Annotated in this window: 51 protein-coding genes (1 of these 51 running past the window's edge); 17 read left to right on the top strand and 34 right to left on the bottom strand. The window is 64.5% G+C overall.

The annotated features are described in order from the left end of the window. A protein-coding gene (locus tag M3I54_RS16505) for a 2-hydroxychromene-2-carboxylate isomerase (RefSeq protein WP_254337634.1) crosses the window boundary here: on the top strand, window positions 1–215 show its 3' end. The gene continues 406 nt to the left of window position 1, outside the view; the window shows 215 of its 621 coding nt (coding positions 407–621); its start codon lies off the left edge, out of view; it ends in the stop codon at window positions 213–215. A 392-nt stretch (window positions 216–607) separates the two neighbouring features. On the opposite strand, the gene M3I54_RS16500 is transcribed toward M3I54_RS16505, so the two are convergent. Continuing rightward, window positions 608–3,136 (bottom strand): penicillin-binding protein 1A, encoded by a 2,529-nt coding sequence (locus M3I54_RS16500; RefSeq protein ID WP_254337632.1) that lies wholly within the window; start codon window positions 3,134–3,136, stop codon window positions 608–610. Between the two features lie 599 nt (window positions 3,137–3,735). On the opposite strand from M3I54_RS16500, the gene M3I54_RS16495 reads away from it, so the two are divergent. The 4 genes from M3I54_RS16495 to M3I54_RS16480 all read left to right on the top strand — a co-directional run bounded on the left by M3I54_RS16495 (window position 3,736) and on the right by M3I54_RS16480 (window position 8,368). After that, a complete protein-coding gene (locus M3I54_RS16495) occupies window positions 3,736–4,389 on the top strand; it encodes a hypothetical protein (RefSeq protein ID WP_254337630.1) in 654 nt (217 codons plus the stop codon). Between the two features lie 397 nt (window positions 4,390–4,786). Further along, window positions 4,787–5,467 carry a PspA/IM30 family protein gene (locus M3I54_RS16490; protein ID WP_254337627.1) on the top strand — a complete coding sequence of 227 codons (681 nt, stop codon included), beginning with the start codon at window positions 4,787–4,789 and terminating at the stop codon, window positions 5,465–5,467. A 130-nt stretch (window positions 5,468–5,597) separates the two neighbouring features. Beyond that, a complete protein-coding gene (locus tag M3I54_RS16485) occupies window positions 5,598–6,758 on the top strand; it encodes a tetratricopeptide repeat protein (RefSeq protein ID WP_254337625.1) in 1,161 nt (386 codons plus the stop codon). A 119-nt stretch (window positions 6,759–6,877) separates the two neighbouring features. Further along, window positions 6,878–8,368, top strand: a complete 1,491-nt coding sequence (locus tag M3I54_RS16480) for an NAD(P)/FAD-dependent oxidoreductase (RefSeq protein ID WP_254337624.1) — start codon at window positions 6,878–6,880, stop codon at window positions 8,366–8,368. Here the strand turns inward: M3I54_RS16480 and M3I54_RS16475 are convergent. After that, window positions 8,365–9,156, bottom strand: coding sequence for a class I SAM-dependent methyltransferase (locus M3I54_RS16475; protein WP_254337622.1), 792 nt, complete (start codon window positions 9,154–9,156; stop codon window positions 8,365–8,367). The genes M3I54_RS16480 and M3I54_RS16475 overlap by 4 nt on opposite strands. Further along, on the bottom strand, window positions 9,153–9,308 hold the full coding sequence (locus M3I54_RS16470; RefSeq protein ID WP_254337760.1) for a hypothetical protein: 156 nt from the start codon (window positions 9,306–9,308) through the stop codon (window positions 9,153–9,155). The genes M3I54_RS16475 and M3I54_RS16470 overlap by 4 nt, the downstream gene beginning before the upstream one ends. Before the next feature lie 276 nt (window positions 9,309–9,584). On the opposite strand from M3I54_RS16470, the gene M3I54_RS16465 reads away from it, so the two are divergent. Further along, a complete protein-coding gene (locus M3I54_RS16465; RefSeq protein WP_254337620.1) occupies window positions 9,585–11,006 on the top strand; it encodes a methyl-accepting chemotaxis protein in 1,422 nt (473 codons plus the stop codon). 84 nt (window positions 11,007–11,090) lie between these two features. On the opposite strand, the gene M3I54_RS16460 is transcribed toward M3I54_RS16465, so the two are convergent. The 4 genes from M3I54_RS16460 to M3I54_RS16445 all read right to left on the bottom strand — a co-directional run bounded on the left by M3I54_RS16460 (window position 11,091) and on the right by M3I54_RS16445 (window position 15,219). Next, window positions 11,091–11,909: an ABC transporter permease subunit gene (locus tag M3I54_RS16460; RefSeq protein WP_254337618.1), complete on the bottom strand. Its 819-nt coding sequence runs from the start codon at window positions 11,907–11,909 to the stop codon at window positions 11,091–11,093. Continuing rightward, window positions 11,906–12,841 carry an ABC transporter permease subunit gene (locus M3I54_RS16455; RefSeq protein WP_254337616.1) on the bottom strand — a complete coding sequence of 312 codons (936 nt, stop codon included), beginning with the start codon at window positions 12,839–12,841 and terminating at the stop codon, window positions 11,906–11,908. The genes M3I54_RS16460 and M3I54_RS16455 overlap by 4 nt, the downstream gene beginning before the upstream one ends. Next, window positions 12,838–13,998 carry a polyamine ABC transporter ATP-binding protein gene (locus M3I54_RS16450; RefSeq protein ID WP_302058977.1) on the bottom strand — a complete coding sequence of 387 codons (1,161 nt, stop codon included), beginning with the start codon at window positions 13,996–13,998 and terminating at the stop codon, window positions 12,838–12,840. Before M3I54_RS16450 ends, M3I54_RS16455 begins: the two co-directional genes overlap by 4 nt. 120 nt (window positions 13,999–14,118) lie before the next feature. Beyond that, window positions 14,119–15,219 (bottom strand): polyamine ABC transporter substrate-binding protein, encoded by a 1,101-nt coding sequence (locus tag M3I54_RS16445; protein ID WP_254337614.1) that lies wholly within the window; start codon window positions 15,217–15,219, stop codon window positions 14,119–14,121. A gap of 466 nt (window positions 15,220–15,685) precedes the next feature. On the opposite strand from M3I54_RS16445, the gene M3I54_RS16440 reads away from it, so the two are divergent. Continuing rightward, window positions 15,686–15,889, top strand: a complete 204-nt coding sequence (locus M3I54_RS16440) for a DUF1289 domain-containing protein (RefSeq protein ID WP_069265662.1) — start codon at window positions 15,686–15,688, stop codon at window positions 15,887–15,889. 59 nt (window positions 15,890–15,948) lie between these two features. On the opposite strand, the gene M3I54_RS16435 is transcribed toward M3I54_RS16440, so the two are convergent. From M3I54_RS16435 to M3I54_RS16415, 5 genes are all read right to left on the bottom strand, one after another. Then, window positions 15,949–16,593: an OmpW family protein gene (locus M3I54_RS16435; protein ID WP_375542153.1), complete on the bottom strand. Its 645-nt coding sequence runs from the start codon at window positions 16,591–16,593 to the stop codon at window positions 15,949–15,951. 82 nt (window positions 16,594–16,675) lie between these two features. Continuing rightward, window positions 16,676–17,866 (bottom strand): nitronate monooxygenase family protein, encoded by a 1,191-nt coding sequence (locus tag M3I54_RS16430; RefSeq protein ID WP_254337612.1) that lies wholly within the window; start codon window positions 17,864–17,866, stop codon window positions 16,676–16,678. A 165-nt stretch (window positions 17,867–18,031) separates the two neighbouring features. Beyond that, window positions 18,032–19,465 (bottom strand): aldehyde dehydrogenase family protein, encoded by a 1,434-nt coding sequence (locus tag M3I54_RS16425; protein WP_254337610.1) that lies wholly within the window; start codon window positions 19,463–19,465, stop codon window positions 18,032–18,034. 290 nt (window positions 19,466–19,755) lie between these two features. Then, on the bottom strand, window positions 19,756–21,348 hold the full coding sequence (locus M3I54_RS16420; RefSeq protein ID WP_254337608.1) for an ABC-F family ATPase: 1,593 nt from the start codon (window positions 21,346–21,348) through the stop codon (window positions 19,756–19,758). A gap of 189 nt (window positions 21,349–21,537) precedes the next feature. Next, window positions 21,538–22,437, bottom strand: coding sequence for an NAD(P)-dependent oxidoreductase (locus M3I54_RS16415; protein WP_254337746.1), 900 nt, complete (start codon window positions 22,435–22,437; stop codon window positions 21,538–21,540). A 191-nt stretch (window positions 22,438–22,628) separates the two neighbouring features. Between M3I54_RS16415 and M3I54_RS16410 the strand changes: the two genes are divergently transcribed. After that, entirely contained in the window at window positions 22,629–22,838 is a 210-nt protein-coding gene (locus M3I54_RS16410) for a dodecin (protein ID WP_254337606.1), read from the top strand. A gap of 182 nt (window positions 22,839–23,020) precedes the next feature. On the opposite strand, the gene M3I54_RS16405 is transcribed toward M3I54_RS16410, so the two are convergent. From M3I54_RS16405 to M3I54_RS16390, 4 genes are all read right to left on the bottom strand, one after another. Beyond that, entirely contained in the window at window positions 23,021–24,106 is a 1,086-nt protein-coding gene (locus M3I54_RS16405; protein WP_254337604.1) for a BMP family ABC transporter substrate-binding protein, read from the bottom strand. 119 nt (window positions 24,107–24,225) lie between these two features. Next, on the bottom strand, window positions 24,226–25,155 hold the full coding sequence (locus M3I54_RS16400) for an ABC transporter permease (RefSeq protein WP_254337602.1): 930 nt from the start codon (window positions 25,153–25,155) through the stop codon (window positions 24,226–24,228). 39 nt (window positions 25,156–25,194) lie between these two features. Next, a complete protein-coding gene (locus M3I54_RS16395; RefSeq protein ID WP_254337600.1) occupies window positions 25,195–26,301 on the bottom strand; it encodes an ABC transporter permease in 1,107 nt (368 codons plus the stop codon). 76 nt (window positions 26,302–26,377) lie between these two features. Continuing rightward, entirely contained in the window at window positions 26,378–28,006 is a 1,629-nt protein-coding gene (locus M3I54_RS16390; protein ID WP_254337598.1) for an ABC transporter ATP-binding protein, read from the bottom strand. A gap of 279 nt (window positions 28,007–28,285) precedes the next feature. On the opposite strand from M3I54_RS16390, the gene M3I54_RS16385 reads away from it, so the two are divergent. Beyond that, window positions 28,286–29,218: a LysR substrate-binding domain-containing protein gene (locus tag M3I54_RS16385; RefSeq protein ID WP_028204018.1), complete on the top strand. Its 933-nt coding sequence runs from the start codon at window positions 28,286–28,288 to the stop codon at window positions 29,216–29,218. A 71-nt stretch (window positions 29,219–29,289) separates the two neighbouring features. Here M3I54_RS16385 and M3I54_RS16380 read toward each other — a convergent pair whose 3' ends face one another. Further along, complete coding sequence (locus M3I54_RS16380) at window positions 29,290–30,699, bottom strand: 8-oxoguanine deaminase (protein WP_254337596.1); 1,410 nt, start codon at window positions 30,697–30,699, stop codon at window positions 29,290–29,292. Window positions 30,700–31,277: 578 nt separating this feature from the next. Between M3I54_RS16380 and uraH the strand changes: the two genes are divergently transcribed. After that, a complete protein-coding gene (gene uraH, locus M3I54_RS16375; protein ID WP_254337594.1) occupies window positions 31,278–31,631 on the top strand; it encodes a hydroxyisourate hydrolase in 354 nt (117 codons plus the stop codon). 213 nt (window positions 31,632–31,844) lie between these two features. Next, a complete protein-coding gene (locus M3I54_RS16370; RefSeq protein ID WP_254337592.1) occupies window positions 31,845–33,038 on the top strand; it encodes a urate hydroxylase PuuD in 1,194 nt (397 codons plus the stop codon). 373 nt (window positions 33,039–33,411) lie between these two features. Here the strand turns inward: M3I54_RS16370 and M3I54_RS16365 are convergent, their stop codons facing one another. From M3I54_RS16365 to M3I54_RS16310, 12 genes are all read right to left on the bottom strand, one after another. Then, window positions 33,412–33,936 carry an ureidoglycolate lyase gene (locus M3I54_RS16365; protein ID WP_254337590.1) on the bottom strand — a complete coding sequence of 175 codons (525 nt, stop codon included), beginning with the start codon at window positions 33,934–33,936 and terminating at the stop codon, window positions 33,412–33,414. A gap of 18 nt (window positions 33,937–33,954) precedes the next feature. Then, window positions 33,955–34,965, bottom strand: a complete 1,011-nt coding sequence (gene alc, locus M3I54_RS16360) for an allantoicase (protein WP_254337588.1) — start codon at window positions 34,963–34,965, stop codon at window positions 33,955–33,957. Window positions 34,966–35,046: 81 nt separating this feature from the next. Beyond that, window positions 35,047–35,568 carry a 2-oxo-4-hydroxy-4-carboxy-5-ureidoimidazoline decarboxylase gene (gene uraD, locus M3I54_RS16355; protein ID WP_254337586.1) on the bottom strand — a complete coding sequence of 174 codons (522 nt, stop codon included), beginning with the start codon at window positions 35,566–35,568 and terminating at the stop codon, window positions 35,047–35,049. After that, window positions 35,565–36,524 carry an allantoinase PuuE gene (gene puuE, locus M3I54_RS16350; RefSeq protein ID WP_254337584.1) on the bottom strand — a complete coding sequence of 320 codons (960 nt, stop codon included), beginning with the start codon at window positions 36,522–36,524 and terminating at the stop codon, window positions 35,565–35,567. Before puuE ends, uraD begins: the two co-directional genes overlap by 4 nt. 257 nt (window positions 36,525–36,781) lie before the next feature. Beyond that, the gene (locus tag M3I54_RS16345; RefSeq protein WP_254337583.1) at window positions 36,782–37,570 is read right to left on the bottom strand and encodes an aspartate/glutamate racemase family protein; all 789 of its coding nucleotides are present in this window, start codon (window positions 37,568–37,570) and stop codon (window positions 36,782–36,784) included. Window positions 37,571–37,607: 37 nt separating this feature from the next. Further along, a complete protein-coding gene (locus tag M3I54_RS16340) occupies window positions 37,608–39,122 on the bottom strand; it encodes an NCS1 family nucleobase:cation symporter-1 (protein WP_254337581.1) in 1,515 nt (504 codons plus the stop codon). A gap of 297 nt (window positions 39,123–39,419) precedes the next feature. Further along, window positions 39,420–40,142, bottom strand: a complete 723-nt coding sequence (locus tag M3I54_RS16335; protein WP_254337579.1) for a GntR family transcriptional regulator — start codon at window positions 40,140–40,142, stop codon at window positions 39,420–39,422. A gap of 310 nt (window positions 40,143–40,452) precedes the next feature. Beyond that, window positions 40,453–41,379 carry a muramoyltetrapeptide carboxypeptidase gene (ldcA, locus tag M3I54_RS16330; RefSeq protein WP_254337577.1) on the bottom strand — a complete coding sequence of 309 codons (927 nt, stop codon included), beginning with the start codon at window positions 41,377–41,379 and terminating at the stop codon, window positions 40,453–40,455. 25 nt (window positions 41,380–41,404) lie between these two features. Beyond that, window positions 41,405–42,001 (bottom strand): tRNA adenosine(34) deaminase TadA, encoded by a 597-nt coding sequence (gene tadA / locus M3I54_RS16325; protein ID WP_302058983.1) that lies wholly within the window; start codon window positions 41,999–42,001, stop codon window positions 41,405–41,407. Between the two features lie 92 nt (window positions 42,002–42,093). After that, on the bottom strand, window positions 42,094–42,504 hold the full coding sequence (locus M3I54_RS16320) for a DnaJ family domain-containing protein (protein ID WP_254337575.1): 411 nt from the start codon (window positions 42,502–42,504) through the stop codon (window positions 42,094–42,096). Between the two features lie 302 nt (window positions 42,505–42,806). After that, on the bottom strand, window positions 42,807–44,003 hold the full coding sequence (locus M3I54_RS16315) for an amino acid aminotransferase (protein ID WP_254337574.1): 1,197 nt from the start codon (window positions 44,001–44,003) through the stop codon (window positions 42,807–42,809). A gap of 43 nt (window positions 44,004–44,046) precedes the next feature. After that, window positions 44,047–45,441: an amino acid permease gene (locus M3I54_RS16310; RefSeq protein ID WP_254337572.1), complete on the bottom strand. Its 1,395-nt coding sequence runs from the start codon at window positions 45,439–45,441 to the stop codon at window positions 44,047–44,049. A gap of 254 nt (window positions 45,442–45,695) precedes the next feature. Between M3I54_RS16310 and M3I54_RS16305 the strand changes: the two genes are divergently transcribed. The 4 genes from M3I54_RS16305 to M3I54_RS16290 all read left to right on the top strand — a co-directional run bounded on the left by M3I54_RS16305 (window position 45,696) and on the right by M3I54_RS16290 (window position 49,545). Continuing rightward, a complete protein-coding gene (locus tag M3I54_RS16305) occupies window positions 45,696–46,169 on the top strand; it encodes an Lrp/AsnC family transcriptional regulator (protein ID WP_254337570.1) in 474 nt (157 codons plus the stop codon). Window positions 46,170–46,380: 211 nt separating this feature from the next. Next, a complete protein-coding gene (locus tag M3I54_RS16300) occupies window positions 46,381–47,121 on the top strand; it encodes an ATP-binding cassette domain-containing protein (protein WP_254337568.1) in 741 nt (246 codons plus the stop codon). Window positions 47,122–47,371: 250 nt separating this feature from the next. Continuing rightward, the gene (locus M3I54_RS16295; protein ID WP_254337566.1) at window positions 47,372–48,367 is read left to right on the top strand and encodes an ABC transporter permease; all 996 of its coding nucleotides are present in this window, start codon (window positions 47,372–47,374) and stop codon (window positions 48,365–48,367) included. 185 nt (window positions 48,368–48,552) lie between these two features. Continuing rightward, window positions 48,553–49,545: a sugar-binding protein gene (locus M3I54_RS16290; protein WP_165979471.1), complete on the top strand. Its 993-nt coding sequence runs from the start codon at window positions 48,553–48,555 to the stop codon at window positions 49,543–49,545. A 133-nt stretch (window positions 49,546–49,678) separates the two neighbouring features. Here the strand turns inward: M3I54_RS16290 and guaA are convergent, their stop codons facing one another. The 3 genes from guaA to guaB all read right to left on the bottom strand — a co-directional run bounded on the left by guaA (window position 49,679) and on the right by guaB (window position 53,630). Further along, window positions 49,679–51,262 carry a glutamine-hydrolyzing GMP synthase gene (gene guaA / locus M3I54_RS16285; protein ID WP_254337564.1) on the bottom strand — a complete coding sequence of 528 codons (1,584 nt, stop codon included), beginning with the start codon at window positions 51,260–51,262 and terminating at the stop codon, window positions 49,679–49,681. A gap of 178 nt (window positions 51,263–51,440) precedes the next feature. Continuing rightward, entirely contained in the window at window positions 51,441–52,163 is a 723-nt protein-coding gene (locus M3I54_RS16280) for a hypothetical protein (RefSeq protein WP_254337562.1), read from the bottom strand. Window positions 52,164–52,169: 6 nt separating this feature from the next. Further along, the gene (guaB, locus tag M3I54_RS16275) at window positions 52,170–53,630 is read right to left on the bottom strand and encodes an IMP dehydrogenase (protein ID WP_254337559.1); all 1,461 of its coding nucleotides are present in this window, start codon (window positions 53,628–53,630) and stop codon (window positions 52,170–52,172) included. A 269-nt stretch (window positions 53,631–53,899) separates the two neighbouring features. Here guaB and M3I54_RS16270 point away from each other — a divergent pair, with 269 nt between their 5' ends. Continuing rightward, window positions 53,900–54,952, top strand: a complete 1,053-nt coding sequence (locus M3I54_RS16270) for a DMT family transporter (RefSeq protein WP_254337557.1) — start codon at window positions 53,900–53,902, stop codon at window positions 54,950–54,952. A gap of 16 nt (window positions 54,953–54,968) precedes the next feature. Here M3I54_RS16270 and M3I54_RS16265 read toward each other — a convergent pair whose 3' ends face one another. Together M3I54_RS16265 and M3I54_RS16260 are read right to left on the bottom strand one after the other, a co-directional pair. Next, window positions 54,969–55,301: an RnfH family protein gene (locus tag M3I54_RS16265; RefSeq protein WP_254337555.1), complete on the bottom strand. Its 333-nt coding sequence runs from the start codon at window positions 55,299–55,301 to the stop codon at window positions 54,969–54,971. Beyond that, complete coding sequence (locus tag M3I54_RS16260) at window positions 55,298–55,735, bottom strand: type II toxin-antitoxin system RatA family toxin (RefSeq protein WP_042265786.1); 438 nt, start codon at window positions 55,733–55,735, stop codon at window positions 55,298–55,300. The genes M3I54_RS16265 and M3I54_RS16260 overlap by 4 nt, the downstream gene beginning before the upstream one ends. 102 nt (window positions 55,736–55,837) lie before the next feature. Here M3I54_RS16260 and smpB point away from each other — a divergent pair, with 102 nt between their 5' ends. Then, complete coding sequence (gene smpB / locus M3I54_RS16255) at window positions 55,838–56,284, top strand: SsrA-binding protein SmpB (RefSeq protein WP_028204044.1); 447 nt, start codon at window positions 55,838–55,840, stop codon at window positions 56,282–56,284. The last annotated feature ends 118 nt before the right edge of the window (window positions 56,285–56,402 follow it).

Below are 56,402 nucleotides of genomic sequence, written 5' to 3'. Positions count from 1 at the left end.
CCGCGCTGGGATTGCCGGCGCAGCGGCTCATCGAGGAAGCCGGCAGCGAGGCGAACCGACTGCGCCTGCGCGAGCGGACCCAGGCGGCTCGCGATCTCGGCATCTTCGGCGCACCGACGTTTTTCATCGGCGAGGAGATGTTCTGGGGCAACGACCGGCTGGAGGACGCGATCGAGGCGGCGCTCTGCGCGCCGCAAAACCGGGATATCGCGTAGCCCTCATCTCCGCGCTTCACTACCATAGGGCCATTCGTATTCCTGCATATTCAGGCCGTCACGTATTCGCGCGGTTCGCACAGCCAAACCTTCGGACTGCGTGATGACAGCGTGTTTTGAAGCGCGATGCCTCATACCGCTCGTCTGCGTACAAAGCCTTTGGCGTCAGGCAGTTAGCTTCGATATCCCAGGGTTATGAACAGGGGCTTCAACAAAAACTGTGGAAAAGTCGGCGCGAGAGTTACCCACAGATTTCGTTGACAGCCCTGTGGAAAAGCCCTGAAAAGCTCAACCAACTCCTTGGCGCACAAGGATATTCTGCTCACCAAACAAAACACGGCGCGCCGTTGCCGACGCGCCGTGTTTATCCTGCAGAACTCACCAACCCAGAATCAAGGCTTGTTCGACTCGAACAGATCCATGATCTGCTTCTTCTCCGTCGTGGTCACGCTCGGTGGTGTCATGCCGCCCGGACCCATGCTGCCGGTCGCGCCGCTCGCATCGCTCGCAGCACCTGCCGGATTCGCCGAGTCCAGACCGATGCTCGCCACGAAACCGTTACCCGGCGTCATGTCCGAGAAGTACAGTTCGTCGTTGATCGTCGTGAGGCCCTCGGGCATCGCCGGCTCTTCCTGCGGCACGCCGCGCAGCGCACGCTGCATGTACTCCACCCAGATCGGCAACGCGAGCTGCGCGCCGAATTCGCGGCTGCCGAGACTCTTCGGCTGGTCGTAACCCATCCACGCCACGGCGACCAGCGTGCGCTGATAACCCGCGAACCAGCCGTCCTTGGCGTCGTTGGTGGTACCGGTCTTGCCCTGCAAGTCGTTGCGATGGAGCACATTGGTGCCTGCGCCCGTGCCCGCCGTCGCCACCGAGTGCAGCAGGCTGTTCATCACGAACGCGTTGCGCGGTGAAAGCGTTTGCGGCGCATTCTGGCCCGCCACCAGCGGCTGCGCGCGCAGGACCGGCTGGCCGTGCGCGTCGTCCACTTCGGCGATCAGATACGGATTGATGCGATAGCCGCCGTTCGCGAACACGCTATACGCGCCCGCCGACTGCAGCGGCGTGACGAGGCCCGCGCCGAGCGCCATCGGCAGGTACGGCGGGGTCTTGTCGGCGTCGAAGCCAAAGCGCTGCGTCACGTAGTCCTGCGCGTACTTCGTGCCGATGTACGAGAGGATGCGGATCGACACGAGGTTCTTCGACTTCTGCAGCGCGAGGCGCATCGACATCGGCCCTTCGGGCTGGTCGTCGTCCTTCGGCTCCCACGCATCGCCGCCCGGCGTGCTGGGGGGGAAGTACAGGGGCGCGTCGTTGATGATCGTCGCCGGTCCGAGGCCCTTTTCCAGCGAAGCCGAGTAGATGAACGGCTTGAAGCTCGAGCCCGGCTGACGCCATGCCTGCGTGATGTGATTGAACTTGTTCTTGTTGAAGTCGAAGCCGCCGATCAACGCACGGATCGCGCCGTCCTGCGGCGTGAGCGAGACGAGCGCGCCTTCGACCTGCGGCAGCTGCGTGATCTGCCAGTTGCCCTTTGCGTCTTCCATCAGGCGCACGATCGAGCCGGGCCGAATGTGCAGCGCCTGCGAGGCGCGCGGCGAGAGCGCGGCCGCGACGAAGCGCAGGCCCTCGCCCGTCACCGTCACCGAGGTGCCGTCGAGTTGTTGCGCCGTCACCGACTTCGGCCCCGCGTCGGTCACGACCGCCGAGACGAGGTCGCCGTTGTCAGGGTGATCGGTGAGCGCGTCTTCGATGGCCTGTTCGCGGTCGTCGCCGTCGGCGGGCAGTTGCACGAAGCCTTCCGGTCCGCGATAACCGTGGCGGCGCTCGTAGTCCATCACGCCCTTGCGCACGGCCGCGTACGCGGCGTCCTGGTCGGCCGAATCGATCGTCGTCGTCACCGTGAGGCCGCGCGTATAGGTCTCGTCCTTGTACTGCGCATACATCATCTGGCGCACCATTTCCGCGACATATTCGGCGTGCACGTTATACTCGGTGCCGGCCGTCTTCGTCTGCAACGGCTCCTTGATCGCTTCGTCGTACTGCGCTTGCGTGATGTAGCCGAGGTCGAGCATGCGCTTGAGGATGTACTCCTGGCGAATCTTCGCGCGGTGCGGATTGACGATCGGGTTATACGCCGAAGGCGCCTTCGGCAGACCCGCGAGCATCGCCGCCTGGGCCACCGTGATGTCCTTCAGGTCCTTGCCGAAGTACACGCGCGCCGCCGCCGAAAAACCGTAGGCGCGCTGACCCAGATAAATCTGGTTCATGTACAGCTCGAGAATCTGGTCCTTCGTGAGCGCGCGCTCGATCTTGTAGGCGAGCAGCATCTCGTAGACCTTCCGCGTATAGGTCTTCTCGCTCGAAAGGAAGAAGTTGCGCGCGACCTGCATCGTGATCGTGCTCGCGCCCTGCGAGGCGCCGCCGTGCATCAGGTCGGCCACGCCCGCGCGCAGGATGCCGATGAAGTCCACGCCGCCGTGCTCGTAGAACCGGTAGTCCTCGATGGCGAGCACAGCCTTCTTCTGGATGTCCGGAATGTCCTGGAAGCGCACGAGTTGGCGCCGCTCTTCGCCGAACTCGCCGATCAGCACGTGATCGGCGGTATAGATGCGCAGCGGCACCTTGGGCTGATAGTTGGTGAGCGCGTCGAGCGATGGCAGTTGCGGTCCCATCACGACGAGCGCGTAGCCCAAGAGCAGCGCACCGACCACGCAGAGCGTGCCGATCAGGCCGACGAACCAGAGCGCGAGCGTGGTGCCGATGGAGCGCCGCTTCGGGCTCCCATCGCGCGGCCCGTTGCCGCCGGACTCATCGCCCGATTCAGGCCGGCGAGGCGGCTGGCGTCCGTTGTTGAAGGAGGGTTCCCGATCTTCGTTCGGGTACTGCGGTGAAGGCGGTCGTTTGATGATAGGCATGACTGGAATGATGGACGCGTCTCGCGCGCGCCGGCTGCGCGCAACTCGCGCGCATGGATCTCGACCACGGCGTCATGGCGCCAATGCGGCATACGACGTCGCCGGCTCAATCCCGGCGACGCGGCGCGACCGGCAACGCCCCCGTCCGGCCGCGCGGCGCGCACTACGGCACGCCACAGGCGAATACACGCCTGTTCAGGCGCCATTCGCGAAATGTAACAGCGCATTCTAAAGAAATCGCGGGCGCCGGGTCGCGCTTTTTTTGTAAGAGTTTCTTGGGAAACGCTTCCTGCCCGACTTTTTAGGGGCTCGGCGCTCGGTTGCGTCGTTCGTGGCTTTATGCGCGAAACATTTCGTAATTACGCCATTTGTCGCGTGACAATTAGACGCCGATCAGCTCTTGACGGCAGATTCTTGCAGGCAGGGTTGTTCCTATCCGCGCACCTTCCAATTGCGCATCGGCGCACTCGTCTTATGATGAAAGATCTGCTACACGCCCCTGTCCGCGCCCAGGCGAGCACGCATCCATTCTTACAAAAAGCTGTTGCGCAGGCAGGCAAACCGACGTCATACGAAGCCGACCCAACGGCCCGTCGATCATGAACAAGCCCAGCGAACGCATCGTCGTCTTCGTTACGCCCGCGCAAAAGCGCGCGATCTCCGCCACCGCCGACGAGCTTGGCATCAGCCTCAGCGAACTCATGCGCCGTGCCGTGATCGCGTTCAGCGCCACGAGCGATCAGGTGAAGGCCGCGAGCATCGTCGACAGGCTCAACGCGCCGCGTCAGCCCGACGCCCTCGCCCAGGTGCTCCAAAAGGCGGCGAAGCCGCTGCGCGCAGGCCGTTCGGGCGCGATCCGGCCGCCCGCGGGCGCGGCAACGGCCATCGGCGCGAACGAAGCGAACGCCAACGCGCAAAAGGATAGCGAAGCGGCAGCGGCCATTCACGATGACGCCACCCAAAAGGAAACGCCTCAGGCGCCAATCGCGCCCCTGCCCGCCGCGCACACCGACGAGGCGGACGTGAGTCATGCCGCGCGCGAAATCGCCCAGGCTGTCGCCCGACTGAGCGCCGAAGCGGCCGCCGCAGCGGAAAGCGCCGCACTCGACGCGGCCGCTGCGCAATCGCTCGACAATGAACCGCTGCAGCCGCTGAGCTCGGCGCCCTTCGCACGCTCGCGGCGCGACGTAAGCGATCCACGCGACGAAGCCCGCAGCGACGACGCCGCGCCCGAAGGAGGCAAATACGCCTGACACGGGCCGCGTCCGCGCCGCCCTACCCACGTCACAGTCGGCTTAACGCCCGCTTACACACGCGCCCGCGAGCGCCGTGCGGGCCCAATTCCTTTAAGTCCCTTTTAAGACGGCCCGTGGTGTAATATCCGCGATCGATGGCGGCGCCCGGCCTGCAGCGGTGCTTCGAGCGGCGCAGCCGGGCCCCGTTCTGATGAACACACGCGTGCAAGAAAACCCGTTCACGCTATTGCAATTGCCGCACTCGCCCCGATTTGCGCCGTGCATGGGCGCCCGGCGCAAAGCGGCGTAAGCTGGCAGATGGATCAGCCATTTGGCAGCCGGCTGGCGCGTGAAACCCAACCGCATGCACGCACCTCGGCCCACCATGGCCGATCTCATTTCACTGGAGGAATTCATGTCGCTTTTCGACTCCATCTCCCGCACCGTCAAGGGCCTGCTCAACGACGCGGCCGACTCGGTGCAGGATCCGTCGCGCGACGCGCGCCAGATCGTGCGTGAGCTCGACGACAGCATCGCCCGCGCGGAGAACTCGCTCGTCGAGATCCAGGCGCAGGTCGCGACACAGCAAAGCAAGCGCGACGTGGCCGCCGACAAGGCGAAGAAGTACGAAGACGGCGCGAAGCGCGCGCTGCAATCGGGCGACGAAGCGCTCGCACGCGAAGCGCTCGGCGCGCAGCAAACCGCCGAAGCCGAACGCGACGCGCTCGCGGGCGAACTCGCGAAGCTCGAACCGTCGGTCGATCAACTGAAGCAGCAGATCGACGACATGCGCCAGCGCCGCAACGATCTGAACGCGCGCTCGAACATCCTGCAGGCGAAGCAGCAGATCGCCCAGGCGAAGGATGTCGCGGCCACGGCGCTGGGTGGCATCGGCGGGAAGAATCTCGATGGCGACTTCCAGAAGCTGGAAGAGAAGGTCGCGCTGTCGAACGCACGCTCGGACGCCCGCCTGAATTCGTCCGACCAGTCGAGCGGCAAGGCGCTCGAAGACAAGCTCGCGGCGCTCAACAAGGGTCCGTCGGTAGACGAGCGCCTCGAGGCGCTCAAGAAGCAGATGAACACGCCGGCACAGTAAGCAGCGCGCCGGAGTGCTGGATGCGGCGCGGCATGGTCCGTGCTGGCGGCATGGTCCGCAGGCGCCCGAGAGCGCCGCATCCCCGTATCGAATGCCATGGAGACGGGCGTCAATCCGCCCGGCCTGCAACATGAAAAAGTTTCTTGCCGCTGCAAGCATCGCTGTCGCGTCGCTCGCCTTCACGGGCGGCGTTGCGTTCGCCGTGCCTGGCGTGCAGCAGATCGAATCCGCGATGTCCCAGGGCGACTGGCAGCGCGCCGACTCCGGCCTGACCGAAGTCCTGCAGGCGCACCCGGACAACGCTCGCGCTCATTACCTCTACGCCCAGGTGCTCGACCGCGAAGGTCGTTACAGCGACGCGCTCACCCAGGTCGAGCAAGCGAAGTCGCTCGACCCGCAAATCCGCTTCACCCAGCCGCAACGTTTCGCGCAGGTCGAAGCAAAGATTCGGTCCGACGCCTCGCGCGCCGGTGCTGTGAAGACGAGCAGCGCGGATAACCCGTTCGCGCAGCAACAAGCGGCTGCGCCGCAAAAGCGAGGTCCTGGTATGGGCATGTGGATTGGTATCGCCATTTTGTTGGTCGGCATTGCGCTCGTGCTGCGCTGGACCCTGCGCCGCGCGAAGTCCACCGAAGACGCGAAGGCCGGCGACGACCGCCGCGATCAGCTCAAGCGCGCCACTGAGCTGCTCAACGGCGTGCGTTCGCTCAAGCTCGACGTGAAGCTGTCGACCGCGCCCGGCCACGAAGCGCTCGAAAAGGAAGTCGAAGGACTCGAAGCGCAGTTGCGCAGCATGGTCGAAACGCTCTCGAACAGCGCGAATCCGCGGCCGCCGTATGAGATCGAGGATCTCGAACGCCAGTTCGCGAGCCTCAAGGCGCGCGCCGAAGGCCGCCCCGATCCGAATGCGCAGCCTGCAGCGCCGGACTACGGCAGCAACTCCACCTACGCGCGAGAAGCCGACGCCGCATTTGGACGTCAGCCGCAGTATCCGCCTGCGCCGCCGCAGCAACCGCCGCAGGTCATCGTGCAGCAAGGCGGCGGTGGCATGGGCGGCATGGGTGGCCTGCTCACGGGCGTGCTGCTCGGCGAAGCACTCAACCATGGCCGTGACCGCGTGATAGAGCGCGATGTCTTTGTCGACGACGACGGCCGCCGGGTTCAGCGCGACGGCAATAATGGCGGCGGCCTCGACTTCGGCCAGGGGTCGAACGACTGGGACGACGGCTCGGGCGGCGGCGGTGTCGATATGGGCAGCAACGACAGCTCGGACGACTGGAACAACTCCTGAACGCCTGAGCCTTCCCCAGCGCACGCCGCTAAAGCAACGACGGGCTCCTTTACGGAGCCCGTTTTGCATCGGCGCAAAACACAGCCCATCGCACATCACACATAACGGCGGATGCACACATGGCCAATGGAGCGCTCGGCAACGGGGGCGCGCTGCGCATCGCCATCATCGGCGGCGGCTTTTCCGGGATCGGCATGGCGATCCGGCTGCTTCGCATGGGCGTGGAATCGTTCACGATCTACGAGGCAGCCGAAGGCCTCGGCGGCACCTGGCGCGACAACGCCTATCCGGGCGCCGCTTGCGATATTCCTTCGCACCTCTACTCGTTTTCGTTCGAGCTGAATCCGGCTTGGACGCGTACCTTCGCGCCGCAGCACGAAATTCTCGACTACCTGCGCCATTGTGCGCACAAGTACGACGTCGAGCGCTTCATCGAATACCGTTCGCGCGTGCGCGCGGCGCGCTTCCTGGAGGCGCGCGGCTTCTGGCAAGTGGAGATCGAACGCGACGGCGCGCTAACGACGATCGAAGCCGATATCGTGATCGCAGCGAACGGTCCGCTCTCGCGCCCGGCGCTGCCGCATATCGCGGGCATCGAGCGCTTCGAAGGCAAGCTCTTCCACTCGGCGCGCTGGGACCACGACTACGCGCTCGAAGGCAAGCGCATCGCCGTGATCGGCACCGGTGCGAGCGCGATCCAGTTCGTGCCGCATATCCAGCCGCGCGCGGCGCAGCTCACGGTGTTTCAGCGCACGCCGCCGTGGATCATGCCGCGGCGCGACCGCGCCATCAGCGAACGCTGGCGCTGGATTTATCGGCACATGCCCTTCGCGCAACGCGTGGCGCGCGCCAGGATTTACTGGCAGCACGAATCGCGTGCGCTCGGCTTCGCCGTGGAGCCGCGCCTGCTCAAGGCGCCGACGAAGTTCGCGCTGAGCTACCTCGCGCACAAGGTGAAAGACCCCGACCTGCGCGCGCGCCTCACGCCCGACTATCTGCTGGGCTGCAAGCGGGTGCTGATCTCGAGCGACTACTACCCTGCCCTCGCGCAGCCCAACGTCGAGCTGGTGACCGACGCGATCCGCGAGGTCGTCGCCGATGGCATCGTCACCGCCGACGGCACCCATCGGCCTTACGACGCGATCGTCTGCGGCACGGGCTTTCTGGTCAACGATGTGGACGCGCCTTTCCAGGTGACGGGCGCAGGCGGCCAGGACCTGGGCGAGACGTGGCGGCGCGACGGCCCCGAGGCCTACCTCGGCGCGAGCGTCGCGGGCTTCCCGAATTTCTTCTTCGTGATCGGGCCGAATACGGCGCTCGGGCACAACTCGATGATCTACATGATCGAGTCGCATATCGCCTATATCGCGGCCTGCATCCTCGCGCTGCAGCGCTCGGGCGCCCGCACGATGGAGGTTCGCGCGGAGGCGCAGCAAAGCTGGAACGCGCGTGTGCAAGCGCGCTTCGCGCGCACGGTGTGGCAGTCGGGCTGCCGCAGCTATTACCTCACGCAGGCGGGCAAGAACACCGCGCTATGGCCCGGCTTCACGTTCATGTTCCGCCGCATAACGCGCCGCGTGCGCACCGCAGACTACGCGTTCGAGCGCTAGACGCGCTGCGGATGCCCGGCGTACACGCGCGTCTCGTAGGCGAAGTTCACGGTGCCGTCCTTTTGTGTCGCCTCGAACAGCTCGCGCAGCGCCGCGAGCATCGGCTCGTGGCGTTCATCGCCCGCGCGCGGTGCGTACGACGACGACATCAGCCGTCCGCGCAGGCCATCGAAGTCGAGCCATTGCGCGTTCGGGAACACGGTCTGATGCTCGAAGCCATCGCCGAACCAGTCGGCCATCGCGGCCGAGTCGGGATAGGTTTCGGCCACGCGCGCGTAGTCGGGGCAAAAACGCTGCAGGAGCGCCTCGTAGCCCGCCAGAAACGCCGAGCCTTCGAGCAGGCGGCTGTTCCAGAACAGCACGATCTTGCCGCGCGGCTTCAGGATGCGCGCGAATTCGTGCTGCGCGTCGGCCTTGTGGAACCAGTGGAACGCCTGCGCGGCGCTCACGAGATCCACGCTCGCGGCTTCGAGCGTCGTCGCCTCCGCCGTGCCCGCCACACTGCGATAGCCTTTGTAGCCGCCCAGCAGTTCGTCCGCCGCAGCGCGCATGGCTGCGTTCGGCTCGACGGCCGTGACCGGATGGCCCGCGTCGAGAAAGAGTTTCGTGGAAAGGCCTGTGCCCGCGCCGATGTCGGCCACGGACGCACCCGGCGCGATGCCGCACTCCACATGCACGAAGGTCGCCACTTCGCGCGGATAGGTCGGCCGGAATTTCACGTAGTCTGCGACCCGGTCGGTAAAACGCCGGGTGGAATCGTCGATCATCGTCTGCCCTTTGTCGTTCAACCGCCGCCGCCGAGGAGCTTCAACAGCTCCCAGAGGAAGCGCAACACCATCACGATCAGCTCCCAGAGCTGGATCAGCTGCTGCCAGAGCGCGAGCGGCGCGCTCCCGCCGCTTGTTGCCTTGATTGCTGCTTCGATCATCGCCTCGATCATCTTGCTCCCATCACGACGCCCCTCCGCTCCTCATTGCCGGCTTTCGAAGCGCCCGAGTTCCCGATCATAGCGCCGGGCGCCCCCCTGCGCTCAAGTCCCCGTGTTACACGCCGTAAACAAGCTCAGAAAGCCCGGCGATCGGACCTGCTGACGACCGGGCACGCAGCTTTTCCGCAATTGTCGGCACTTGCTGGTTCGCACCGGGCAGCCATGCATGGGATGGCACTGAGCGCTAAAGCACCAGGTGCCAAGTGCCATCGACAAAGGAGACACCGGATGACACGTTTGCGTTTGCTGGGTCTGCGCGGTCGCCGCCGCGCGGGAAAATCCGCCGGCGTCGTGGGCGACATTGCCGCACACGCCGGCAGGCTCGGTATTGAGATCTGCGACGTGGCGGGCCATGTCGACGAAGTCGCCGCGCGTGTGCAGCGCCAGACCGACGTGTGCCACGCCCTGCGCGAGTCGGCGGCCCACACCCTCGCCGGCAACCATCAGATCGCCACGGCCGCGCGCGCCATGCGCGAGCTGAGCACAGGCACCGCCGCCACCGTGCAGCAGTCGCAGCAGACCATCGAGGCGTCGCTTGCCGATATTCACGGTCTCGTGGAGAGCGTCACCGTCATCGAGACGCAGATCCGGGCGCTCAAGAGCGCGCTCGCGCATGTCTCGAAGGTCTCGGAGGAAATCTCCCTGATCGCGCGGCAAACCCAGCTTCTCGCGCTCAACGCGGCCATCGAAGCGGCGCGCGCGGGCGAGTCCGGCAAAAGCTTCGCCGTGGTCGCAGCCGAGGTGAAGAACCTCTCCGCCAAGACTGCACAGGCCACCGGCCAGATCGAGCAAACCCTCGGGCAACTCACGCAGAAGACCGAGCAGCTTATCGCCGAGGGCACCGCCAACACCGAACGCGCGCATCGCGTGCGCGCGGGCACGCACACGATCGGCGAGGCCGTGCACAGCACCGGCCAGGCGATCATGCAGCTCGACGAGCACGCCGGCCAGATCGCCCAGCTCACAGGGGAGATCGAGACGAAATGCGACGGCCTCGAAAGTCAGGTGGGCGAGATGGTCGCGGGCGTCGAAGATTCGGGGCGCAACTTCGTGCAGGCGAAGGATCAGCTCGGCAAGCTGCTCGAGGTCTCGGAAACGCTCATCGAGCTTTCCGCCGCAACCGGCGTAGAAACCGACGATACCCGCTTTATCGAGACGGTCCAGCGCGCCGCCTGCCAGGTGAGCAAGCTGTTCGAAGGCGCGCTCGCGCGTGGCGACATCGGCGAAGCGGATCTGTTCGACAGCGTCTACGCGCCGGTGCCGAACACGAACCCGCAGCAGCATATGACGCGCTTCACGGCTTTCACCGACCGTGTGCTGCCCCCGATCCTCGAACCGCTGCTTACGTTCGACGAACGCGTCGCCTTCTGCGTAGCGATCGATCCGCGCGGCTATATACCGACCCACAATCGCAAGTTCTCGCATCCGCAGGGCGCCGACCCGGTGTGGAACGCCGCGAACTGCCGTAATCATCGAATTTTCAACGACCGCGCGGGGCGCGCAGCCGGTTCGCATACCAAGCCCTTCCTGCTGCAAACCTACCGTCGCGACATGGGCGGCGGCACGTTCGTGATGATGAAGGACGCCTCCGCGCCGATCTTCGTGAACGGGCGGCACTGGGGCGGGTTTCGTATGGGATACCGGCTGTAACGACTGCGCCGCAAAAAGCAAACGGCGCGCGGACATGGCTGCCCGCGCGCCGCTTTTTGCATGCGCCTCGAAGCGCGGAGGCTCTCAGACCGCGAAGGCCATCCGCTTGCGCTCCGCGCGCTGCATGAAGTAGTTGCCGGCGATCACGCCCACCGTCACGACCGCGATGAAGAGCGTCGCGAGCGCGTTCATCTCCGGGTTCAGGCCAAGGCGCACGCGCGAAAACACCACGAGCGGCAACGTGGTCGAGCCCGGGCCCGAAAGGAACGCCGAGAGCACCAGATCGTCGATCGACAGCGTGAACGAGAGCAGCCAGCCCGCCGCAAGCGCTTGCGAGATGAGCGGCAGCGTGATCTGGAAGAACACCTTGAACGGCGTTGCGCCAAGGTCCAGCGCCGCTTCTTCGAGCGACGGGTTCAGCTCGCGCACGCGCGACTGCACGATGATCGCGACGTACGAAATGCACAGCATGACGTGGCCGATCCAGATCGTGAACACGCCGCGCCCCGCGGGCCAGCCGATCAGCTTGCCCATTTCCACGAAGAGCAGCAGCAGCGAAATGCCCTGGATCACTTCGGGAATCACGAGCGGCGCGTTGATCATGCCCGAGAAGAGCGTGAAGCCGCGAAAGCGCCCCATGCGCGCGAGCACGAAGCCCGCCCACGTGCCGATGAACACCGAGGCGAACGCCGTCATCAGCGCGATGCGCAGCGAGAGCCACGCAGCGGTGATCAACTCGTCGTCCGTGATGAGCGCCTGATACCAGCGCGTGGAAAAGCGCGTCCACACCGTCACGAGTTGCGACTCGTTGAACGAGTAGACGATCAGGCTCAGGATCGGAATATAGAGGAACGCGAAGCCGAGGCCGAGCGCGATGAACTGCAGAACGCGATTCGGTTTCATTTGCTGCGGCCCTCCAGTTCCTTCGCCTGGTAGTGCTGGAACAGCGCCATCGGCACGAGCAGCAGGAGCACCATCGCGCACGTTACCGCGGAGGCCATCGGCCAGTCGGCATTGTCGAAGAACTCGTTCCACATGACGCGGCCGATCATCAGCGTGTTCGCGCCGCCGAGCAGCTCAGGAATCACGTACTCACCCACCGCCGGGATGAACACGAGCAGGCAGCCAGCGATGATGCCGTTCTTCGAGAGCGGCAGCGTGATCTCCACGAACGCGCGCCACGGCTTCGCGCCGAGGTCGTAGGCGGCTTCGAGCAGCGTGAGGTCCATCTTCACGAGGTGCGCGTAGAGCGGCATCACGAGAAACGGCAGATACGAATACACCATGCCGATATAGACCGCCGTGTTCGTGTGATAAAGCTCGATGGGCGAATGAATGATGCCGATCGACATCAGGAAATTGTTCAGCAGTCCGTTGTTCTTCAAGATGCCGATCCATGCGTACACGCGGATCAGGAACGACGTCCAGAACGGCAGCATCACGGCCATCATGAGGATGTTGCGCGAGGCCGGATTCGAGCGCGCAATGTAATACGCCATCGGATAGCCGATGATGAGGCATAGCAGCGTCGAAATCGCCGCCACGACCACCGAATTCACGTAGGTCGCGAAGTACAGGCTGTCCTGGAACAGGAACGCGTAGTGCGAAAAGTCGAGCGCAATATGCCAGACGCCATCCGCGAACGACGTCAGCTGCGTGTACGGCGGAATGCCGAGCTGCTGGTCGGCGAAGCTGATCTTCACCACCAGGACGAACGGCACGAGGAAGAACAGCAGCAGCCAGATGAACGGGCCCGCCACGACGGCCGTGCGCCCGGTCAGGTTGAAGCGCTTCGCCGGCCAGTTGAGGATGTTGCGCAAAGTCGTCGCGCTCATGACGTCAGCACCACCCCAGCCGAAGCGCTCCAGCGCACGTAGACTTCGTCTTCCCACGTGGGCGAGTCGATCTCGGAGAGCGCGAGGCTCGACATGTTCGCGATCACCGTCTTGCCCGAGTCGAGCTTGACGTGATAGAGCGAGTAGCCGCCCATGTAGGCGATGTTCTTGACCACGCCCTTGCCCCAGTTGAACACGCCCTCGGGCGGCTTGCGCGTAAGCGCGATACGCTCCGGGCGCACCGAGATCGTCACGGGCATGCCGAGTGGTCCGGTGATGCCGTGGTTCACGTAGAGACGCACCGGCAGCTCGGCGCACTCGACGAACACGTGGTCAGGCTCGTCCTCGACCACATTGCCATCGAAAAGATTAGTCGAGCCAATGAACTCCGCCGAGAAGCGGCTGTTCGGGAACTCGTAGACCTGGTTCGGCGTGCCGAGCTGGACGATCTCGCCTTCGCTCATCACCGCGAGGCGCCCCGCCATCGTCATCGCTTCTTCCTGGTCGTGCGTGACCATGATGCAGGTGACGCCGACCTTGTCGAGAATGTTGACGAGTTCGATTTGCGTGCGCTGGCGAATCTGCTTGTCGAGCGCCGACATCGGCTCGTCGAGCAGGAGCAGCTTGGGGCGCTTCACGAGCGAACGCGCGAGCGCCACGCGCTGCTGCTGGCCGCCCGAGAGCTGGTGCGGCTTGCGCCTGGCGAATCGCGTCATCTGCACGAGTTCGAGCGCGGTCGCCACGCGATCCTTGAGTTCGCCTTTCTTCACGCCTTCCTGGCGCAGCCCGAAGCCCACGTTCGCCTCCACCGTCATGTGCGGAAAGAGCGCGTACGACTGGAACATCATGTTGACCGGCCGGCGGTACGGCGGCATCGACGCGAGATCCTCGCCGTCGATCAGGATCTTGCCCGACGTCACGGTTTCGAGACCCGCGAGCATGCGCAGTAAGGTGGACTTGCCGCAGCCCGAGCTGCCGAGCAGCGCGAACAGCTCGCCCTTCTTCACCGACAGATTGACGCCCTTAACGGCTGCTGTCTCGCCGAACTTTTTGACGACATCGACGATCTGCACGAAGTTGTCCGCGGCCGAATCTGCCGCGCTGAAGCCCGAAGGCAGCGAGCCGGCGGATGCCGGCGCGCTCGACTGGTCACTCATGATTCTCTCTGCCCTGCCTGTTTCTGCGTGAATGCTGGACGGGGTTGACGAACAAAGCCCCCGGCATCGTGCCGAGGGCTCGGGGTAAAACAGGATCGAATATCAACCGCTGCGAGCGCGTCAGCGGCCCGACTTGAACTCGGTCCACAGACGTGTCTGCAGGCGCTGGATCTCAGGCGGCAGCGGCTTGAGCAGGAACAGCGTCTTCAGGACCTCGGGCGGCGGGTACACGGCCGGGTCGTTGGCGATGTCCTTGTCCACATACTTGCGCGCTTCCGCGTTCGCGCTCGGGTAGTAGACCGCATTCGTGATCGCGGCGTGGACCTGCGGCGTCTCGATGTAGTTGATCCATTCGTTCGCGGCTTCCTTGTGCTGCGCATCCTTCGGGATGGTCATCACGTCAAACCAGATCGGCGCGCCGCCCTTCGGGATGTAGTACTCGATCTTGTAGGGCTTCTTCGCGTCGATGGCGCGGTGCTTGGCGATCACGACGTCGCCTGACCAGCCGTACGCGAAGCAGATGTCGCCGCCCACGAGGTCGTTGATGTAGCCCGACGAGTTGAACTGCGTGATGTACGGGCGGATCTTCTTCATCATCGCGAGCGCGGCGCGATAATCGTCCGGGTTCGTCGAGAGCGGATCACGGCCGATGTAGTGCAGCGCGGCCGCGAACATCTGGTCAGGCGCGTCGAGCAGGGACACGCCACAGGCTTTCAGCTTCGAAATGTTCTCGGGCTTGAAGAGGATGTCCCAGTTGTCGAGCGGCACATTCTTGCCGAGGATCTGCTGCGCCTTTGTGACGTTATAGGCGAGACCCGTCGTGCCGTACGCCCAGGGCACCGCGTACTTGTTGCCCGGATCCGCGCCGGCGACGAGCGCCATCAGCTGCGGATCGAGATACTTGAGGTTGGGGATCTTCGACTTGTCCAGCGGCGCGAAAATGCCGGCGGCGATCTGCTTGCCCGCGTAATTGCTGGTCGGCACGACGATGTCGTAGCCCGAGTTGCCCGCGAGCAGCTTCGCCTGGAGCGTGTCGTCGCTATCGTAGTTGTCGTACTTGACCTGAATACCGCTCTGCTTCGTGAAGTTCGGAATCGTGTCCTTGGCGATGTAATCGGACCAGTTGTACACGTTCAGCTGCGTGTCCTTCGCCACCGACGTCATCCACGGCGCCGCGCACAGTGCGAGCGCGGCCAGTTGCGCCACAACCCCTTTCTTCATCCCGTTCTCCGATCCTGACCGGCACCTGCCGGCTGCCTGCCTCGCTTCGTGCCGTGCTTCGTATCGCTTGTGCACGGCTCCCCTGACTTTCCCAAAACCTACCATCAAACCCGCCCGGCAAGAAATAAAACGCGGGCGTGTCGCGCAAACGGAACATGGGCCATGGAACAACGGCAAGCCACGCGCGGACGGTAAATCGCGCGCAATTTTAGCCGTTTCACGGGCCGTGTCCACAAAAAACCGCTCCAGTGGCGCATGCGCGCGACGGCCTGCTACCGGCGGGGCACGGCGCCACCCTTCACCTTGCTATCGCCTTGCAGTGGTCTGGCCGATTCATCGCGCATCGCACGTCGCCGCGGCTCGCATGAAGGTGCGGGCGGCCACCCCGCTCCGTATCGGTTAACATAGCGGCGTTTCGTACCGAAGCCGGCGCGCGCGACGCCCGGCCACGCCCCAAGGCTCTTCAATGGCATCCAATCTCCACGACCTCCCCGACAGCCCGTGCATCGGTGTGTGCTCGACACTCTTCGACGACGTCTGCAAGGGCTGCGGGCGCACCGCCGTGGAAGTCTCCAACTGGGTCTTTCTGAGCGACGAGGAAAAGCGCGCCGTGTGGGAGCGCATCGAGCGCGACGGCACCGCCATGCGCTTCCAGAAAGACCGCGCCTGAACACGAATAAAAAACGCCGGACAAGCCGGCGTTCGAAAAAGCGGTGGTCAAGCGATCGATCAGAACTTCATGCCGACGCCCAGACCCACCACGAGCGGATCGATATGCAACGTGCCGAGAGACGTGCCAGCCAGCGACGCGTCGGTGTGCATCCAGATCTTCTTGATGTCCGCGTTCACGAAGATGCGCTTCGTCACCTGGAAGTCGATGCCGAACTGCAGCGCCGGACCCCAGCTGTGGTTATCGATGGAAACCGACTGCCCGCCTGCGTGCAGCCCGTTGTTGTAGAACAGCGTGTAGTTGATGCCCGCACCCACGTACGGCCGCACCCTACCCGCGTTGTTGAAGTGATACTGCAGCAGCAGCGTAGGCGGCAGCACGCCCACGCCGCCGAGCGCACCGATATTCGACGTCACCTGGTTGCGCGACGTGCCGAGAATCAGCTCGACGCCGATATTGTTGGTCGCCATGTAGGTGAAGTCGACTTCGGGCACGATGGCGTTGTTCACGTCCGCGCCAATCGCACCGAGCGTACCGTTGCCGCGCGCGTCCGGCGCGATCTCGATCGCGCGCAGGCGCACCAGCCAGTCTCCCGCGTAAATGCCCGAGTCGGGCGAACCGGCCGCGCTGGCCGGCACTGCCAGGCAGGCCGCGCCCATAGTGAGCGCGGCAGTTGCCGCTACCTTTCTAATTGCTTTATACATCGATAATCCCCGTGTCTGTAGGTCCAGCCTTTGAAGGCCTACAAATTGTCAGAGACGGGGTCTGGCGCCGTTTTGATGCTTATCAAGCCAGTGCGAAGGCTGCGCGTTGTGCGACCGCAGGTCGCGCCGCGCCGGTCAGCAGCAACTCCAGCAGGTCGCGGACACTGCGGATCGCATTGCCGAACGGCAACGCTTCACGGCCGCGGAAGAACAAGCCGTTCGCGACGTCGCCACGCAACGCCGCAGCGAGGCGCGTGTCGATGCAGAAGTGGCCGAATTTCTCGATGCCGTCGCGCAGCCCGCAGGCAGAAAGACATTCGAGACCGGTTGGGCAAGCAAGCTTGAGCGAGCCGATCTTGGTGCGAATACGTGACTCGTTGCGCAGGTAACGTTCGAGCCACGGCGTTTTCACCGCGCGTGCGGGCAGGCCCGTCACGCTCACGAACTCGACGATGTCTTCAGGCTTCGCGTCGGCGAGCACGCGCTTGAATTCGGGGTGCGCGTCGCCCTCCTCGGTCACCGCGAACGGCGTGCCGACCTGCACGCCGTTCGCGCCCGCCTCTAGCCATTTGCGCACGGCCTCGTGGCTGTTGATGCCGCCCGCCACGACGAGCGGCACGTCACGCCGCGAAATGCCGAGCGTGGCATAGACGCCTTCGAGTTCCTCGAAGATCTGCGTGAAACCGAAGCGCTCGTTGCCCATATCGGCGATGTCGGTCACGCCGAGGTGGCCGCCCGCGTAGGCAGGATGCTCGATCACGATGGCGTCGGGCAGGCGGCCCTTCTTCATCCACTTCTTGAGCACGAGCGCGACGCCGCGCGCGTCGGACAGGATCGGTACGAGCGCGATATCCACGCCCGCCGTGAGGTCGGGCAGATCGAGCGGCAAGCCAGCGCCCATGACGATGGCGTCGGCGCCGTGCTCACAGGCGGCGCGCACGTAGTCGGCATGGGCGTTTACCGCCTTCATGACGTTCACGGCGATCATGCCGTTGCCGCCTGCCAGCTTGCGTGCCGCCGCGATCTCGCGGCCGAGCGCGATGAGGTTCGCGCGAGCGAGCGTTTCGTGCCGCGGGTCCGCGCGGCACATGTCCATGAGATCGCTGTGATGATGGCGCAGGTCGATGCTCGCGATCGTGCCGAGCGCGCCTTCACGGGCGACACTGCCAGCAAGCCGGTGTGCCGAAATGCCGACACCCATGCCGCCCTGCACGACGGGCAGGAGTTGACGGCCGCGAATCTGGAGCGGAGCGAAGGAGTGTCCAGGAAACATGTTGTGCTCTGTCGATGACAAAGCGCCTATGGTCGCGCGTACCCCACATAAGACATTGACGTACATCAAACAAAAACGCGGACTTCTGTGAAGAAATCCGCGTTTATGACTTGCATCAACACGTCGCACTAAAAGATTTGCGATAGCGCGCGACGAGATGCCTCATCAGCCCTTCGGCACCTTGAACTGCATCGACTTGTATTCCAGGTACTCCTCGAGGCCGTAGGCGCCGTTTTCGCGACCGTGTCCCGACTGCTTGAAGCCGCCGAAGGGCGCGGCCATGTTCCAGGTGCCCCCGTTGATATCGATCTGGCCCGTGCGGATACGGCGCGCCACGCGCATCGCGCGCTCGTCGCTGCCGGCCCAGACCGCGCCGCCGAGGCCGTAAAGCGAGTCGTTGGCGATCGCCACGGCGTCGTCTTCGTCCTTCGCCGTGAGGATCGTCAGCACCGGGCCGAAGATCTCTTCCTGGGCGATGGCCGCGTCGCGCGGCACGCGGCCGAACACGGTCGGCTTCACGAAGAAGCCCTGCGTCACGCCTTCCGGCATGCCGGGGCCGCCCGTCACGAGTTCGGCGCCGTCGGCCATGCCGCGCTCGATGTACTGCAGCACGCGCTCCTGCTGCACTTTCGAGGCGAGCGGGCCGAGCTTCGCTTTCTCGTCGCGCGGATCGCCCACCTTGAACGCCTCGGCGGCCTGCTTCGCGAGGTCTCGCGCTTCTTCGTAACGCGACTCCGGCACGATCATCCGCGTATGGGCCGAGCAGGTCTGCCCCGAGTTGAGGAAGCACGCGCCCACCGTGCCTTTCACGGCGGCTGCGAAGTCGGCGTCGTCGAGCACGACGGAGGCCGATTTCCCGCCCAGCTCCAACGCGACGCGCTTGACCGTGGCCGACGCGACTTCCGACACGCGTTTGCCCGCACGCGTCGAGCCGGTGAACGACACCATGTCGACGTCCGGATGACGCGCGAGCACCTCGCCCACCACCGGACCGTAGCCCGTCACGAGGTTGAACACGCCCGCGGGCAGCCCGGCTTCGTGGATGGCCTCGGCGAGCACGAATGCGTTGAGCGGCGCGATCTCGGAAGGCTTGAGCACGACGGTGCAGCCAGCGGCGAGCGCGGCGGCGACCTTGAGCGTGATCTGGTTGAGCGGATAGTTCCACGGCGTGATGGCCGCGACGACGCCCACCGGTTCGCGCACGACGAGCGAGTTGCCCACGCGCTCCTCGTACTGGAACTCGCTTGCGAGCTGCGCGTAAGCGCCCCAGTTGTAGACCGGGCCACCCACCTGGATCGCGCGCGCGAGTTTGAGCGGCATGCCGACTTCGCCTGCGATCAGCTGCGCGAGTTCGTCGGTACGGGCTTTGAGGTTGTCGGCGATTTTCTGCAGATACGCTCCGCGCTCGGCGGCGGGCGTCGCGGCCCAGCCGTCGAAGGCGGCGCGCGCGGCGGCCACGGCTGCTTCGGCATCGGCTTCGATGCCCTCGGGGATGCGGCCCATCACCGCCTCGGTGCCCGAGTCGATCACGTCGATCGTGCCCTTGCCTTGCGGGGCGACCCATTGGCCGTTGATGTAGAACTGCGCGTAGTTGTTCATGGGTGTTCCTCCTGTCGGTCGATGGCAGTTTGCGCTTCAGCTGTCGCCCGGAGTTAGTGCTTTAGCACTTACTCCGGGCTCATGCAGAGCACTTACTGCCATCCCATGCAAAGCTCCGTGTTCGTTTGCCATTTCATCGCGGCGCTCGCCGCGGCGACAGTGCATTCTAACGTGGTTGACGCATACGTAAAGCGGGCGCGCAGTGGGCGGAGGCACGCGGGCCAAAAACAAAACGGGCGACGCTCACGCGCCGCCCGTTTTCATTTCACGCTTCGATCAGCGATCGAAACTCAATGCAGCCCCTGGCTAGCCAGGAAGTCTTCGTAGTTGCCGCTGTAGTCCTTGACCGCGCCATCGGCTTTCACCTCGATGATGCGGTTGGCGAGGCCGTTCACGAACTCACGGTCGTGGGACACGAAAATGAGCGTGCCTTCGAACTTTTCGAGCGCGATCTGCAGCGACTCGATCGACTCCATGTCCATGTGGTTCGTGGGCTCGTCCATGAGCAGCACGTTGTGGCGGCCGAGCATCAGCTTGCCCCAGATCATGCGGCCCTTCTCGCCACCCGATAATACCTTCACCGACTTCCTGATGTCGTCCGCATTGAAGAGCAGACGGCCCAGCGTGCCGCGCACCGACTGCTCGTCGTCGCCCTCCTGACGGTACTGGTCGATCCAGTCCATCAGCGTGACGTCGGCCGGGAACTCTTCGTACGTGTCCTGCGGCATGTAGCCCACGTTCGCGTTCTCCGCCCACTTCACCGAGCCGTTATCGACGGCCAGGTTGCCGAGCAGCGAGCGCAGCAGCGTGGTCTTGCCCGCGCCGTTCTCGCCGATGATCGCGATGCGCTCGCCCGGCTGCACGCTGATGCTGAGCTTGTTGAAGATGCGGCGCTCGTACGTCTTCGTGATCTCTTCCGCGACCACGACGATGTTGTGCAGCTTCTTTTCGAACTCGAAGCGGATGAACGGGTTCTGTCGCGACGAAGGCTTGAATTCCTCGATCTTGATCTTGTCGATCATCTTCAGGCGGCTGGTGGCCTGACGCGCCTTCGACTTGTTCGCCGAGAAGCGGCGCACGAAGTCCTGCAGATCGGCCACGCGCTCCTTCGCCTTGGCGTTGGCGTTGGCCTGACGCTCGCGCGCCTGCGCCGAAGCGAGCATGTAGTCGTCGTAGTTGCCCGGGTAGATCTTGAGCGTGCCGTAATCCATGTCCGCCATGTGCGTGCAGACCTGGTTCAGGAAGTGTCGATCGTGGGAGATGATGATCATCGTCGAGTTGTACTCGTTGAGCACATCTTCCAGCCAGCGGATCGAGTTGATGTCGAGGTTGTTGGTCGGTTCGTCGAGCAGCAGCACATCGGGCTTCGAGAACAGCGCCTGCGCGAGCAGCACGCGCAGCTTCCAGCCCGGCGCCACGCCGCTCATCGGCCCATTGTGGAAGTCCGTGCCGATGCCGATGCCCAGCAGCAGTTCGCCCGCGCGCGCTTCGGCCGTGTAGCCGTCGTACTCGGCGAACTTCGCTTCGAGTTCGGCGGCATGCATGTAGTCGTCGTCGGTGGCTTCGGGGTTCGCGTAGATCGCGTCGCGCTCGGTCATCGCGGCCCACATTTCGGTATGGCCCATCATGACGACGTCGAGCACGCGCACGTCTTCGTACGCGAACTGGTCCTGGCGCAGCTTGCCCAGACGCACGTTCGGCTCGAGCATGACGTTGCCCGAACTCTGCTCGAGATCCCCACCGAGGATCTTCATGAACGTGGATTTGCCGCAACCGTTCGCGCCGATCAGGCCATAGCGGTTGCCTTCGCCGAATTTGACCGAGATGTTCTCGAACAAGGGCTTCGGCCCGAATTGCATGGTGATGTTGGCGGTAGAGAGCACAGCGCGTCCCGGTAAGTAGATCGACGAAAAACCTGTAATTTTAGCAGGTTATGCCACTTCACGCGCGAGTTTCAGCCGCGCGGACAGCCCGGCTCCGCCCAGCATGACACGGCAAGAAGTGAGGAATGTGAAGGCCGCCGTGCGCGCCGGTTACAACGGGGCCGCATCGCCTGCACGTGCTCGATCCGCTCAGGTTTCGTCGGTGCGCGGCGTCTGCAACACGTCGATGAAGCCCGAAAAATCGGCCTGCGCGAGGCCCATGGCTGCACCCAGACGCAGCAATTGCTGGACCGTGCCCGAGACAGGCATGGGCGTGCCGGTCTGCGCGGCCGCTGCTGCGATCGTGTCCACGTCTTTCTGGAACGTTTTAAGCGCGCCGATGGATTCGAACCCGTCTTGCGTCATGCGCGGCACGAACGTGCGCAACAACGTCGAATCGGCCCAGCCGCCCGCAAGCGCTTCGGGCAGCTTCGCCGCATCGATACCGCTGCGGCGCGCGAGGCTCACCGCTTCGGCAATCGCAGCGACCGTGGCCGTGACGATGGCCTGGTTGCACAGCTTGGTGGTCTGGCCCGCACCCACGCCACCCATATGGGTCACGCGCGCCGCATAGGCGCCGAGGATCGGCGTAATGGCTTCGACGTCGGCTGTTGCACCGCCCGCCATGATCGCCAGCGTGCCGTTCTGCGCGCCCGCCACGCCGCCCGAAACCGGCGCGTCGATCCAACCCACGCCGAACGCCGCCGCGCGCTCTGCGAGCCTGCGCGTCGCGTCAGGAGGAATGCTCGAATGATCGACGATGCGCCGCACGCGCACGCTCTCGCCGGGCGCACCGGCCAAAAGCCCGTGTTCGCCGAACACCACCTGCTGGACCGCCGCCGCATCGGCGACGCACAGCAACACCACGTCGGCCTCGCGCGCCAGCTCGTTGGGCGTCGCGGCCACTTGCGCGCCGTCGCCAATCAGCGCCTCGGCCTTCGCCGGCGTGCGGTTCCACACGCGCACCGCGTGCCCGGCGTGCAGCAAATGACGGATCATCGGCGCGCCCATCAGCCCCGGTCCGCAAAAACCCAATACCTGTCCGTCCATCTCGTTCGTCTCCTGTCGCTCGCCGTTGCGTTCTAGCGCCTGCAATACGGGCACGTTGAATGCTCGTTTTCGCGAGAGGCGCCGTGATAACCGGCGCCGGGCTTCTCTCATCTTTGCCCTTGCGCCCCGGTCCGTTACCTATACTCGATTGACGCGCCGACGCCGCGCGCCCCCCACGAGGAGACACTGCCATGAACGACCACGTCTACAAGCAGATCGAACTTACCGGCTCGTCCAAGGAGTCCAGCGACGACGCCATTCGTTGCGCCATCGCGCGGGCGTCGAAGACGCTGCGCCACCTGCACTGGTTCGAGGTCGTGGAAACCCGCGGCCTGATCGAAAACGACCAGGTCTCGCACTGGCAGGTCACGATCAAGGTGGGTATACGCCTTGACGACTGACGCGGCGCGGCTTCGCGCCGCGTCGGCGCCAGATCTTTGCGGACGGCCATCAAGGCAAAACGGCTGCGCGAGCCTCGCAGGCTACCCGCAGCCGTTTCGCGTACGCACGTCGAAATCGTACGAAGAATGCACTCGCACCCGCGCCGTCGCCGTGTCAGGCGGCGCGAGCGCCCGACTCATGCTTACTTCGGCAGCGAGCCGTCCACGCCTTCGACGTACCAGTTCAGGCGTTGCAGTTCCGGGTCGGTCAGCGTCTTGCCGGCCGGGATCTTGACTGCGCCCGTCTGATCCTTGATCGGGCCCGAGAAGACGTCCCACTTGCCGCTCGCGATCTGTTCGCGCTTCGCGGCGACGGCCTTTTGCGCGTCGGCCGAAAGCTCAGACGTGTTGACGTCGCCGAGATCGACGGCCTTTTGCGGAATGCCCCACCACACGGGGTCATTCTTCCACTTGCCATCGAGCACCTGCTGGATCGCAGCGACGTAGTACACGCCCCAGTTCGCCTCGACCGAGCCCAGGTGCGCGTGCGGCCCGAACTTCTTCATGTTCGAATCCCAGCCGAACGCGTGGACTTTTTTCTCTTCGGCGGTGGCGAGCGTGGCGCTCGAATCGGTGTTTTGCAGCAGCACGTCGGCGCCCTGGCCGATCAGCGTTTCGGCGGCCTGCTTCTCCTTGCCCGGATCGAACCAGCTATTGATCCAGATGACCTTGGTGTGCACCTTCGGATTCACCGAGCGCGCGCCGAGCGTGTACGCATTGATGTTGCGCACGACCTCGGGAATCGGCACCGAGGCGACGAAGCCGAGCGTGTTGGTCTTCGTCGCGTAACCCGCCGCGACGCCCGCGAGATACGCGCCCTGATACATGCGCACGTCATAGGTGCCGAAGTTCGGCGCCTTCTTGTAGCCCGTTGCGTGCAGGAACACGGTGTCCGGGAAATCCTTCGCCACCTTCAGCTGGAAGTCCTGATAACCGAAGCTCGTGCCGAAGATGATCTTGTTGCCCTTGTTCGCGAGATCGCGGAACACGCGTTCCGAATCCGCCGATTCCGGCACGTTTTCCACGCGCGTGATCTTGATCTTGTTGCCGAACTTCTGCTCGGCGACCTTCGAGCCCTGATCGTGCGCGAAAGTCCAGCCGGCATCGCCCGGATTGCCGAGATAGACGAACGCGACGCCCGGCGCGTCGGCGGCGTGGGCCGCTGGCGCGAGGGCCGCCGTGCCGCACGTGGCGGCGACGGCGAAAGCGGTCAGGATGGTTTTTTTCATCGTGGATCTCCTGTCGTGGATGGGGAACTGCGAGCGTTCAAGGCGTGTTGGTTAGCATTCCGGACAAATGGCCCTGCCTGGGCGGCCCCACCTGGGCGGCCCCACCTAGGCGGCCCCACCTAGGCGGCCCCAAAGAACGGCTTGCCGAGCGAAGCCGGCGCGTTCAGGCGGATCGTGTTCGGGTTGCGCGAAATGAGCACGAGCACGACGATCGTCGCGACGTACGGCAGCATGGCCAGGAACTGCGTGGGCACCGGCACGCCTACGGCCTGCGCATAGAACTGCGCGCCCGTGACCGCGCCAAAGAGCAGCGCGCCGATCAGGAGGCGCCCCGGCCGCCAGGTCGCGAACACGACGAGCGCGAGCGCGATCCAGCCACGCCCTGCCGTGATCTGCTCTTGCCACAAATGCAGTTGCACCACGGAGTAGTAGCTGCCCGCGAGGCCTGCCATCGCGCCGCCGAAGGCCGTTGCGCCATAGCGCACGCCGATCACGGGAAAGCCCACCGAATGCGCGACCTGCGGCGACTCGCCCACCGAGCGCAGCACGAGCCCGGCGCGCGTGCGATAGAGGAACCAGCCGACGACGGCAAACATGATGAATGCGAGGTAGTCGACAGGCGTGAGGCTAAAAAACGCTTGCCCGACGACGGGCAGTTGCGAGAGCCCCGGAATCGGCCACGCTGAGATGGTCGCCGACGTGGCGGCCGAGGTGTACGGCTTGCCGACATACGCCGAAAGCCCGACGCCGAAGATCGTGAGCGAGAGGCCCGTTGCGACCTGGTTGGCCAGCATGGTGAGCACGAGAAAACCGAACAGCAACGCCATCACAACACCGGCGGCCATGCCCGCAACGAGGCCGAGCCATGGGCTGCCGCTAATGGTCGTGACCGCGTAGCCCGTGACGGCGCCCATCAGCATCATGCCTTCCACGCCGAGGTTGAGCACGCCCGACTTCTCTGTGACGAGTTCGCCCACGCCCGCGAACATGAGCGGAATGGCGGCGGTGACGGCGCTCGAGGCGAGTGAACTGGCTTGCTGGATATCCATGTCGTGTGGCCCGTTTGGTTGTTCTCTGGATTGCGCTGATCAGCTCGCAACCGCGACCGGATGACGGCGGCGCACGCGATAGTTCACGAAGAGGTCCGCGCCGAGCAGGCAGAAGAGCAGCAGCCCCTGGAACACGCCGGAAAGCGCCTGCGGCAATTGCAGCGATGTCTGCACGGCTTCGCCGCCCAGGTAGAGCAGCGCCATCAAGAGGCTCGCGAGCACGATGCCGACCGGATGCAGACGCCCCACGAACACAACGATGATCGCCGTGAAGCCGTAGCCCGGCGACCACGTCGCTTGCAGTTGGCCAATGGGGCCGGCAATCTCGCCCATGCCCGCGAGCCCCGCGAGGCCACCGGAAAGCAGCAGCGACGTCCAGATCGTCTTTTTCTCCGAGAAGCCCGCATAGCGCGCAGCGAGCGGCGCGAGCCCGCCCACGCTCATGCGATAGCCCGCGAAGCTGCGGCGCATGAAGAGCCACACGAGCGGAATGGCCGCAAGCGTAACGAAAATAGATGCGTTCAGGCGCGTGCCGCGCAGCCAGTGGATGCGCCAGTCGCCGCCGAAGGTCGGATAGAGCGCGTCGCCGCTGAACATTTCGGAGAGCGGAAAGTTCATGCCTTGCGGGTCGCGCCACGGACCGCTTACGAGCCAGATCAACAGTTGCGTGGCGACGTAGGTGAGCATCAGGCTCGTGAGTATCTCGTTGGTGTTGAAGCGGCTCTTGAGCCACGCGGGAATCGCCGCCCACGCCATGCCGCCCAGCACGCCCGCGAACATCATCAGGACGAGGATCCACCAGCCCGTGGCTTGATCGAAATAGATCGCCACGCCGCTCGCCGCGATACCGCCCAGCACCATCTGCCCTTCCGCGCCGATGTTCCACACGTTGGCGCGATATCCCGCCGCGAGACCGAGCGCGATCAGGCATAGCGGCGAGGCCTTGAGCAAGAGCTCGGACCAGCCGTTGACGCTCGACAGCGGTTCGATGAAGAACGCGTGCATCGCCTGCAAGGGATCGCGGCCCACGAGGCCGAAGATCAGGAAGCCGATGGCGAGCGTAAGCAGCGCCGCAATGAGCGGCACGGCGATGCGCACCGTGCGCGACGGCGTCGTGCGGGCTTCGAGTCGGTACGGGAAGATCATGGTCGTGAAGTCGTTGGTCTGTCTCGGGTGGTTGATGTGCGTTCGCGCGCCGTTGCCTGTCGTTATGTGTCGCCTATCATGCGTTCGCTACGGTCTGCGCGGGCGGCTCGCCGTTGGGCCGGCCACCGCCGTCTCCACGATCCGAGCGCTCGCCGAAGAGCCCCGCCATCCAGCGGCCGATTTCCTCGGCGTTCGTCTCGCCGGTCAAACGCGCGGGTGACAGGCGTCCGCCCGCGAGCACCGCAATGCGGTCGCAGATGTCGAACAGCTCCTCCAGTTCCTCCGAGATCACGAGTATCGCCACGCCGCGCGCCGAAAGATCGAGCAACTCCTGGCGAATGAATGCGGCCGCGCCTACGTCCACGCCCCAGGTGGGCTGCGCGACCACGAGCACCTTCGGCGCCTGGAGAATCTCGCGCCCCACGATGTACTTCTGCAGATTGCCGCCCGAGAGGCTTTGCGCGAGCGCGTCCGGGCCGCCGCAGCGCACATCGAACGCGCCGATGCAGCGCTCGGCGAACGCGCGCATCGCGCCGGTCTTGAGCCAGCCCGAGCGCACCATGCCTTCGCGGTGTGCCGTGAGCAAGGCGTTTTCGGCAAGCGACATGGCCGGGACCGCGCCGCGCCCAAGCCGCTCCTCCGGCACGAATGCGAAGCCGAGCTTTCGGCGCGCCCCGGCCGAAAGGCGTCCTGCGGGCTTGCCGCAAATCTTGACGGCATCGGCGCTCACACCGTGGCGGGCCGCTTGCGCCTCGCCGGAGAGCGCGGCGAGCAATTCCGCCTGGCCGTTGCCCGAGACGCCGGCGACACCGAGTATCTCGCCCGCGTGCACGCTGAACGAAACGTCGTTGAGCGACGTGCCGAACGGGTCGTCGCTCGGCATCGACAGATGCTTCGCTTCGAGCAGCACGTCGCCGGGCGCGTGCGCGCGCCGCGTGTAGTCGGGCAGGTCGCGCCCGACCATCAACCGCGCGAGCGACGCATGCGTTTCTTCGCGCGGAATGACGTGGCCTGTGACCTTGCCGCCACGCAGCACGGTGGCCGTATCGCAAAGCTCCTGGATTTCGTCGAGCTTGTGACTGATATAGAGAATGCTGCAGCCTTCGGAAGCCAGACGCCGCAGCGTGCCGAACAGCTTGCGCACCGCTTGCGGCGTGAGCACCGAAGTCGGTTCGTCCATGATCAACAGACGCGGATTCTGCAGCAGGCAGCGCACGATCTCCACGCGCTGACGCTCGCCCACCGTGAGGCTATGCACGTGGCGCTGCGGATCGACATCGAGGCCGTATTGCGCCGACACCTCGCGAATACGCTTGCCGAGCGTTTTCAGGTCGAACGGTTCGTCGAGCGAGAGCGCGATGTTCTCGCCAACGGTCAGCGTTTCGAACAACGAAAAATGCTGGAACACCATGCCGATGCCGAGCTTGCGCGCCGCAGCCGGATTCGCGATTTCAACGGCGTGGCCTTCCCAGCGGATCTCGCCCGCGTCCGGGCGCACCGCGCCGTAGACGATCTTCATGAGCGTGCTCTTGCCCGCGCCGTTCTCGCCGAGCAAGGCGTGAATTTCGCCAGGCGCGACCGAGAGCGTGACATCGTCGTTCGCGCGCACCGCCGGGTACTGCTTCGTGATGCCGGCAAGCGCGAGGCGCGGCACACCGCTGCCGTGTTGCTCAAGCGTTGCCTGACGTGAAGAAGAATCGCCCATGGAGGTTCCGCCGTTGTACGTTATTGCTGTCCGATAACCGTTTGACGCTTGCCACCGCGCGCGAGACGTAGTGCGCTGGTCGTGCGCCGCGGTGCGGGGGTGACGATACCTGTTAGCCCTGTGAAGGTCGAGCCGCCAAAATTCGCTGTTGCCTCGCTGCACGGGCGACGCGGCGCGAGCCTCGGGGTAAGCCTCGCTTGACGCCACTTTTTGTCCATATTAAAAACGATATACCCCCAAGCCTCATCGATCAGCCAGAACATATAATTCGGAGAATTCATGAGTCAGCAACGCGAGGCGATCGACACGTACCTCTTGCGCGTCTTGCACACGCTTCTGATGGAGCGCAGCGTGACACGCGCGGCCGTCAAGCTCAATCAGTCCCAGCCCGCAATCAGCGCGGCGCTGCGGCGTCTGCGCGACATCACCGGCGACCCGCTCCTCGTGCGCGGCAAGTCCGGCATGGTGCCGACCGAGTACGGCCTGCGCCTGCTCGAACCCGTCCAGAACGCGCTGCGCGAGATCGAGCGCATCCGCTTTCAGCAGCACAATTTCGATCCGGCCACGTCCATCCGCTGTTACCGGATTGGCTGTCCTGATTATCTGAACGTCCTGTTCGTGCCGACCGTGGTCGAGCGCTTTCGCCAGGCCGCGCCCAACGCCACGCTCGAGTTTCACTCGCTCGGGCCCGCGTTCGACTACGAACTCGCGCTCGAGGAAGGCAAGCTCGATATCGTTATCGGCAACTGGCCCGAGCCGCCCGAACAGTTGCACCTCTCGAACCTGTTTGTCGACCAGATCGTCTGCCTGATGAGCAACGCGCACCCGTTCGCCAAGCGCGGCGGGCTCACGCTCGACCAGTATCTGAACGCGCCACATCTCGCGCCCACGCCCTATTCCGTGGGCCAACGCGGCGCCATCGACGTGCACCTCGCGCGCGAGCGCCTCAAGCGCCACGTGGTCGTCACGCTCCCGTACTTCAATCTCGCGCCCTACGTGCTCGTGAAGTCGGACCTGGTCTTCACGACCACGCGCCTTTTCGCCGACCACTATGCGCGCTTCCTGCCGCTTACGGTCGTGCCCGCGCCGCTCGACTTCCCGCCGATGCAGTACTACCAGTTGTGGCACGAACGCTGTCATTACTCGGACGAAGTACGCTGGTTACGCAGCCTCATCGCCGAAGCGACGAAGACGCTGATCAACAAGCCTTGAGTAGCACGGCCGCACGTTGCTGCGGCCGCCTGACCTTTTCAACACGCCTGTGCGTTGCGCGCTTGCCTGCCTCAGCGCGCCATCTGCACGAGTTGTGCCGCGAGCCGGTTATGCCGCTCGATGACCGGCCCAAGCTCCACCGTCTGCACCACGCCCTCCTTCACGACCACGCGCCCGCCGATCACGCTCAGCGCGACCTGTGAGGGTGCGCAGAATACGAGCGCCGCGACCGGATCGTGCAGCGCTCCCGCGAACAGCGGCTGGCGCAGGTCGAACGCCACGAAGTCGGCCGCCATGCCGGGTGCGAGCGCGCCAATGTCGTCGCGGCCCAGCACCTGCGCGCCGCCCAGCGTCGCGATTTCGAGCGCTTCGCGCGCCGTCATGGCATCCGGTCCGAAGCCCACGCGCGCGAGCAGCATGGCCTGGCGCGCCTCGGCCACCATCTGCGCGCCGTCGTTCGACGCCGAGCCATCCACGCCGAGCCCAACCGGCACGCCAGCGAGGCGCATCTTTTTCACGGGCGCGATACCCGAGGCGAGCCGCATGTTCGAGCACGGGCAATGCGCGACGCCGGTGCCGGTCCGGCCGAACAATCCAATGCCGTGGTCGTCGAGCTGTACGCAGTGCGCATGCCATACGTCGCGGCCCACCCAGCCGAGGTCCTCGGCGTATTCGGCGGGCGTCATGCCGAACTTTTCGCGGCTGTAAGCAATGTCGTTGACGTTCTCGGCGAGATGCGTGTGCATCGACACGCCGTAATGCCGCGCGAGCACCGCCGATTCGCGCATCAGGTCGCGGCTCACCGAGAACGGCGAGCATGGCGCCACAACGACGCGCAGCATCGCGTACCGGCCCTCGTCGTGATACGTCTCGATGAGGCGCTGCGTGTCGGCGAGAATCGCGTCCTCGCGCTCGACCACGGAATCCGGCGGCAAGCCGCCGTCTTTCTGGCCGACGCTCATGCTGCCGCGGCTCGCGTGAAAGCGCATGCCGATGTGTTGCGCCGCGCGAATGCTGTCGTCGAGGCGGCTGCCATTCGGATAGATGTACAGATGATCGCTGGACGTCGTGCAGCCCGAGAGCAGCAACTCCGCCATCGCGGTGAGCGTGGAGACCTCGATCATCTCGGGCGTGAGGTTCGCCCACACCTTGTAGAGATTGGTGAGCCAGCCGAACAGTTCGGCATCCTGCGCGGCCGGCACGGCGCGCGTGAGGCTCTGGTACATGTGGTGGTGCGTATTGACGAGCCCCGGCGTCACGAGGTGGCCGCTGGCGTCGATCACCTCGTCTGCCGTGGCGGGCAGTTCCGCCGTCGGGCCGACCGCGACGATGCGGTTGCCTTCGACGTAGAGGCCGCCGCCGCGAATCTCGCGGCGCGCGCCATCCATCGTCACCAGCATGTCGGCGTTTTTCACCAGCAACGTCTTGCCAGGCTTTTGCGGGTCTTGCGGGTTTTGCCGCTGCGCGAGTGTGCGTTCCATCGTCCTTGTTCGCTCCGTTGTCGTGCCGCCGCGAGCCTTGGCCATTCCTTCGGACTCGCGCACGGCGTGTGAACCAGACGCCCTCGCCTCGCCCGCCGGCCTCGCCGGTCGCCCAGGCGCCCGGTGCCGACGCGTCCCGACGAGGACGCCGCTGGCCCGGTTACCCGGCGTCCACCGCCGTCTTCGGGACGCGCAGCACGCGCTGCGCATGGCCTCTACGATCCGCAACCAAAATAGTCGTGGCAATTCGCGCCGCTGCGATACCCACATTTACACCACGCATATAAAGGTCGATTTTTGGCGTCGCTACGATACAAACAAGGGTCGCCTGAATCCAGGGCGCAATGAGCGACGGCACCCAGGGCTCACCCTCATGCGCGAAGCTTTATCTTTCCTATCGCTCGCGCCCGCCGGGTCCGATCGTTCTTAAAATGCGTTCACGGCGCTCGCTTCGATCCGCCGACGGGTATGTAGCCACTGACGTGGAGCCTCGATCCGCCGCAATGCATCATGCATGGGATCGAGAGCTGCCGCTGAAACCTCGCAATCGCACCAGGCACTCACAAGGAAAACTGCGAATGGGCAAGCTGACTACCCACGTGCTCGACACCGCGAACGGCCGTCCCGGCGCGGGCATCAAGGTCGAGCTCTTTGCGCTCTCGGGCGACGCGCGCTGCGCGCTCAAGACCGTCACCACCAATGACGACGGCCGCTGCGATGCGCCGCTGCTCGAGGGCGAAGCACTCGCCAAAGGCGAATACGAACTCGTGTTCCATGCTGGCGACTATTTCGCCGCTCTCGGCACGAACGTGCCCGAGCCGCGCTTCGTCGACCGCGTGGTGCTGCGCTTCGGCATCGCCGACGCCGGTTCGCACTACCACGTGCCGCTACTCGTTTCGCCCTGGTCGTACAGCACCTATCGGGGCAGCTGAGCGACAACCGGGCGGCGACCGCAACACATTCTCATAGGGCATTCCGGGCAATCTTCCAGCCCGATTCATCAAGCCCAAGGCCATACGAACAACAACGGCAGCGCGGCAGCGCAAGGGTCGTCCAGCGGCCCCTACGCTACGCGGCGCGCTCATACCCCGCAGTTAGCGCATGCGTTCAGCGCGCGCGCAATGCATCAGGACTGGAGACGTTTCATGGAAGGCTTTATTACCGATTGGCTGAACCTCGCACTGCGCTGGTTCCATGTCATCGCGGCGATCGCCTGGATTGGCGAGTCGTTCTATTTCGTCGCGCTCGACAACAGCCTCAAACCGCCGACGGACCCGAACCAGCGTCGCCGCGGCGTGTTCGGCGAACTGTGGCACGTGCACGGCGGCGGTTTCTACAACATGCAGAAGTACACCGTGGCGCCGCCCGAAATGCCCGACGACCTCCACTGGTCGAAGTGGCCGTCGTACACCACGTGGCTCTCGGGCGCGTCGCTCTTCACGGTGCTCTACCTCATGGCGCCGAACACGTATCTCATCGACAAGAACGTGCTCGACATGGGTCCGGTCGTCGCGATCTTCTCGGCGCTCGGCTTTCTCGCAGCGGGCTGGATCGTCTATGACTCACTGTGCCGCGTGCTCGGCAGCAAAGACAAGCTGCTGGGCGTGTGCGTGGGCATCTATGTCGTGATCGCCGCCTACCTCGCGTGCCACATCTTCTCGGGCCGCGCCGCGTACCTCATCATGGGCGCGATGCTCGCGACGATCATGTCGGCCAACGTGTTCTTCGTCATCATCCCGGGCCAGCGCAAGATGGTCGCCGCGATGCTCAAGGGCGAAGTGCCGAATCCGATCTACGGCAAGCGCGGCAAGCAGCGCTCGGTGCACAACACGTATTTCACGCTGCCCGTCGTGTTCGCGATGCTCTCGAACCACTACGCGATGACCTACGCGCACGCCTACAACTGGGCCGTGCTCGTGGTGATCATGCTGGCTGGCGCGCTGATTCGTCAGTTCTTCGTGATGCGTCATCGCGGCCAGCAACTCTGGTATCTGCCGATCGGCGGCGTGGCGCTGATGTTCGTCGCGCTGGTGTGGACGCTGCCGCGCCCGGTCGTGCCGCAGGCCGAAGCCGCGAACGCGCCGTCGGTGAAGGTCGCCGATATCCAGCCGATCCTGCAGCAACGCTGCGCCTCCTGTCACTCGGCCCACCCGACGCTGATGGGTGCCGCACCAGCGGGCGTGATGTTCGATACACCCGATGAGATTTCGCAGAACGCGCAGCGGCTGTATCAGCAGGCTGTGACGCTCAAGGCGATGCCGCTTGGCAACGTCACGCACATGACCGACGACGAGCGGCAGAAGATCGCCGCCTGGTTCCAGGGCGGTGCGAAGCAATGACGTAGTTGGCAGCGCGAGGGATTTGCATCGCGCTGCGTGAGCTGCGACTGGAAGGACCCGAAGTGCGATGCGCTTCGGGTCCTTTCGCTTTTGGTACGGCCTTTGCTGAGGGGCTTGCGCGTTGGGCGGCTGAGCGCGGGAGATGGCGGATCGGCATCAGGCTTCGAGGCGTATGACGCGAGCCTCGCGACCTGGCCCGATCGAAGCATCGAGGCGTCGCACACAGTCATGCATGACTCGCCATGTTTTACGGCGCCCTGAGCAGCCGGCTTGACCAGGGCCACCGCCCTACTTCATACGCCAAACGCAAAAAAAGCCACGGCCTCGGCCGCGGCTTTTCCTACTGATGCGTACTGCTGAGTAATTCCGTGAATCAGCGCATCGCGGCCTTCATCGCTTCTTCCGTCAACCAGAGCGACTCCGGCAGATCCTGCTCGTTGAGATTGAGCCCATCGCCACCGCGATCGACGACGATGAAATCGCTCACCTCGCCCAACGCGATCAGCGGATGATGCCAAACGCCCTTCGCATAATTCACGCCCTGCCAGCCGCGCGAAACGAAAGTGCGAATCTGCGTGACGTCCAGTTCGCCTACCGGCGCGACCACCACGAGATAAGGCTTGTCGTTGAGCGGCAGGAACGCCTGGCTGCCCAGCGGATGCCGTTCGAGCATCTTCACTTCGAACGGCAGTTCGCGCGGCTGCCCGCGAAAAAGATTCACGAGCGTGCGGCCGCCGTCGTCGGTCACATCCACTTTCGCGAGATCGTGAAAGCGGATGGTCGTGCCTAGATTGATCGGAATCTGCTTCGCGCCCGCGAGCTCGATCACGTCGCCGAAGGGCGCGAACGCCTCGGGCGTGAGCGGCTCGATGGTAAGCGTCGTCCTTGTTTCACTCATGATGGCCTCGTCAGCGTATCAGGCGAGCGTGCCCCAGAGGCGTACACGCGAAACGCCGCCGTCCGGGATGATGTTGAAGCGCACGTGCGTAACCGGGCCGAGCGCCGCGAGCTCGCTTTCGTAGTAGTGCTGCTTGTCCATCTGCAGCTTCTGCTCGCCGAGCAGCACCGGCCAGAACATGGCCTGGGTCACGAGCGAGCTGTCCGTGCCGCCCACCACGCGCGCGGCCTGGAACGAGCAGCGGTCGGGGTAGTTGCCCTTGAAGTGCGCCGTATCGACTTCGATCTTCTTGATGATGCCCGGCTGCGCGAGCGCGATGATCGCCCAGTCGTTGCCAGGTTCCCGGCGGCGGCGCGTTTCCCAGCCGTCGCCCATGTTCACGCCGCGGCCCGGCATGAGCAGCGTGGAGGCCATGCCAAAGTGCTGGTTGTTCGCGCCAACGAGGTACGCGCCGTTTTCCATCGCGGCCAGGTCGAACAGTTCGGTACGGCTCGCGCCCGCCCAGTCCACTTGCGGCTGGCCGTACACGCGCAGACGCGCGATGCCGCCATCGGGATAGATATTCACGCGCAGATGCGTGTACGGCTTGTCGCTCGACACTTCCACGTAATGGTGGCTATTGCCGTTCAACGACGTCGAGGGAACGATCTCCGTCCATTGCGTCGCGGCAGCGGGTGCGCCATCGGCCACATACGCGCCCTCCACCGATGCCGCCGGCGGGTAGTTGCCCGTGAAGTGGCTCGTGTCGATATCGAGGCCCTTGATGACGCCGGGGCGCGCGAGCTTCACGATGCACCAGTCAGAGCCGGTCGTGCGCTTGCGGCGCGTTTCCCAGCCGTCCATCCACTTGCCGTGTTCATCATACTTGCCCGGAATAAAGACGGCCGGCTCCGGATTGAGCATGCGATCCTTCGGCGCGAAGAAGTCGTCGCTCGCCTCGAGCGCCTGCGCGCCCAGGCGCGGGTCCGCGAGATTCACGAAGCGGCGCGTGAAATCGGGGGCGTTGGGATCGAGAGTCGGGAGTGCCATCGTTGTCTTCCTTCGTGTCTTTTCTGTAGATCAAAACGGCGCTGCGCCCTCTCGCGAAAAGCCGGGGGGCGCATCGCCACGTTACGCGTCGATCAGTTCGTCCAACCTGAAGCGCGCAATGCGGTAAATCTGGTCGAGGCTCGCGCGCATTTCATCGGCGCGGCTGTTGTTCACGCGCGCCTCGAAGTTCGCGATGATGCCGTGGCGGTCATAGCCTCGCACCGCGAGAATGAATGGGAATCCGAACTTCTCGCGATACGCGCCATTGAGCGCGACCAGCTTGTCGAACTCTTCCTGCGTGCACTGATTCAGACCCGCACCGCTTTGCTCGCGCGTGGATTCGGCGGTCAGTTCGCCGCGCACGGCGGCCTTGCCCGCAAGCTCCGGGTGGGCGTTGATGAGCGCAAGCTGCTGCGCCTCGCCCGAGGTTTCCACGGCCTGCGACATGGTGCGATGCAGCGCGTCGATGCTCGCAAACGGGCGCTGCTGCGCGGCCGCAACGGCTACCCAGGGCGAGTGCTCGAAAATGCCCGAAAGCGCCGCCACGAAGGCGTCGACCGAGGCTTGATTCAGCTGTTCGAGGGTGTAGTGCATTGCCTTCATGCGGCGGCCCCGCGGTGGTCGTTCTGTTGCGGTTGATAGGGATGATGCTCGCGCCAGTGGCGCGCGATGTCCACGCGCCGCGTGACCCACACGCGCTCGTGTGTTTCGATGTGATCGAGAAAGCGCTGCAGCGCGCGAAAACGCCCAGGGCGCCCGAGCAGCCGGCAGTGCATGCCGATCGAGAGCATCTTCGGCGCTTCGGCGCCTTCTTCGTAGAGCACGTCGAAAGCGTCGCGCAAATAGGTGAAGAAGTGGTCCGCCGTGTTGAAGCCTTGGGGCGACGCGAAACGCATGTCGTTCGTGTCGAGCGTGTACGGCACGATCAGTTGCGGCACCGACTTGCCGCCTGTGACCTCCACGTCCATCCAGAACGGCAGGTCGTCGCCGTAGTAATCGGAGTCGTAGAGGAAGCCGCCATACTCGGCCACCAGGCGATGCGTGTTGGGGCTGTCGCGCCCGGTGTACCAGCCCAGCGGGCGCACGCCCGTCACGCGCTCGATCGCTTCCATGCCGAGCTTCATATGCTCGGCCTCCCTGGCAGGCGAGACGTCCTGGTAGTGAATCCAGCGATAACCGTGGCACGCGATCTCGTGGCCCAACTCGACGAACGCGCGCGCGACTTCGGGGTGACGCTCGATCGCCATACCCACGCCGAACACGGTGAGCGGCAGGCCGCGCTTTTCGAATTCGCGCAGGATGCGCCACACGCCCGCGCGCGAGCCATATTCGTAGATCGACTCCATGCTCATGTGCCGCGCGGGATACGATGCGGCGCCCACGATTTCGGAGAGGAACTGCTCGGAGCCGGGGTCGCCGTGCAGAACACAGTTTTCGCCGCCCTCTTCGTAGTTGAGCACGAACTGCACCGCGACGCGCGCCTGACCGGGCCAGTTGGCCTGCACCGGATACCGGCCATAACCGATCAGATCGCGGGGATATTGGGGATCGAGTGGCATGCTGGTCGAATCAATCGAATAGAGAGGATGAAACGAAATATCCGCGTAACGGCGAGGCGCCGTGAAGCGGCCGCCGGCGCTGCTTTGCAGGCCCGACGGACGGTCCGCGCAACCTGCTTACAGGACCGGACCAGTGTAGCGAAATCACCCGTACGCGCCCATACGCACGCTCAGATAGTACGGGTCAAGCGAGGTGTATGTGGCCGCCCGACCTGGCGTCAGCCGGGCGGCCATCTCCGCTTGGACGCGTTGCGCGTTTACCCGTAGCGCAGCGGCCGCACGGGCGGCGGCGTTTCCGTGACTGGTGCGGGATTCGCCGGGCTGAAACGCGCGAAGTCGCCGTCGTAACGCTTGGCGAGCGGCCGCGCGAAGTCGCCGCGCTTGGCGGTCGTGAGGCGCAGCGCGACGAGCGCCTCCACCCATTTCACGGCGGCCGTCACGCCGTCGACCACAGGCACGCCGAGCGCGTCCTCCACCTGCGCGCACAAGTTCGTCATGCCCGCGCAACCGAGCACGATCGCGTCCGCGCCATCTTCTTCGAGCGCGCGGCGGCACTCGTCGACGATCGCGCGGCGCGCGGCCGATCCCGGTTCATCGAGTTCGAGCACGGCCACGTCGATCGCGCGCACGTTGCGGCAAAAACGCGTCATGCCGTAGCGCTCGGCAAGGTGCCAGGCCATTGCGCGCGTGCGCGAGAGCGTCGTCACGACCGAGAAGCCCGGCGCGAGCACGCTCGCCGCATGCATCGCGGCTTCCGCGATGCCCACGACGGGCCCGCGCGCCAACTCGCGCGCCGCGTAAAGGCCCGGGTCTCCAAAGCACGCGATCACGTAGCCGTCGAAGCCTTCGCGCTCGCCCGCCTCCACTTCGGCGAGCAGGCCGGGCGTAGCGAGCGCCTCGTCGTAATAGCCTTCGATCGACGGCGGGCCCATCGGCGGGCTCACAGCCACCACCTCCGTGCCCGGTGCGATCACGGCGCGCGCGCACTGCTCCATCGCGGCGGTCATGCGCAGCGTGGTGTTCGGATTGATCAATTTGATGCGCATTTCGATTCCTTCGTCGATGCCTGGTTTTGCGCGAAGCTCATGCGTTTGCGCGCGCGCGTTCGCCCATCGTGAGCGCGCGATAGAACAACGCGCTGAGCGCGGCGCCAATGAACCAGGTGAAGTTCGCCGCGCCGCCGAGCGAAGGCACCATCACGCAGAGAATCGCGATCACCGCTGCCGGCAGCAAAGCCGATACCGCGCGCCAGTTCACGCCGTTGCGATACCAGTACGCCCCCTTCGGCGACACCGAGTAGAGATCATCTACGGCAAGACGTCCGCGCTTCACGAGATAAAAATCGACGATCAGGACACCGTACAAAGGCCCGATGAAGGCACCGAGCACGTCGAGCGTGTAGTGAATCACAGCCGGGTTGTTGAAGAGATTCCACGGCGTGATGAAGATCGAGGCCACGGCGGCGAGCATGCCACCCGCACGCCAGCTAATGAGCCGCGGCGCGACGTTGGAAAAATCGAACGCGGGCGAAACGAAGTTCGCGACGATGTTGATGCCGATGGTCGCAATCGTGAACGTGAGCGCGCCGAGAATCACAGCGGTCGGATGATCGATGCGGCTGACCGTTTCGACGGGATCAGTAATCAGTTCTCCGAACAGGGGGAGCGTAGCCGACGTCGTGATGACCGTGACGAGCGAGAATGCGAGAAAGTTGACCGGCAGCCCCCAGAAGTTGCCCTTGTGAACGCTCTTGAGCGACTTGCCATACCGTGAGAAGTCGCCGAAATTGAGCATCGGCCCCGAGAAATACGACACCACGAGCGAGATCGCTGTGATCATCACGGGAATCACTTCGGTACCGTGATATTTCACCTGGCCAAGATTCAGGCCGATGTTGTGCCAGCCCGCGCGATATACCATGTAGCCCGCGAGCGCGAACATCACGACATAAACCGCCGGCCCCGCGAAGTCGATGAACTTCTTGATGGTCTCCATGCCGTTCCAGAACACGAACGCCTGAAGCACCCAGAGCGTCATGAAGCCGGCCCAGCCTATCGCGGAAAGCCCGAGCATGCCGTGCTTGTGCACGTCGGCGTAAGGCATGAGTTGCGGGACGAACTTGAGCACGACGATCACGAGCGCGCTCGAAGCGAGATAGGTCTGGATGCCGTACCACGCTACGGCGATGAGACCGCGAATCACGGCGGGAATGTTGGCGCCGAGCACGCCGAAGGTGCCGCGACACGCCACCGGGTACGGCACGCCGTGACGCTGGCTCGGCCGCGCGATCAGGTTGCAGAGCACATTGACGATGGAGATGCCGACGATCAGCGCTACGAGCACTTGCCAGCTCGTGAGGCCGAGCGCGAAGAGGCTCCCCGCGAACACATAGCCGCCGACGCTATGCACGTCGGACATCCAGAACGCGAAGATGTTGTACGCGCCCCAGGTCTGCTCCTTGAGCGGTGCAAGGTCGTGGTTGTAGAGCCGCTCGCTGTAGCCGGCCGGCAAGCGCAGATTATCTGCGGACTCGCTACTTTCACCGGATTCGAAGTTGGGCACTGCCGGACTGCCAGGTGACGCGCTGAACTGAGCCATGATCCGCTCCTTGGATGGATATGCCGACGGAAAAAAGACGCCTGAACGCCTCGAAACGCGTGCGTACCGCCGCTAGACGCGGCCGCCGCGATATCCCCGAATGGTCTGGCCTTCGCAGGCACTGCGCCGGTCGCCGCTTGCGGGCGCGCTGCAACGCTGTGCCTGTTCGAGCCGTCCGCATGCACTGCATGCGCCCCACTCCATCCTTTTCAGCCGCGGCGCCCACCGTTCGTAGTGGGCCACCGCGCTTTACTGCAATCCTTGACTGCAATCCATTTCAGTGCCGCCTCAGGAGCATCAGCGTGCAAGCGAGGTCGCCTCGCGCGCGCTGAACACTTCCTGCAAGTCGACCGAAGCGCCCGCCGGCCGGTCGAGCATCCTGAGCTCGACACCCTGCAAATGGCGGACCATGAGGTCGACGGCGGCTTTCTCGTCTCCGGCCTCGAGCGCCGCGAGAATCGCCTCGTGATCGTCGAACGAACACGGACTGCGTCCCGGCGATTCGTAGAGCGCTGAAATCAGCGTCGAGCGCGCCACGAGCCCGCCCAGGCAATCGCACAGCACCGTATTGCCGGTGAGCGTGGCCAGCGACGTATGAAACTCGCCCGAAAGCCGGATCCACGTCGGGAAGTCGCGCCCCTCGAAGGCCTTGCGCTCGCGCCTGATCGTCTCGCCGATGGTCTTTAGTCGGCGGTTGCCGTGCTGCGCGCTGCAGATACGCCCCACCACTGCCAACTCGATGATCCGCCGCATCTCGAACACCTCGTGCACTTCCTGGAGCGATGGGCTTGCGACGAACGCGCCACGATTGGGCTCCAGATCCACGAGATGGTCCTTCGCGAGCAGCGCGAGCGCCTGGCGGATCGGGCCGCGCTTCACGCCGAATACTTCGCACAACTGCGCTTCAGTCAACTTCGCGCCGGGCGGCAGCCGGTGCTCGAGGATCGCTGCGCGGATTCGCGCGGCGATTGCCTCGGGCTTCATGCCGGTTGCTTCGGCGTCGATATCGGTCTTTCGCATGGCTCGGGTCTCTATGTTGGGTATCCTAGGTTGGACATAAATATTGTCAACAATTTTATGGGCGAACCTGGGGAAGATCCCCACGTACACGCCGGCTGCCACATGCCTCTTATCGGTGAAAAGCGCTTTATTTCGGGGAATTCAGCACCTGCATGGTGATTCCCTGCCCCATTTCGGCCACATTTTTTGTCAACAATTTAGAGAAGAAGCGTTAGAGTGAACATTGTCTGGCGCAGCTCAGAATTGGCCGTTAGTTGCATATAGCTCCACGAAAAAAAGCGCCCGAAAGCGCTTCTCTGTCAGTGCGAAATCAACCCAGATGCGGATAGCCGCTCACGGTCAGCTCGAAGCCGTGTGCGGTGGTGTTCAGCTGCGCCGGCGCGCCCATCGGCAGCGTGACCATATCCGGAATATGGCCGAACGGCAGGCCCGTCACCACCGGAATGCCAACCACGGCACGTACCTGCTCCACCATTTCGCGCAGATCGTAGCCGTTGTCGTAATCGAACTGCTTGTGCCCAGTGAAGTCGCCCAGCACCAGTGCTTGCTGGCGAGCAAGAATGCCGGTGAGATGCAGCTGATAAATCATGCGCTCGATGCGGAACGGCTGCTCGTTCACGTCTTCGACGAACAGGATGCCGCCCTCGACCGGCGGCAGATAAGGCGTGCCAATCAACGAAGTCAGCACGGCCAGATTGCCGCCCCAGAGCGTGCCCGAAACACTCGTCGATTGGGCCTGCGGCGCATTCACCTTAAGCGTGTAGGCCGGTTTCGATAGCGCGTCCCAGAAGTGATGCATCGTGAAGCTGCTGAGACTCTCGGCGCCGAAGTCGCTGCAGAGCATCGGACCGCCGAACGTCGTGAGCCCGGCGCGCGCGAGCAGCGCGAGCTGAATGGCGGTGAAATCGCTATGCCCAACGAAGGCAATGGGCTGATCCTTCAAGCGCCGCTGCAATCCGTCGTAATCGAGACCGTGCAGGATGCGCACCGCGCCGTAGCCCCCACGCACGGCGAGGACGATGTCCGGCAGGTCGCGCGACGGGTCGGCGAGGCGATTCAGTTCGGCCGCGCGCTGGCCATCCGTGCCGGCAAAGCGCTGATAGCGCCGCTCGGTCGCCTGCACGCCGTCGACGTGATGGCCTTGCGCTCGCAACCGCGCAAGCCCACGGTGCACCGCTTCTGGATCATGCGGATAGCCGGACGGTGCGATCAGTTCGATGGTGCGATGAATGGTCATGTCGAATTCGATTCAACCGTGAGATTCAACCCGCGGGTTCGTCCGGACCGGCTACGCCAGCCCCTCCCTGCGCTTGCCCAGCCTGTGCCCGAGCCCGGCGCGCTTCCCGGCTTGCACGGCGCCGGTCGGCGAAGAACGCGCGCAGTGCCTCGCCGCACTCGTCCGCCAGCACGCCTCCGGACACGCTCGTGTGATGATTCAGCTGATCGTTGGCGAAGGCGTCGACCACGCTGCCGCATGCGCCGGTTTTCGGGTCACGCGCGCCGAACACCACACGTGCGATGCGCGCGTGCATGATCGCGCCAGCGCACATCAGGCACGGTTCAAGGGTCACATAGAGTTCGCAGCCGGGCAAGCGGTAGTTACCCAGCGCGTGCGCGCCCGCGCGCAAGGCCGCCATTTCGGCGTGAGCGGAGGGATCGTGCGCGCCAATCGGGTGATTGAAGCCCGAGGCGATCACTTCGTCACCGCGCACGAGCACCGCGCCTACCGGCACTTCGCCGGCGGCACGCGCCTCTTCGGCGGCAGCCTGCGCGAGGCGCATGAAATGCCGATCGCGCTCGGAGACGGGATCGGCCTGGATGCCGGCCTGAGCCGTAGCTGCAGACGCCGTCACGAGCAGTTCGACGGGAATCGATCCGGCAGGCGAAGTGACAGCCGGGTGCGCCTCTTCGCTTTCGCCGCCAGGGGCGTGTGGCTGGACGGGAGAGCCCGTCACGCCGCCTCCGCCGAGAGCCCAGGCAGGCCGGGCTCGCCGGCTGCACGTTCGGACAAACGCTCCGCTATGCGGCGGCGATATTCGTGAGGCACGACCATCGGCCCGCCACGCAAGGATTCGAGCGCCATATCGAGCGCCAGCATGCGCGCGCGCAGACGGCATTGCGCGGCCTTGTCGCCCACGATGGCGAGGTCTTCCTCGAGGTCGCGCAAGGCTCGCAGCTGTTCGACTGCGGGCGGCACGAACCCTGCGTTCTTCAGGATGCGGTGGGCTATGCGCACTGCTTCGGGCACGAGCAGGTCGTCGTCGAGCGTCTGCGGCGCACGGGCGCCGGGCAGGTCGTCGAGGTCACCGCGCGCGGCCGCGGCGGCAATCCGTTGTTCGACGAGGGCATCAAGCAATTTCATCAGCAATCCACTACGTTGCGGCTCACGCATTCTATCAGGGTGAGACCTGGAAGACCGCGCGCGGCCGGCATGTGTGCCATCTACTCCCTACCGCTTGACAGACTGGCGGTTTGATGCGGGATGAATAGGCGTGGACGACGAAACCTCGAGTCGTCCGATGGCAGGCGGCGGCGTTGCCGGTGGATGCGGCACCGGCATGCGGTTCCGCGGGCTAGATGCGAAAACGCCGCTGGAGCGTCCGGCTCATACCGGCACACCAGCGGCGCTCGAAGGATATCGGGGCACATAGCCCCGCTCTTCCCTTAGTCCTTCATCACCTTGCCAACCGAGTCGACCACCACGCTCACGTTCTTCTCGTTCAGGCCTGCCACGCACATACGGCCCGAGCGCAGGATATATACGCCGAACTCTTCCTTCAGCCTCTCGACCTGCTTTTCGCTCAAGCCCGTGTACGTGAACATGCCGCGCTGCTTCACGTAGCGCTCGAGTGCCGTTTCGCTCGCATGCGCGCTCAGGCCGTCGTGAATCGCCACGCGCATACGCGCAATGCGCTCGCACATCGCCGCCAACTCCTGCTCCCATGACGCCTTCAGTTCTGGCGTGCTCAACACCCGGGTGACGATCTTTGCGCCGTGAGTCGGCGGATTGCTGTAGTTCGCGCGCACCGAACCCGTGAGCTGGCCGAGTACGCGGTCGGCGGCCGCCGCGTCTTCGCAGATCACGTGCAGGCCGCCGCAACGCTCGCCGTAGAGCGAGAAGTTCTTCGAGAACGAATTCGCCACGAGCGCCGGCACACCGCGGCGTGAAAGCTCGCGCACCGCGAACGCGTCGTCCTCGAGGCCCGCGCCGAAGCCCTGATACGCCATATCGACGAACGGCAGCAGGTCGCGCTTTTGCAGCACGTCGATTAGTTGCTCCCACTGCGCGCGATCCAGATCGACGCCCGTCGGGTTATGGCAGCACGCGTGCAGCAGCACGACGCTTTTCGCCGGCAGCGCGTCGATGGCCGAGAGCATCGCGTCGAATTTCAGGCCGCCCGTCACCTCGTCGTAGTACGGGTACGTGTTCACTGTGAAGCCCGCGCGCTCGAAGATAAAGCGGTGGTTCTCCCACGTCGGATCGCTCACCCACACCTGGCTGGTCGCAAAGTAGCGCTTGATGAAATCGGCGCCCACCTTGAGCGCGCCCGAGCCGCCCAGCGTCTGCACGGTCGCGATGCGGCCGGCCGCGCGCGACGGGCAGTCGGCGCCGAACACCAGTGCCTGCACGGCGTCGCGATACTGCGCGAAACCGGCCATCGGCAGATACGGCTTCGGACCCGGCTCTTCGAGAATCGCCGCCTCGGCCGCGTGAACGGCCTTCATGACGGGCAGACGGCCTTCGTCGTCGAAGTAGATGCCAATGCTCAGATTGACCTTGTTCTGACGCGGGTCCTTCTGGAAGTTCTCGTTGAGCGAGAGGATCGGGTCGCCGGGGTAGGCATCGATGTGTTCGAACATGCTGTTTAACTCTCTGGACGAAATTCGGGACGAATATCAGCGCTTACGGAGCCGGCACGCCGCGTTGCAGCGCCGGCGCCGACTTGCGGCACCACAGGCGGTAGGCGAGCCCAAGCACGCCCAGCCAGACCGGAATCAGGTACACGGAAATCCGCAGATCCGGAATCAGATACATTACAACGAGAATGCCGCCGAGGAACGCGAGACACACGTAATTCGTCAGCGGATAGCCGAGGCTGCGGAACGTGGTCGTCTGAGCCGCGCGCGCCTTCTCGCGGCGGAACTTCAGGTGAATCAGACTGATCATCGCCCAGTTGATGATGAGCGCGGACACGACGAGCCCCATCAGCAGTTCGAACGCCTTGCCCGGCATGAAATAGTTGATGATCACGCAAGCGGCCGTGACGAACGCCGACACGCCGAGCGCCGCCAGCGGAATGCCGCGCCGGCTCACCTTGAGCAGCGCCTTCGGTGCATTGCCCTGCTGCGCGAGGCCGTAGAGCATACGGCTGTTGCAGTACACGCCGCTGTTGTAGACCGAGAGCGCCGCTGTCAGCACGACGAGATTGAGCACGTTGGCCACGAGGTCGCTGTTCATCGCGTGGAAGATCAGCACGAAGGGGCTGCCGCCAGCTACGACCTTCTGCCACGGGTAGAGCGAGAGCAGCACGCCGAGCGCGCCGATGTAGAAAATCAGAATGCGGTAAATCACCTGATTCGTCGCGCGCGGAATGCTATGCGAGGGATCATCCGCCTCTGCTGCGGTGATGCCGACAAGTTCCAGCCCGCCGAACGAGAACATCACGACCGCCATGGCCATGACGAGACCCGAGACGCCGTGCGGGAAGAAACCGCCATTGCGCCAGAGGTTCGACACGCTCGCTTCAGGACCGGCCGAGCCCGAAAACAGCAGCCAGCCGCCAAAGGCGATCATGCCGACGATCGCGAGCACCTTGATGATGGCGAACCAGAACTCGAGCTCGCCATACGACTTCACGCTCGTGAGGTTGATGGCGTTGATGACCACGAAGAACACGAGCGCCGAGACCCACGTGGGCAAAGTCGGCCACCAGTAGTGCATGTAGATGCCGACCGCCGAAAGCTCGGCCATGCTCACGAGGATGTAGAGCACCCAGTAGTTCCAGCCGGAGAGAAAGCCCGCGAACGGGCCGAAATACTTGTCCGCGAAATAGCTGAACGAACCGGCGACGGGCTCGTCCACGACCATCTCGCCCAACTGCCGCATGATGAAGAACGCGATGATCCCGGCGATGCCGTAGCCGAGCAGCACCGAAGGCCCGGCCGTCTGAATCGTCTGCGCAATGCCGAGGAACAGGCCCGTGCCGATCGCCCCGCCCAGCGCAATGAGCTGGATGTGGCGATTCTTGAGGCCGCGTTTTAGCTGGTCGCGATTTTCACGCGTGTCGTTTGAAACCATGTCTCTTCCTGTCTCCGACTTATCTGCGCGAGGCCAAAGCATCCGGGTAGGACGCTGGCTCCGCTCCACGAAATAAAATTGCGCACACAACGTTCTGTGCCGGCGCGCTGCCGGGCGTGGAGGTATTGGCCGCCAGCCCGATCGGGTGCGCCCAGTGTATAGTTGGCGCGGAAAAATATGATTTCATCTCGTACGCAGGCAAACCCTGATTGATACAATTCCCTCTCGCCTCAAACCCATCTCACGCAAGATAAATGCAAAATCTCGCGCTCGACACGATCGACATGCGGCTTCTCGCCGCACTGCAGGAGCACGGCCGCGCCTCGAACCTCGAACTCGCGGCCACGATCAAGCTCTCGCCCGCGCAGACACTCAGGCGTCACCGGCGGCTCGAGGAGCTCGGCGTGATCCGGCGCTACGAGACGCGCCTTGACGCGCAGGCGCTCGGCTTCGGCGTGGTCGCCTTCATTCAGGTAACGATGGAGCGCGGGCACATGCGCGAGCTCGTCAAGTTCAAGGAACTCGTCGCGACGTTGCCGCAGGTGCAGGAGTGTTACTCCGTGACTGGCGATATCGACTACGTTCTGAAGGTGGTGGCGCGCGATCTCAAGGCGCTTTCCGAGTTCCTGCTCGATACGCTGATGCGCGCCCCCGGCGTGAACAGCGTGCAGTCGATCGTCTGCCTCGATGAACTCAAGGGGACGAGCGCGATGCCGCTGGAAGCCTGAGACAAGCGCGCGCCAGGTCCGTCTGGCGGGGTTTTTCGGCGAAAACGCAATTTTATCTCATCGGCCGCCTGCTCGCGGCGCCGCAGGACCGGCTGATGAAATAGTCTTGCTAAAAGCCCCATCGTGCTCTAAAAAACAGGCTAGTCAGCATGTCTCCCGGCCACCCTGGGCACCGCAACGGGCGGCTTCACAAGCGCGAGCGCGACAGTCCATGAGTCTTCTTGAGCTCAGAGGCGTTTCCAGGCACTTTGGCGCCATTCAAGCACTGATCGACGTGACGTTGAGCCTGGAACCCGGCCAGGTGGTCGGACTCATGGGCGACAATGGCGCCGGAAAATCAACGCTGGTTAAGGTCATCGCCGGCAACTTCCCGCCGTCCCACGGCGAAGTTCTCATCGACGGCAAGCCCGTTCATTTCAGCAGACCCGTCGACGCCCGCGCCAAGGGCATCGAGGTCGTGTATCAGGACCTCGCGCTCTGCGACAACCTCACGGCGGCGGCCAACGTCTTTCTCGGGCGCGAGCCGCGCATCGGCATATGGCCCTTTCGCGTGCTCGATCACGCGGCCATGTACCGGCGCGCCGCCGAGCTTTTCAGGGAACTGAAGTCCGAAACGCGCCCGCGCGATCTCGTCCGGCAGATGTCGGGCGGCCAGCGTCAGGCCGTGGCGATTGCGCGCACGCGACTGTCCGAGGCGCGGCTCGTGCTCATGGACGAACCCACCGCCGCGATCAGCGTGCGCCAGGTAGTGCAGGTGCTCGACCTCATCAAACGCCTGTCCGAACACGGCATTGCCGTCATTCTCATCAGTCACCGCATGCCTGACGTATTCGAAGTCGCCCACCGCGTGGTCGTCATGCGGCGCGGGCGCATGGTTGCGGACAAGCAGATCGAAGCCTCTTCGCCGGAGGAAGTCACCGGCCTGATCACCGGAGCCATCGCCGCCGCCTGAAGCTGCCCCGCGCGCGACGGCGTTGCATCTGGCCGCACCGGGCGCTAAAGCGCCAGGTGCGGCCGACAGCTTTGCATGGGGCGCACTAAGCGCTAAAGCGCTAAGTGGCCGACGCTTTGCATGGGGCCGCACTAAGCGCTAAAGCGCTAAGTGGCCGACGCTTTGCATGGGGCCGCACTAAGTGCTAAAGCGCTAAGTGCGGCCGACAGGAGACCCGAAATTGAACGATGCGCCGCAAAGACCAAACCTGATGCCGACATTGCTTGACGATCCCCAATCCGCGAAGACGCAGACCCGCTGGAGCGGACTGCTCGCGAGCCAGGTGTTCTGGGTGGTGCTGGCGACGCTCGTCGCCTGCGTCCTGCTCTCGTTCGTCACGTCGACGTTCGCCACGCAGCAGAACCTCTTCAACGTCACGCGCAACTTCGCCTTCGTCGCCATCGTCGCGCTGGGGATGATGGCCATCATCGTCACGGGCGGGATCGACATTTCGGTCGGCTCGACGATTGGCCTGAGCGGCATCGTGCTTTCCGTCACGATGAACGCGGGCTACCCGATCTGGGCCGGCATTGGCCTCGGCCTGCTCACTGCGGGGCTGGTCGGCCTCGTGAACGGCCTGCTCATCGCGTATCTCAACATGCAGCCGTTCGTCGTGACGCTCGGCATGCTGAGCGTGGGCCGCAGCCTCGCGCTCGTAATCTCCGGGAGCCGGACGATCTTCGAATTCGGACCCGACGGGCACAAGCTCCTCGTGCTCGGCGGCGGCAAAACGCTCGGCGTGGCCAATCCCGTGTGGTTTCTGATCGTCCTCGGCGTGCTGTTCTGGTTCGCCTTCGCCTTCACGCGCTGGGGCCGCTATGTCTTCGCGGTCGGCGGCAACCGTCATGCGGCGAATCTCACGGGCGTGCCGGTACGGCGCGTGATCTGCTCGGTCTATGTGCTGGGCGGCCTGATGGCAGGCGTCGCGGCCATTCTCGAAGTGGGCTGGCTCGGCGCGGTGACCACAGGCCTTGGCACCGGCGACGAACTACGCGTGATCGCCGCCACGGTGATCGGCGGCACCAATCTCGCGGGCGGCGTGGGCAGCGCGTTCGGCACGATCGTCGGCGCCGCGCTCATCGAAGTGATCCGCAACAGCCTGATCCTGCTCGGCGTCGACTCGTTCTGGCAGGGCACGGTCGTGGGCGGCTTCATCATCATCGCCGTGCTGTTCAACCGGCTCGGCGGCGAGCGGCAAGGAAACTGAACGGATTTCAGGGAGGCGCGGCCGGACAGCACGCGGAACCGCCGGACGTCAGCCATAACAAGAAACGCGAGGAGTCACGCGAGGTTCCGCAGAAAGCCCAAAGCACGGGCGCGGGCTTTCCTTCCGATGATGAAAACTGTACGAGACACGCGCGCCGTACAACCGGCGCCGAACAGGAGGAAACCATGAAGAAAGCGTGGAAGTATCTCGCTGCGATCGGAGGGCTCGCTATGCTGGCCTCTTCCGCCTACGCAGCCGACAAGACCCTCGCGCTGGTCGTGAAGGGCCTCGACAATCCGTACTTCGACCTCATGCACCAAGGCTGCGACCGGGCAAACAAGGAGCTCAGCAAACAGGGCTACAACTGCTACTACACCGGCCCCGCAACAGCCGCGGACGAAAGCGCCGAAGTGCAGATCGTCGACGACTTGCTGACCAAGGGCGTCGCGGCGATTGCGATTTCGCCGTCGAACGCGCCGGCCATTGCCGAAGTGATCCGCCGCCGCAACGCGAAGATCCCGATCATCACCGCGGACGCGGACCTGCTGCCGAAGGACCAGTCCTTGCGCAAGGCGTATGTGGGCACCGACAACTACGAACTGGGTGTGAAGCTCGGCGAGCAGTTGAAGACGCTGATGCCCAAGGGCGGCAACATCTGCCTCGTGATGGGCAACCCCGCGGCCGAGAACATCAACCAGCGCGCCCAGGGCACGCGCGACGTGCTCTCGGGCAAGAAAGGCATCAAGAAGCTGGCGGGCGAAAACAACTGGCATGAAATCAGCGCCTGCCCGCTCTACGTGAACGACGACGCCGCGAAAGCGAACCAGATGATGCAGGACACGCTCACCGCGAACGCCAGCACGCTCCAGGCGTTCGTGTTCGAGGGCGGCTGGCCGCTCTTCGCACCCGAGGCGTACTCGCAGGTCGTCGCGCCGATCATGGACAAGATCAACAGCGGCCAGTTCGTGATCGTCTCAGCCGATACGCTCGGACCGGAGCTGCAGGCCCTCAAGGATCACAAGGTCAATGCGCTGGTCGGGCAGCGGCCTGAGGAAATGGGCTATCAGGCGGCGATGGTGATGCGCGACCTGGCGGAAGGGAAAACGGTGAAGCCTATCGTTCACACGGGTCTCGACGTTTGCACCTGGAAGAACGCGGATACGTGCCTGAAGCACTGAGAGCGTAAGCGTGCGCAAGCCGACGCTCGGTCTGCATGAGCGCCGGCAGGTCGTCGTCAGAAGCAAAAAACCCGCGCCGGCTCAAAGTGCCGAACGCGGGTTTTTGCACCGCCAGCAGGCTAGCGGGCAAGCGTCACTCCCACTCGATCGTCGCGGGCGGCTTGCCCGAGATGTCGTAGACCACACGGTTGATGCCGCGCACTTCATTGATGATGCGGTTCGACACGTGGCCCAGCAACTCGTGCGGCAGGTGCGCCCAGTGCGCCGTCATGAAGTCGAGCGTCTGCACCGCGCGCAGCGCAACGACATACTCGTAGGTGCGGCCATCGCCCATCACACCCACGCTCTTCACCGGCAGGAACACGGCGAACGCCTGACTCGTGAGCTCGTACCACGACTTGCCGGTCTCCTTGTCGATCGTGTTACGCAGCGTCTCGATGAAGATCGCATCGGCACGACGCAGCAGTTCCGCGAAATCGCGCTTCACTTCGCCGAGAATGCGCACGCCGAGGCCCGGGCCCGGGAACGGATGGCGATAGACCATTTCATGCGGCAGGCCGAGCTTCACGCCCAGTTCGCGCACTTCGTCCTTGAAGAGTTCACGCAGCGGTTCTAGCAGCTTGAGGTTGAGCGTTTCCGGCAGCCCGCCCACGTTGTGGTGGCTCTTGATCGTGTGCGCGGCCTTCTTGCCCTTGCCAGCCGACTCGATGACGTCCGGATAGATCGTGCCCTGCGCGAGCCATTTGGCGTCGGTGAGCTTGCCCGCTTCCGTCTGGAACACCTCGACGAACTCCGCGCCGATGATCTTGCGCTTCGCTTCCGGATCGCTCACGCCCGCGAGCTTCGACATGAACGCTGCGCTCGCGTCGACATGGATCACCTTCACGCCGAGATTGTCGGCGAACATCGACATCACCTGCTCGGCTTCGTTCAGACGCAGGAGGCCGTGATCGACGAACACGCAGGTCAGCTGGTCGCCAATCGCGCGATGCAGCAGCGCCGCCGCGACCGACGAATCCACGCCGCCCGAGAGGCCGAGAATCACGTGCTCGTTGCCCACCTGCTTGCGGATCGTCTCGACGGCTTCGTCGATGTAGTGGCCCATCTCCCAGTCGGCCTTCGCGCCGCAGATGCCGAGCACGAAGCGCTCGAGCATCGCGCGGCCCTGCACCGTGTGCGTGACTTCCGGGTGCCATTGCAGGCCGTAGAAGTGGCGCGCTTCGTCGGCCATTGCCGCGATCGGGCACGATTCCGTCGATGCCATCAGCTGGAAGCCCGCCGGCATTTCCGTGACCTTGTCGCCGTGGCTCATCCACACCTTGAGCATGCCGTGGCCTTCGCTCGTGCGGAAGTCTTCAATGCCTTCGAGGAAGCTCGTGTGGTTGCGCGCGCGCACTTCGGCGTAGCCGAATTCGCGCAGGTGGCCGCCGTCCACTTTGCCGCCGAGCTGCTCTGCCATCGTCTGCATGCCGTAGCAAATGCCGAGAACCGGCACGCCCAGTTCGAACACGGCTTGCGGCGCGCGCGGCGTGTCGGTGTCGGTGACCGAATTCGGGCCGCCGGAGAGGATGATGCCCTTCGGCGCGAATTCGCGCACGAATGCGTCGTCCACATCGTACGGGTGGATTTCCGAATAAACGTGGGCTTCGCGCACGCGGCGCGCGATGAGCTGGGTGACTTGCGAGCCGAAGTCGAGAATCAGGATTTTGTCGTGCATGGCTGCGGACGAGACCTAAAAAAGAACGGATACGGAAAGCCGCGCGACAGTTCAAACGCGCGCAGCGTGAATTCATCAGGCCGGAATACCGCGCTACGGCGGCACCGGGTTGCGCAAATTCGGGTGTGCTTCGGGCGTACTGCGTCTGGTGTTTCGGAGGCCGGGTTTGCGCGCGGCCTCAGCCACGCAGCGGCGGCCTCGGTGCGTCGGCCGCTTCGTCGCGAGCCGCCTGGCGAGCCTCTTGAGCTTGCGCCGGGCTGGCGGACGGCGCCGTAACCGACGATGGACGGGGCGCAACCGGCGGGACGGCCGCGGGCGTCACGGTCGGGACTTCCACAACGGGTTCGACCGGCGCTGCCGGCCGCCTCGCCTCTTGCGCACCGCCCCACGCCATCGTTCGCAGAAAGCCTGGCTTCGCGTACGACACCGGCTCTTCGCGACCTACGGGCTGCGCCTTCTGCGCCTTACGCTGCTGCGCGGAACCGCCGCTCGCCTGCCCTTTCTGGCGCTTGCGCACCGCGCCCGCGAGCCGGGCGCCGCCCAGGCCGAGGATGATCAGCCACACCCCGACCGCACCCGCCACCAACTGGCCAAAACCCGTGAGCCGTGGCGCACGCAGCCCAATCAGCCAGACCAGCATCAGCACGCCGGCAATCCAGTTGACGTGGCCCACGGTGCGGCCCACAGGCACGGTCATCTCCCCGTGGAAGGCCGCGCGCAGCGCAAGCCACGCGAAACCCAGCAGCACCACGCCAAAAGCCTGCCCAACGAGCGCCGGCTGCGTTTGCACCAGTTGCAATGCGTTGTAGACGAGGGTCCAGGGCGTGAGAACGAACAGCACGCCAAACCCCAGCAACGTCAACGCATCGACAATCAGCAACACGCGCAGCAGCGGCTTCATCGAGGTTTAGTCCACGTGATAGTTGGGCGCTTCCTTCGTGATCTGCACGTCGTGCACGTGCGACTCGTGCAGGCCGGCGCCGGTAATCTGCACAAACTCCGCCTTCGCATGCAGGTCTTCGATCGTACGGCAGCCGCAGTACCCCATCGAGGCGCGCACGCCGCCGATCAACTGGAACAGGATGGCGTTGATTGGGCCCTTGTAGGCGACACGGCCTTCGATGCCTTCCGGCACGAGCTTGTCGATGTTCGCCGAGTTGTCCTGGAAGTAGCGGTCCGCAGCGCCGTCCTTCATCGCGCCGACCGAGCCCATGCCGCGATACGACTTGTACTGGCGGCCCTGATACAGGAACACGTCGCCCGGCGACTCTTCGGTGCCCGCGAACATGCTGCCCATCATCACGGCGTTCGCGCCGGCTGCCAGCGCCTTCGAAACGTCGCCCGAATAGCGCACGCCGCCGTCGGCAATGCACGGCACTCCTGTGCCCTTGAGCGCATCCGAGACATTGGAGATCGCGCTGATTTGCGGCACGCCCACGCCGGCCACGATACGCGTCGTGCAGATCGAGCCCGGGCCGATGCCAACCTTCACGCCGTCCGCGCCGTACTCGACGAGCGCGCGCGCCGCGTCGGCCGTAGCAATGTTGCCGCCGATCACTTCGACGTGCGGGAAGTTCTTCTTGACCCAGCGAACGCGCTCGAGCACGCCCTTGCTATGGCCGTGCGCCGTATCCACGACGATCACGTCCACGCCGGCTTGCACCAGCAGCTCGACGCGCTCTTCGTTGTCCGGACCGACGCCGACTGCCGCGCCCGCGCGCAGCTTGCCGTGCTCGTCCTTACAGGCGGCCGGGTGCTCGGTCTGCTTGGTGATGTCCTTGACGGTCATGAGACCACGCAGTTCGAACGAGTCGTTCACGACCAGCACGCGCTCGAGGCGGTGGCTGTGCATGAGCGCCTTGGCTTCGACGAGCGGCGTGCCTTCCTTGACGGTGACGAGGCGCTCGCGCGGCGTCATGATCGAGCGAACCGGCTCATCCAGGCGCGTTTCGAAACGCAGGTCGCGGTTCGTGACGATGCCGACGAGTTGTGCGCCTTCGACGACCGGGAAACCCGAAATGCCATGCTGCTGCGAAAGCGCCATGACGTCGGCGACCTTCATTTGCGGCGGAACCGTGATCGGATCGCGCACGACGCCCGACTCGAAGCGCTTCACCTTCGCGACCTCGCGCGCCTGCTCGGCCGGCGTGAGGTTCTTGTGGACGATGCCGACACCGCCCTGCTGCGCCATGGCGATTGCCAGACGGCCTTCCGTGACGGTATCCATAGCGGCCGACACGAGCGGAATGTTCAGGGAGATATTGCGGGTCAGCCGGGTCTTCAGGCTGGTGTCGCGCGGGAGAACGTCGGAAAAGGCGGGGACGAGGAGCACGTCATCGAACGTGAGTGCTTTCTGGATCAGACGCATGGCAAATCCTATAGGCGCAAAAGCAGATTATACGCGATAGCGCCCTGGAAATCATCAGCGCTAACAGTAGCTTAGCGCCGTTTTCGGGACTATTTCCACGCTCCGGCCCCGCCGATGCGAACCGTGCGGGCCCGCCGCGCCTCCGACCCGAATATCCGGCGCACGATGCAGGATTGAACAAGACGGATGCGCACGCCTCCAGTTAAGCTTCGGGCCGTCCTGTCAAAACGGCCCGCCTGGGCCACCCGAAGTTTCTGGAGGCAATAGCAATGCAGCGTGGTGTGTTGTACGGCGTGCTCGCCGGCGCGTTATGGGGAACGGTGTTCGTCGTGCCCCGGCAACTGGCGGAGTTCTCGCCACTGCTCCTGAGCGCGGGCCGCTACGCGATGTATGGGCTCGTCTCGCTCGCCGCGCTCGTGCCCATGCTGCGCCGCGTCTGGCCGCGCATGACGCGCGCCGATCTCGTCGCGCTCGTGAAGCTTGCGCTGGTGGGCAACGTGCTCTATTACCTTTTTCTCGCGAGCGCCATCCATCTGGTGGGCATCGCGCCGGCCTCGCTGATCGTCGGCGTGCTGCCCGTCACTGTCACGCTGCTCGGCCGCCGCGACCATGGCGCCGTGCCGCTATCGCGTTTGGCCTGGCCGCTTGCGATGATCGCGACCGGCATCGTCTGTATCAACGTGGACGTGTTCACCGCAGCCAGCGACGCAGGCGGTGCGAGCGTCCTCACGCGTATGGCGGGCATTGGCTGCGCCGTCGGCGCGCTCGTGTGCTGGACCTGGTTCGCGGTCGAGAACGCTCGTTATCTGCAGCGCAATGCGCACTTCAGCGGCAACGAATGGTCGGTGCTCTGGGGCGTGGTCACGGGCGCGCTCGGCGGCCTGCTCTGGCTCGGCATTCTCGTCGTGCCGTCGCACTGGGTGCAGCAAACCGTGGCCGCCGGCCGCTGGACCACGTTCTGGCAGTTGAATCTGGTGCTCGCGATCGGCGCCTCGTGGCTCGGCAACGGCCTCTGGAACGCCGCCGCCAAACGCTTGCCGCTCACGCTCTCGGGTCAGATGATCGTGTTCGAGACGCTATTCGCCCTGCTCTACGGCTTTATCTACGATCACCGGCTGCCGCGCGGGCTGGAAATCGCGGCGATCGTGCTGCTGGTGGCGGGCGTGAGCTGGTCGGTACGCCAGCATTCGGGCGGCCCCGAAGATACCGCGCACGGCGACGGCATCGTGCCGGACGGCGATCTGGCAGGAATCGGCAACGAAAGCCGCCTCGTGCAACCCGGCGGCGACGCGAAGCGAAGCGGCCGCACGACCACCGCCTGAGCGCCAGGCTCGAGCCCTAGCGCGAATCCTTGGGCAACCACTTGCGCCCTTCGATCGAGCCTTCCTTGCGGGTCTTGTCGACGCGGCGCTGGCGCGCCATCTTGGGGTCGACGATCAGTGGCCGATAGATCTCCACGCGGTCGTGGTCGGTGAGCACGGTATCGAGCGGCTTGAGCTTGCCGTACACGCCCACCTTGAGCTTCACCAGATCGATCTCGGGATGGCGCGCGAGAATACCGCTCGCGTCAATGGCCTGCTGGATGGTCGCGCCCGTCGGCAGCTCAATGCTGACAAGCGTCTGCGCATCCGGCAGTGCATAGCAAACGTCGATGGAAAGATTCGCGCTCATGGCTTGCCGTAGCGCTGGTCGGCGCGCTTCACGAAGGAGTCGACGAAGGTGTTCGCGATGTGATGGAACACCGGCCCGATGAGCTTCTCGAGAATGATGTTTGAAAACTCGTAATGCAGCGCAAACTCGATCTTGCAGGCGTCGGCCCGCAGCGGCGTGAAACGCCAGTAGCCCGTGAACTTGCGAAACGGGCCATCCGCGAATTCCATGTCGATGCGCTCGGGCCGCTTTTGCGAGTTGCGCGTAGCGAAGTGTTGCTTGATGCCCTTGAAATTGATGTCGATCTTCGCCTCCATACCGCTCTCGTCCTGACGGCGAATCTCGACGCCGCCGCACCACGGCAGGAAGTTGGGGTAGTCGGCGACGTCGGTGACGAGGTCGAACATTTGCTCCGCCGAATGGCGAATCAACACGGTTTTCTGGACATCCGCCATAAATTGCGCAATGCGTGGCTAGGGTGAAAGCGCCACGGGCTTTCGGAAGCCCGCTTTGCTAAAATCGCAATTTTAAACGAGTTGGGCCGATCCCATTTTCCTATGAGCATCATCGACAACAGAAAAGCGTTCTTCGATTACTTCATCGAAGAACGCCACGAGGCCGGGCTCGTACTGGAAGGATGGGAAGTCAAGGCCATGCGCGCCGGGCGAGCCAACATCAAGGAAAGCTACGTCATGATCAAGGACGGCGAGCTCTACCTGATCGGCACGCACATCAGCCCGCTGCCCGAGGCTTCGACGCACATCCAGCCAGACCCCACGCGCATCCGCAAGCTGCTCCTGAAACGCGAGGAAATCGACAAATTGATCGGCAAGGTGGAGCAGCGCGGCTTCACGCTCGTGCCGTTGAACTTTCACTACAAGGGCGGCCGCGTGAAGTGCGAGATCGGCCTCGCCAAGGGCAAGAAGCTGCACGACAAGCGCGAAACCGAGAAGAAGCGCGACTGGGAGCGCGAAAAGGCGCGCCTGATGCGCTCGCCCACCTGACTCTTTCCGGGATCGCTCGGATTCAGATGGAGAACGGGCCGCTTACGCGGCCCGTTGTCATTTTCGGCGGCCTCGGCGCTTATGCGCCCTTCGTCGCCCCAGCCCCACTGATCTGCCC

The organism is Paraburkholderia sp. CNPSo 3274 (assembly GCF_024206475.1).
Taxonomy (GTDB): domain Bacteria; phylum Pseudomonadota; class Gammaproteobacteria; order Burkholderiales; family Burkholderiaceae; genus Paraburkholderia.
This window is presented reverse-complemented; position numbering and strand designations above follow the sequence as displayed.

What these genes read in the sequence shown, in the direction of transcription:
- M3I54_RS16370 (WP_254337592.1), top strand. Translation starts at nt 31,845, where the DNA reads ATGGAAGGCTTTATTACCGATTGGCTGAACCTCGCACTGCGCTGGTTC.
- M3I54_RS16260 (WP_042265786.1), bottom strand. Translation starts at nt 55,735, where the DNA reads ATGGCGGATGTCCAGAAAACCGTGTTGATTCGCCATTCGGCGGAGCAA.
- ldcA (WP_254337577.1), bottom strand. Translation starts at nt 41,379, where the DNA reads ATGACCATTCATCGCACCATCGAACTGATCGCACCGTCCGGCTATCCG.
- M3I54_RS16265 (WP_254337555.1), bottom strand. Translation starts at nt 55,301, where the DNA reads ATGAGCGCGAATCTTTCCATCGACGTTTGCTATGCACTGCCGGATGCG.
- M3I54_RS16270 (WP_254337557.1), top strand. Translation starts at nt 53,900, where the DNA reads ATGCAGCGTGGTGTGTTGTACGGCGTGCTCGCCGGCGCGTTATGGGGA.
- M3I54_RS16410 (WP_254337606.1), top strand. Translation starts at nt 22,629, where the DNA reads ATGAACGACCACGTCTACAAGCAGATCGAACTTACCGGCTCGTCCAAG.
- M3I54_RS16335 (WP_254337579.1), bottom strand. Translation starts at nt 40,142, where the DNA reads ATGCGAAAGACCGATATCGACGCCGAAGCAACCGGCATGAAGCCCGAG.
- M3I54_RS16385 (WP_028204018.1), top strand. Translation starts at nt 28,286, where the DNA reads ATGAGTCAGCAACGCGAGGCGATCGACACGTACCTCTTGCGCGTCTTG.
- M3I54_RS16310 (WP_254337572.1), bottom strand. Translation starts at nt 45,441, where the DNA reads ATGGTTTCAAACGACACGCGTGAAAATCGCGACCAGCTAAAACGCGGC.
- alc (WP_254337588.1), bottom strand. Translation starts at nt 34,965, where the DNA reads ATGGCACTCCCGACTCTCGATCCCAACGCCCCCGATTTCACGCGCCGC.
- M3I54_RS16345 (WP_254337583.1), bottom strand. Translation starts at nt 37,570, where the DNA reads ATGCGCATCAAATTGATCAATCCGAACACCACGCTGCGCATGACCGCC.
- M3I54_RS16340 (WP_254337581.1), bottom strand. Translation starts at nt 39,122, where the DNA reads ATGGCTCAGTTCAGCGCGTCACCTGGCAGTCCGGCAGTGCCCAACTTC.
- M3I54_RS16280 (WP_254337562.1), bottom strand. Translation starts at nt 52,163, where the DNA reads ATGAAGCCGCTGCTGCGCGTGTTGCTGATTGTCGATGCGTTGACGTTG.
- M3I54_RS16290 (WP_165979471.1), top strand. Translation starts at nt 48,553, where the DNA reads ATGAAGAAAGCGTGGAAGTATCTCGCTGCGATCGGAGGGCTCGCTATG.
- M3I54_RS16400 (WP_254337602.1), bottom strand. Translation starts at nt 25,155, where the DNA reads ATGGATATCCAGCAAGCCAGTTCACTCGCCTCGAGCGCCGTCACCGCC.
- M3I54_RS16465 (WP_254337620.1), top strand. Translation starts at nt 9,585, where the DNA reads ATGACACGTTTGCGTTTGCTGGGTCTGCGCGGTCGCCGCCGCGCGGGA.
- guaA (WP_254337564.1), bottom strand. Translation starts at nt 51,262, where the DNA reads ATGCACGACAAAATCCTGATTCTCGACTTCGGCTCGCAAGTCACCCAG.
- M3I54_RS16305 (WP_254337570.1), top strand. Translation starts at nt 45,696, where the DNA reads ATGCAAAATCTCGCGCTCGACACGATCGACATGCGGCTTCTCGCCGCA.
- M3I54_RS16490 (WP_254337627.1), top strand. Translation starts at nt 4,787, where the DNA reads ATGTCGCTTTTCGACTCCATCTCCCGCACCGTCAAGGGCCTGCTCAAC.
- M3I54_RS16495 (WP_254337630.1), top strand. Translation starts at nt 3,736, where the DNA reads ATGAACAAGCCCAGCGAACGCATCGTCGTCTTCGTTACGCCCGCGCAA.
- M3I54_RS16485 (WP_254337625.1), top strand. Translation starts at nt 5,598, where the DNA reads ATGAAAAAGTTTCTTGCCGCTGCAAGCATCGCTGTCGCGTCGCTCGCC.
- M3I54_RS16405 (WP_254337604.1), bottom strand. Translation starts at nt 24,106, where the DNA reads ATGAAAAAAACCATCCTGACCGCTTTCGCCGTCGCCGCCACGTGCGGC.
- uraD (WP_254337586.1), bottom strand. Translation starts at nt 35,568, where the DNA reads ATGAAGGCAATGCACTACACCCTCGAACAGCTGAATCAAGCCTCGGTC.
- M3I54_RS16415 (WP_254337746.1), bottom strand. Translation starts at nt 22,437, where the DNA reads ATGGACGGACAGGTATTGGGTTTTTGCGGACCGGGGCTGATGGGCGCG.
- M3I54_RS16460 (WP_254337618.1), bottom strand. Translation starts at nt 11,909, where the DNA reads ATGAAACCGAATCGCGTTCTGCAGTTCATCGCGCTCGGCCTCGGCTTC.
- smpB (WP_028204044.1), top strand. Translation starts at nt 55,838, where the DNA reads ATGAGCATCATCGACAACAGAAAAGCGTTCTTCGATTACTTCATCGAA.
- M3I54_RS16315 (WP_254337574.1), bottom strand. Translation starts at nt 44,003, where the DNA reads ATGTTCGAACACATCGATGCCTACCCCGGCGACCCGATCCTCTCGCTC.
- M3I54_RS16390 (WP_254337598.1), bottom strand. Translation starts at nt 28,006, where the DNA reads ATGGGCGATTCTTCTTCACGTCAGGCAACGCTTGAGCAACACGGCAGC.
- M3I54_RS16300 (WP_254337568.1), top strand. Translation starts at nt 46,381, where the DNA reads ATGAGTCTTCTTGAGCTCAGAGGCGTTTCCAGGCACTTTGGCGCCATT.
- M3I54_RS16430 (WP_254337612.1), bottom strand. Translation starts at nt 17,866, where the DNA reads ATGTTTCCTGGACACTCCTTCGCTCCGCTCCAGATTCGCGGCCGTCAA.
- M3I54_RS16435 (WP_375542153.1), bottom strand. Translation starts at nt 16,593, where the DNA reads ATGTATAAAGCAATTAGAAAGGTAGCGGCAACTGCCGCGCTCACTATG.
- guaB (WP_254337559.1), bottom strand. Translation starts at nt 53,630, where the DNA reads ATGCGTCTGATCCAGAAAGCACTCACGTTCGATGACGTGCTCCTCGTC.
- M3I54_RS16425 (WP_254337610.1), bottom strand. Translation starts at nt 19,465, where the DNA reads ATGAACAACTACGCGCAGTTCTACATCAACGGCCAATGGGTCGCCCCG.
- M3I54_RS16295 (WP_254337566.1), top strand. Translation starts at nt 47,372, where the DNA reads ATGCCGACATTGCTTGACGATCCCCAATCCGCGAAGACGCAGACCCGC.
- M3I54_RS16455 (WP_254337616.1), bottom strand. Translation starts at nt 12,841, where the DNA reads ATGAGCGCGACGACTTTGCGCAACATCCTCAACTGGCCGGCGAAGCGC.
- M3I54_RS16320 (WP_254337575.1), bottom strand. Translation starts at nt 42,504, where the DNA reads ATGAAATTGCTTGATGCCCTCGTCGAACAACGGATTGCCGCCGCGGCC.
- M3I54_RS16450 (WP_302058977.1), bottom strand. Translation starts at nt 13,998, where the DNA reads ATGAGTGACCAGTCGAGCGCGCCGGCATCCGCCGGCTCGCTGCCTTCG.
- M3I54_RS16380 (WP_254337596.1), bottom strand. Translation starts at nt 30,699, where the DNA reads ATGGAACGCACACTCGCGCAGCGGCAAAACCCGCAAGACCCGCAAAAG.
- M3I54_RS16500 (WP_254337632.1), bottom strand. Translation starts at nt 3,136, where the DNA reads ATGCCTATCATCAAACGACCGCCTTCACCGCAGTACCCGAACGAAGAT.
- puuE (WP_254337584.1), bottom strand. Translation starts at nt 36,524, where the DNA reads ATGCCACTCGATCCCCAATATCCCCGCGATCTGATCGGTTATGGCCGG.
- uraH (WP_254337594.1), top strand. Translation starts at nt 31,278, where the DNA reads ATGGGCAAGCTGACTACCCACGTGCTCGACACCGCGAACGGCCGTCCC.
- M3I54_RS16445 (WP_254337614.1), bottom strand. Translation starts at nt 15,219, where the DNA reads ATGAAGAAAGGGGTTGTGGCGCAACTGGCCGCGCTCGCACTGTGCGCG.
- M3I54_RS16470 (WP_254337760.1), bottom strand. Translation starts at nt 9,308, where the DNA reads ATGATCGAGGCGATGATCGAAGCAGCAATCAAGGCAACAAGCGGCGGG.
- M3I54_RS16480 (WP_254337624.1), top strand. Translation starts at nt 6,878, where the DNA reads ATGGCCAATGGAGCGCTCGGCAACGGGGGCGCGCTGCGCATCGCCATC.
- M3I54_RS16440 (WP_069265662.1), top strand. Translation starts at nt 15,686, where the DNA reads ATGGCATCCAATCTCCACGACCTCCCCGACAGCCCGTGCATCGGTGTG.
- M3I54_RS16395 (WP_254337600.1), bottom strand. Translation starts at nt 26,301, where the DNA reads ATGATCTTCCCGTACCGACTCGAAGCCCGCACGACGCCGTCGCGCACG.
- M3I54_RS16365 (WP_254337590.1), bottom strand. Translation starts at nt 33,936, where the DNA reads ATGAGTGAAACAAGGACGACGCTTACCATCGAGCCGCTCACGCCCGAG.